We start from the raw sequence: 57,671 nt of genomic DNA on the forward strand, positions 1-57,671 counted from the left end.
CTTGAACTGAGCCAGCCGGCACCGGCGCTGGCTAACTGCTGGTTCCTCGTTACCGGTTCCGGTAAGTTTTTTCGTAATGTGCAGCTTGATCCTGCCGACAGCCTGGTACTGTTGCAGGTCAGCGAGGATGGATTATCGTTCCGCATTCATTGGGGGCTGGTTAATGGCGGGGTGCCAACCTCAGAACTGGCTTCGCATTTTCAGTCTCATTCGGTGCGAAAACAGCTGACCAACGGTAGCGACCGGGTGATTATGCACTGTCACGCCACCAACTTTATCGCGTTGAGCTATGTGCTGGAACTGGATGCTGCCAGCTTTACCCGACAGTTATGGGAAGGCAGCACCGAGTGTCTGGTGGTGTTCCCTGATGGTGTTGGTATCGTGCCGTGGATGGTGCCGGGAACGGACGGAATTGGGGCAAAAACCGCTGAACAGATGAAATCACACAGCCTGGTATTATGGCCATTCCACGGTATCTTTGGTGCCGGGCCGACGCTGGATGAGACATTCGGCCTGATTGATACTGCTGAAAAATCCTCAGAAGTATTGGTAAAAGTCATCTCAATGGGCGGCATGAAACAGACCATCAGCACCGATGAACTGGTGGCGCTCGGTGAGCGTTTTGGCGTGCATCCGTGGGCGGCGGCACTGAATGTCGGTAAGCGCAATGTTGCGTAAAGCCTTTGTGATGCAGGTGTATCCGGATGCTCATGCAGCATACCAGCAGCGGCATACGCCGATTTGGCCTGAACTCGAACAGACGCTGAAGCAGCACGGTGCGCATAATTACAGCATTTTTCTCGATGCAGAGCGTAATCTGCTGTTTGCTTATGTCGAAATTGAGTCACAGGCACGTTGGGATGACGTGGCGCAAACTGAAGTTTGTCAGCGCTGGTGGCGATCGATGCGGGAGCTGATGCCATCAAATGCGGATAACAGCCCGGTGAGCGAAGCGTTAAGCGAAGTGTTTTATCTGGCGTAGTAAAGAGTGCCATGACGGGCAGTCTGCCAGCCGTCATGGCACTCAACACCGCCACTAATCAGGCTGGCAAAGCGGTGTGAAGTTGCTCTTAATCAGCGACGGCAACCGTTCTGCAATCTTATGCAGGCATTACCAGCGTTGGCCATAACCGCATCACGGTATCGATAATCCCTTCCAGTTCTTCACGCGAGGCGCCTTCGCGGGCGCGCACTGACATCCCTTGCAGCACGCAGGAGAGATATTTCGCCATCGCATCGGTATCGCAGGTGCGGGCTATTTCGCCTTGCTGCTGGCGCTGTTGCAGGAACTCAAATAGCGTCGCCTCTTGTGAGTTATGGCGCGTGCGCAGCATTTCTGCCACCTCAGAAGATGCCGCAGAGAGCGCGGTAGAAGTGCAGATAAAAAAGCAGCCGGCCGGCTTTTCCCGATCGGTGAAACAGGCGGCAGTCGAGCGGAAATAGTTTTCGATACCCTGAGCCACCGTGCGATCGGGGCAGGCGAGTGCCGCTTTACGCTGTTGGGCAAACTTCTCGATATAACGGTCCATTGCCGCACGAAACAATCCTTCTTTATTCTCAAATTCGGCATACAGCGTTGGCGCTTTGGCGCCGGTGGCGGCCACCAGATCGGACAGTGATGTGGCTTCATAACCGTGCGCCCAGAACAGCTCAAGCGCTTTGTCCAGCGCCGTTTCACGATCAAAAAGTTTCGGCCTGCCGCGACCTTTCTTCACACCGACGTCCTGATGAACTGGCATATGTCCTCACTTAACATTCGCTAACCCTGCAATTAAATTACCGATCATTAAATAATTATGCAAGTGCGGCGGAGTGTCATCGTGTCACCGCGGTCTACTGCACGCAATATGCCGCGACATTAAAAATTTAATGCCATGAATATCAATCATATGATTATTAAATTAACGATCATTATAAAATTAGTTTGACGACCGGCAGGGCAAAGGTTTAGCATTTAGTTATCGATCGTTAACTAAATAACGATAACCACACTACTTCACCAGATTGAGAGAGAAGATAATGAAAAACGTTAAAATTGCCCTGATTGCCGTCAGCTTGTCCACACTGTCATTTGCTGGTTTTGCAGCAGACCAGATTAATTTTACGCCGGTCGATCAACAGAAAATCGGGGTGGTTAGTGCGAGTGGCAGTTCGGATCTGAGCTCACTTGAGAGCCAGTTAGCAGAGAAAGCGGAAGCCGCAGGTGCAAAGTCGTTCCGCATCACTTCGACCTCTGGTCAGAACAAGTTGCATGGCACCGCGGTAATTTATAACTAATTGGTTATCGCGCAGCACGAGGGCTTCGCCAGTCAACAATGACTGACGAAGCCTTTTCTGCTTTAGCCGTTGCTGCGCAGCTGAGGATAACGGCGGAAGATAAACAGACACCAGAGCAGGGCAATAAGACCGAGTATTGCACCGGCGTTGCCGACATCGGCCATCTCCAGATGGGTACTGACCTGGTTACCCAACAGCGCGCCAGCGCCGATCCCGATATTATAAATCCCGGAAAACAGTGACATCGCCACATCGGTGGCATCCGGTGCCAGCGAAAGTACGCGTACCTGCATCGCCAGACCAATCATCATCATCGCCATTCCCCAGACAATGCACAGCACGGAAATTGCCTGCGGATGAATGGCAGCAAACAGCAGCAAGCCCATGCAAAGCGTGATCAGACTAATGGCGCTGATCAGCAAGCTTGAAGGGAATTTATTGCCAAATACGCTGAAAATAATGCTGCCTAAAATGCCTGCCGCACCAAAAATCAGCAGCAAGAAGGTGGTAAAGTTCTCACCCATCGATGCCACGCTCTGCATAAACGGCTCAATATAGCTGTAAGCGGTGTAGTGCGCAGTCACCACCAGCGTGGTCAGCAGATACAGGCCAACCAGTGCCGGGCGTTTAAACAGCACCGGTACACTGCTCAGCGAGCCGGTATGTTCGCTTGGCAGTTTAGGCAACAGTTTTGCCAGCATCAGCAGCAACACCAGCGCCGAAGCGGCAATCATGCCGAAGGTCATCCGCCAGCCGAGGTACTGACCAATAATGCGACCGATCGGCACCCCCAGTACCATTGCCAGCGCAGTGCCGGTAGCCAGCATGCTCAGCGCCTGGGTTTTTTTGCCGGCAGGCGCGACGCGGATCGCCAGCGATGCGGTAATTGACCAGAAAATGGCGTGTGACAGTGCGATGCCGATACGTGAAGCCACCAGCGACCAGAAATCCCATGCCAGTACTGACATCACATGACTGATAACAAACAGGGCAATAATCGACATCAGCAATAAGCGGCGTTCCACCTTGCGGGTTGCCAGCATCAGCGGCAGCGACATAAGCGCCACCACCCAGGCATAGATGGTCAACATAATGCCGACGTCAGGGGTTTTCATTGAGAAGCTGCTGGCGATATCGGACAGTAAACCTACCGGCACAAACTCGGTAGTATTGAAGATAAACGCCGCGACAGAGAGCAGAACGACGCGCAGCCAGGCGGTTTTACGTGAAACTGTGGTTGATTGCATGGAGTTAACAGAATAGTAAGGGAAAGATTATTTCGGCTCAGCGAAATCCACAGGGGCGAAAAAAGTGACACCCATCACATTTAGACCGGTATTGTGTTTTATTTATGCGATGAGATAAACCGAAATATCAACAAAACCGATATTTTTTTTATCCTCTTTAACAACTCGTCAACCGGGCCAGAACGTCGGTTTCTGGCGCGCTTTACGACCGCAGTATTTAAGATATCCGGCGCTGGAACGCTGGAAAAACCCTCCGCATGAGGTTTATTATCTGTGTTCCTTTCAGCTTAATCCCCTGACAAACTTGGATAAATGGAATGACCGCCTGTGAATAACAACCCCGAAAAGCTGAGCCCCATCAGCATTGTGCTGCTGGGGCTGGTGCAAATCCTGTCGTGGGGTGGCTCGTTTTATATTATGGCGGTGCTGGCTGCACCGGTCGTGCAAGAGACAGGCTGGTCGCAGCAGTGGGTATATGGCGCACTGTCGCTGGGTATTCTGGTGTCAGGATTGCTGGCGCCGCTCAGCGGCAGAATTATTTCGCGCTACGGCGGCCGCAGTATGCTGGCCAGCAGTGGGCTGGTGATGGCGGCCGGGCTGGTGATTATCGGGCTATCACATGCACTCTGGCTATTTTTACTGGCCTGGGTGCTGGTCGGTGTTGGCATGGCGATGGGATTATATGACGCGCTGTTTGCCACATTGGGTACGCTGTACGGCGGCTTTGCCCGCAGTGCGATTACCGGCATCACGTTAATCTCCGGATTTTGTACCACGCTGGTGTGGCCGGGCACCGCGCTGCTGATTGAGTGGCTCGGCTGGCGCGATGCCTGCCTGGCGTATGCTGCGATCCTGGCGCTGACGGTATGGCCAATGTACTACTGGTCACTGCCTGCCAGCGCATCACTACCCAAGCAAAACCGGACAAAAACCAGCGGGCAGAACGCGATTGAACCGTATCTGTTCTGGCTGCTTTGTGCCATTTTTACTCTTGCGTCGGTGATTATGACGGCAATTTCCGTGCAGTTGATTACGCTGCTACAGGCCAGCGGCTACTCGCTGGCCGCTGCGCTGGCGGTCAGTGCCATTCTAGGGCCTTGCCAGGTGGCCTCACGACTGGTTGATGTCGCTTTTAAGCGTGGTCATCCCATCTGGACCACCTTTTTCTCGACCGGATTAGTCGCACTGGGGCTACTGACGCTGGCGCTGTTTCCGCATTTTGCGCTGTTAAGTATGCTGCTTTACGGGGCGGGCAACGGGCTTCGCGCCATTGTGCGCGGGACTTTGCCATTGGCGATGGTCAAACCGGAAGAGTATGCGCGGGTGGTTGGCCGCATGGCGCGTCCGGCATTGATTGGTCAGGCGATGACGCCGCTGGTCTGTGGCTATGTTTATCAGGCGATGGGGGCGCAGGCGACTATCTGGTTATTATGCGCACTGGCGCTGATTAATCTGCTGCTGGTGTGTATGCTTAAACGCGCGTTGCCGATGCATCGCGCGCCCGTAACAGACAAACCGGCGGTGTGATTCGCGCGGTTGCCAGAGGGTGAGTTAAGACTTTAACTCACCATATTTATACGAAGCAGTGACGCCGCCATCAATCAAGATATCGCTTCCGCTGATATAAGTACCATTAGGTCCAAAAAGAAACTCAGCTAGCGCTGCGATTTCATCCGGCGTTCCGCCGCGGCCAGCGGGGGATTTAGCCAGCATATTGCGGTAAAAATCGCCACGTTCGGCACTGTTCAGTTCATCATAGGCCAGCGGAGTAAAAACAATACCGGCGCTGATACAGTTTATCCTGGCACCGCGTTTACCCCATTTTACCGCCTCTGACATCACGCGTAATGCATTACCACGTTTCGAAAGCTGGTAGGCATACAGGCTGTCATTAACCGCCTGAACCAGTGGCAGCTCAAGCATCTCTTCAGGTGACAGGGTTGCCAGCGCATCAGCTTGTTGCTGTGAAAAAGCATCGACATCCAGGCGATGGCTGGATTGCGAGCCGATAACAACCCCGGATCCGCCGTGGCCAATCACTTTACCAAACTCTTCAAATACGACCGCGGTACCGTATAAGTCGACGTTAATGATGTCCTGCGCTTTGGCCTGAGAAGGTGACAGCCCGGCGGTATGTATCACACCTTTTACTTCGCCGATACCACAGGCATTCTTTACCAAATTCTGCACAGACTCTCGCGAACTGACATCAACTACGGTGGTGCTCACCTCGAATCCCGCGCGTGATAAAGTATGTTTAACCGCTTCGGCATTTTCGGCTTTAATATCAGCTAATAATATATGCTTGCCAACACTCACGCGGCGGGCAATAGCCTGGGCAATTGAACCACTTCCGATAACGACAATAACTTCTCTCATAACTGTCTCCTGGGTGCTTGTCCAGCGGTTAATAAGAGCTTCAGAGCCTGCTGGCTGATAGCTGTTTAACTTCCTGCTGCGATAATTATCCCTCGGGGATAATGTTTAGTATATGAACTGTTTTTGCTTTCAGAATTCTTGTTTTATGTATAATGGATCACGTTTTGGATGCGCTCCGGGCAATCGCGATGTTGGATAAACTTGAAGCACTAAAAATTTTCTGTACTGCTGCTGAGACACTGAAATTCAGAGAAACCGCCACCCGGTTGGGCATCGCGCCACAGTTAGTCACGCGAGGCGTTGCGGAACTTGAAAAGCAGCTTGGCGAAATGCTATTCATCCGTAACACCCGACAAATGGCGCTGACGCCTTTCGGTCAGCGTTTCTGGCCAAAAGCGGAAGCGCTACTGGCGGACAGCGAGTCTCTTTTTGCCGAGGGCAAAAGCGATCATTCCCGCGATCTGTCGGGTAACGTACGCATTACTTTGCCGCCGCTGTTTGAAAACCAGGATATCCTGCGCCGCTTGCTGCGAAATCTGGAAGATTATCCTCAGCTCACGATTGAATGGCTGCCAACTGACGCTCACCTCAATATTATTGACGATCAGATTGATATCGGAATACGCATCGGTACCGTTCCGGATAACCGTTTCATTGTGAAAACCATACGCCCGGTTGGCGTAAATATCGTTGCTGCACCGGACCTGATTGTTCGTCATGGGTTACCTGTCACTCTGCAAGATTTGCGGCATAACTATCCGCTCAGCGCGCTGAAAAACAGTAACTCCGGACGGCTCTGGCCGTGGCAGTTTGCCGATGGCAGCAGTTTTTTTCCTGTTCAACCCTCATTTGTTGCCGCCGATATTGCCAGCGAACTGTCCGCCGCGCTGGCGGGCAGAACTTACAGCCAGCTGCCGGATATTAAGGTGCGCCCGTATGTACAGCGTGGTGAACTGGTCAATGTTTTGCCAGAATTTAACTTTCAACCCTGGCAGTTATATCTTTTCCGCCCGCACCAGCCGCTGATTCCTGCGCGAATCCGTTTGGTGTTCGATCTGCTGGCTCAGATCCTCAAGGATCTGTTTCCTCAGGAAAAAATACCCTGATGTTAATGCGCCAGGCGACGGAGTGATCCGCGGGGTAGCATACCGCCGCCGCATCAGTGCTTACTCAGACATTGACAGCAGGCCATCATCCAGGCGATTGCCCTGGATATGGATGCCGGCAAGCAGCACATCCATTTCAGCCAAATCGCGGCTGTTTAGATCTAAATCGATGGCTTTCAGGTTGTCATCAATGTAGGCCACCTTGTCCATGCCGGGGATGGGAACAATCCATGGCTTGCGGGCCAGCAGCCAGGCCAGCGCTATCTGAACCGGCGTTGCCTGTTTACTTGCCGCGACATCACGCAGCATCTCAATCAGAGGCATATTGGCTTTGATGGCTTCGGCAGTAAATCGCGGGAAACTCGCCCGCAGATCGGTGGCATTGTCGAATGTCGTACTGGAGTCAATGGTGCCGGTCAGAAATCCTGTACCCAACGGGCCCCACGGAACAAAACCAATTCCAAGCTCTTCACAAACCGGCAGCACTTCGGCCTCAGGTTCACGCGTCCAGAGTGAATACTGGTTCTGAACGGCAGTGACCGGGTGAATCGCGTGAGCACGACGAAGGGTTGCTGCCCCGGCTTCAGACAAACCATAGTGACGAATTTTGCCTTCCTGGATCAGATCTTTAAGCGTACCGGCTACATCTTCAATCGGTATATTCGGGTCTACACGATGCTGATAAAACAGATCGATATAGTCGGTTTTCAGGCGCTTGAGTGAGGCTTCCGCCACTGCGCGAATATTTTCAGGGCGGCTATCAACACCGGTGGTAACGCCATCTTCCAGTTTGAAACCAAACTTGGTCGCAATCACTACTTTATCGCGTGATGACTGAAACGCTTTTCCGACCAATTTTTCATTGGTATAAGGGCCGTAAGCCTCAGCGGTATCGAAGAAATTAATGCCGCGATCCCTCGCCGCATGCAGCACGTTTACACCTGTTGACTCATCCACTGCGTGGCCGGTGCCAAAACTTAAATTCATCGCGCCCATACCGAGGGCGGAAACGGTGAGTCCACTCCGGCCTAATTGACGATATTTCATATTTGGGTCCTCAACAGGGTTATCAGCGGCGGGCAATGCCCAGGCTTTCACGTAAATAGAGATCAGGGCTGGTGACCAGACGATTAATCAGGTCAGCAATGCTTAACCGGGATACGCTGCTGCCGCGAAAAACGTCGCCCTTATGGGATAGTGCATAATCCACTTCACTGCTGTTGGTAAACCAGGCCGGGCGAATCAAGGTGTAATCGAGGCCGGAATCTTCGATAACGGCGGCAGATTCGCGATAAGGTTTGAGAATATCGCCATGGCTTTTTCCCGGAACTTCGTCATAAATGCCCATCGAGCTGATAAAGATCAGCCGTTTGACGCCGGTTGCTTGCATTGCCTGCACCACACTGTGCGCCTGTTTCTTTAATTCGCCTGCCAGATTGGCATACACGATATCCTGACCGGCCATAGCGTCTTCCAGACTGCGGGTATCCAGCACATCACCTTCAATAATCCTGACGCGCGAAGAGTGCTGCGGAGTCAGACGGTTGGCCTGGCGTAAATAGAGCGTCAATCGGGCGTCGCTGTTATCTAATAAATAACGCGTTGCGACACGCGCAAGGGAACCCGCGGCACCCAGAATTAAGACTTTTGTCATCACTGTGACCTCATCAATCAACATGACGACAGTGTAGAAAAGCCTATTGTGTTTGTATGTGGATTTATTATGCTTTCACTATTCATTATTCAGGAATAATGGCAAAAATAGTCTGACAGGATGTTGGGACTGCGCTGGCCGAATTATTCAGCCAGCGTAACGTTTTAATCCCGATAACGTAATGCTTCGGTCAGCGCCCGGAAAGCGGGAGAGGAGTGATGCCGGTTCGGGTAATAAAGATAAAAACCGTCCCAGTAGGGCGACCATCTTTCCAGAACCCTGACCAGTTCCCCTTTTTCTAAGTAAGGCTGCGCGATTTCTTCCGGGACATAAGCCAGTCCGTGCCCGGCAAGCGCTGCATCCAGAACATAGAAAATATTGTTGAAGGTAAGCTGGCCATCAACGCGTATTTTTATCTCTCTGCCGGCTTCCTCAAATTCCCAGGTGTAAAGCCCGCCGGAAGTAGGGAAGCGGTAATTGATGCAGGTATGACTGATTAAGTCCTGGGGTTCCTGCGGTAGAGAATGCTTTTCAAAGTAGGAAACCGAGCCCACGACGGCAAAGCGAAAATCAGCACTGATGCGCGCGGAAATCATATCTTTGGCAAGCTGTTCTCCCATGCGCACACCGGCGTCATACCGCTCTGTAACAATATCGGAAAGTCCGTTATCCAGCATTACCTCCACCTTGATGTCAGGATAAGTGGAGATAAAATCCTGTAACTTTGGCCAGAGCACACAGCTGATGGCGTAATCCGGTGCATTAATCCGGATTGTTCCTGATGGTGTATCTTTCAGTTCATTAAGCGCATCAAGCTGGATCTCAATTTCATCAAAGTGGGGGCCAATACCCAACAGCAGTTTTTCGCCCGCCTCTGTCGGTGATACGGCACGAGTTGTACGTGTGAGCAGCCTTACGCCAAGCCTTTTTTCGAGATTACGAATGGTATGACTCAGGGCCGACTGAGAAATACCAATCTTAGACGCTGCCTTGGTAAAACTGCGTTCTCGGGCTACCGCCAGAAACGCCAGCAGGTCATTAATATTGTCACGAACCATGGATATTGCCCTCTGCACATACCATTACCGATTAAAAACGAAAGCAGAACCTTTAAGCAGTAAGGTCAATCTCCCATATATGAAAATTCTACATGATAGCATCCTTCATTCAGATACTAATTATATAAGAGTTTAAGCATTATTATTGTGCAGTGTGCGATTGGCATGTGAAAAGGATCAAAATGAGACGTAAATTAGCACGACGGAATATAGCCGCTGCGGCCGTTGCCTCTGCCTGCCTGTTGTTCTCGGGCGCAGGCATGGCAGAAGATTCACTCGCCATTGATACCTCATCTGGACCGGTTATCGGAGTGGTTAATCATGGCGTTGATTCATGGCTGGGCCTTCCTTATGCGGCGCCTCCCGTCGGCGAGCTTCGCTGGCAGCCTCCGCAACCGGTTAAACCTTCCGGCACTCCGGTTAAGGCTAATGTACTGGCCAGCAGCTGTGCGCAGAATGCTGACCTCGGCGATTTCGCACGTGCGGGAGGGAGTGAAGACTGCCTGTATCTGAATGTTTATCGGGCGGCAGAAGCCAGCGAGCGCGCGCAGAAATTGCCGGTATTCGTCTGGATTCATGGCGGAGCTTTACAGGTAGGTCAGGGCGGAGATTACGATCCTGCCAAACTCGCCCTTCAGGGCAAGGCTGTTGTGGTAACCCTGAATTATCGCCTGGGCTTGTTTGGCTTCCTGTCTCATCCTGCACTGGATGCCGAAGGACATGAGTTTGGCAATTACGGGCTGATGGATCAGCAGGCGGCGTTGCGCTGGGTTCAGAAAAATATTTCGGCGTTTGGCGGCGATCCGTCAAATGTCACCATTTCTGGTGAATCATCAGGCGGTAACAGCGTTATGGCGCATATTGCCGCTCCTGAATCGGCCGGATTATTCCAGCACGTTGTGGCAATGAGCGGCTCGGGCATTATGACCCGCCATCCGGCATTTGGTGCGCCACGCCCGCTGACCGTGGCAAGAGAGGCCGGTATCGCCTTTGCTAAAGCGGTTGGCTGTGAGGCGGGTGATGCCGCCTGCCTGCGCGCGCTTCCAGCTAAACGGATCCTTGACGTTCAGCCAGCCTATGCGCTCAACGAATTCATCATCGACGGAAAGGTATTACCTGTTCACCCGTCAGATGCTTTCCAGGCAGGCAAGATTAATCACGTAACGCTGGTAAGTGGCACCACCCGCGATGAGGGGCGTTTTTTTGTAGCGCTTCCGGAATTAGCGAGCGGCAAGTCGTTAAAGGAAAGTGATTATCCGGAGTGGATAAAACGCCAGTATGGTGAGGCGCTGACGCCGAAAGTGCTGGCTGAATACCCGCTTAAAAATTATGACAATCCGAGTGAGGCCTTTGCTGCTGCGGTAACAGACAGCATGTTCTCCTGTCCGGCGCGGGCAATGAACCGAACGCTGGCAGATAAAATACCGGTTTATGCTTATGAATTCAGCGATCGCACTGCGCCATCTTATGTCGGTCCGGTCTCTTTTCCACTGCTGGCGGCACATACCTATGAACTGGGTTACCTGTTCCCGGGATTCAGAGGCGGTAGCGACATTCAGGTCAAGCTGAACCCTTTGCAGGAGAAATTATCAGACGAAATGGTCAACTATTTCGCCGATATGGCAAACATCTCAGCCCGTCAACACCACTGGCCACGCTTCAATCCTCAGTCAGACAACTACATGACCTTTGCACTGCCAAAAGCCAGGATGATTTCGGGACGCTTCGCTGAAACCCACCATTGTTTATTCTGGGACCAGCAGGCCATTTATTAATTTTCAACAGTTCTCAATTCCCGCCGCAGACTTCAGGTTGCGGCTTTTTGCCGGCTCCGGGAACTGGCAGTGGTGCTTTTTTCAACAGAAAACAGGAGATTGATAATGACCCGCAAATTTGGTTTTACATCAACAACTGACCAAGTGCTTAGCGGTCACTCGCTCAAAGGTAAACGCGTACTCATCACCGGTGTTTCGGCTGGGCCTGGAATTGAAACCGCCAGGGCGCTGGTAGCCATCGGGGCGGAAGTTATCGGCACCGCACGTAATCTTGCCAAAGCAGAGTCGGCGACGTCGGTTGTTCGTGACGCCGCCCGGACCGCAGGTGGCAACTTTGACATGATCGCGCTGGATCTGGCTGATTTGAAGAATGTTGACCATTGCGCCGGCCTTCTGGTCAGCCAGGGTAAACCGTTCGACATTGTCATTGCCAATGCAGGCGTAATGGCAACGCCACAGGGATATACCGCTGACGGATTCGAGACGCAATTTGGAACCATCAGAACGGGCAAAGGCGCTGTGGCACAAAAGCGAACAGCTGCTGCGCGACTACATCTAACTGCGAAAAATATCACTCAGTGATTTTATTCCGGCTGGGAGGTACTAATAAATGAAAAATAGAATTCTTGGAACTCTAAGGCGATGTAATAAAGTTCTTGCCAGAGGCCCAGATTATCTTAAACAGCACGGATGCGGCCCTGACAGTCATACGTGAGGGTGGAGGGATCGGAATGTTGCCGACGTATTTATCGCACCCCTATGTTGTTAGCGGAGAGCTTGTTCCGATTCTTGATGGTGAGCAAACTGTCAGGCACAATATTTTGGCATTCTGGACTGAGAGTCGGCGAGGAAATCCTAATGTCAGGGCATTTCTTAATTTTTTAGATGATATTTTTCCAAATCCCACACCGTGGAATACTTTCTATGGTGATGAAAAATAAGGGTAATTGCTGCGAAAACACTCTGGTTCTGCAAGCACTTTATAATTAAACCGGCCGGTACTGCGCCCAATAATTACCAGGACGCAATATCCGGCCGACTCATTAGCGAACAGCGCACAGTTCATTCCAGTAACTAAAGCGGATACGGTGCCGCAGTTGATTATTATTCATCGTTTCACCATTTCACTACGCCGCGCTGCCAGGTCAGCAGTCGATCGCGCAAAGCAAACAGCAGGGTGATTAGCGATGAAAACAGTAGCGCCATCACAATCAGAGCGGCATACATATTGGCATACGCCGCCCAACCCTGCGCCCATTGTAAATACCAGCCCAGCCCCGATTTTACCCCCATCATTTCGGCGGCCACCAATACCGAGAAGGATGCACCCAGCCCCATAAACAGCCCAACAAATACGTGGGGTAATGACGCCGGAATCGCCACGCGCACAATTAAAAACAGCGTGCTGGCACCCAGCGTTCGCGCCACATCGTAATAACGCTGATCGACACTGGCGACGCCTGACCAGGTCAGCACGGTCACCGGAAACCAGGTTGCCAGACCAATCAGGAAGATCGCTGCTGAAAAGCTTGACGGAAAAAAGTACAGCGACAGCGGTAACAGTGCGGTTGACGGTACCGGACCGAGAAAGCGCAGCACCGGATGCACCCAGTAACCCAGTCCGCTCGACCAGCCAATTGCCACACCGGTGAGAAAACCGCTGATGCTGCCGAGTAAAAAGCCCAGCGCCAGCAGCCGCAGCGAGTGCAGTACGCTGTCGCCCAGCCTTGGCCAGTCGGTGGCCCAGGCCTCAATCAGCGCACGCGGCGGTGCAAAGAATGGCGCAGGCAGCAGTGCAAGTTTTGCGGTGACGATTTCCCAGACCGCCAGTAACAGTGCGAGCGCAATTAGCCAGCGCGCCGCCCGACGCAGCGGTTGCAGCAGCGAGGAGAGGGCGAAAAAACGTCCGGCGAGCACCGTCAGCGTCAGCACTGCCGCCAGCAGCACAAACAGCTGATGGGTTTCACTGACAAAGCGCGGCGCGGCAAATCCCACCGGCTTATCCGGCCAGTAGATCATCAGCGCCGCCAGCGCCCACCAACCGACAATTGCCAACTGAAGCGCCAGCGTAATGCGTTGTGGCTCAGCGCGCTGTCTGGCTAAAGAGACGGTTTCACTGGACATCATCCCTCCTGATCGTTACGCAGCATGATGCTGATGCTCACCCGCAGGCAGCAACTCAGGCACATAGTGGTCGGCAAAGCGTTGTGCATCGGTCTCCGGGCGAATCACATTAATGGTTTTCAGCTCATTAACGTAAATTGCCACTTCTTTACGCAGCTGCGCGCCGGTAGAGTGATGACCATGAGTATGTTCGCTCAGCATTGCGGTGATATCCTCGACCGGCACTGAACCCGGCACAAACGGCGCAAAAATTTTCGCCGTTTCCGCCGGGTGTTGTGCCGTCCACTGCTGGGCATCGACAATCGCCTGAGTAATGGCTTGCGCAACTGCTGGATTATCGCGCACCAGCGAACCGCGCAGTCCGAGTACGCAGCAGGTGAGGTTGGCGTATTCACCGTTAAGATTATTATCGATCTCCACCAGTTGATGCTGCTGCTTCAACAGCCAGCCCTGTGGGTCGTCAGTTGCCAGCGCCTGGACTTCACCTTTGCGCAGCGCCTCGCCGAACAGATCGGCAGGATATTGCAGCCAGTTCACCTGCTTATCCGGGTCAATACCCAGTTTCGCCAACTGAATGGCAAAGAAATTGCGAATCGGGCTGGCCTGATCGGTCACCGCCACTGATTTGCCCACCAAATCTTTTACGCTATTGATGCCGGAATTTTCCGGTGTCAACAGCCGCATGCAGCCACCGTGGGTGCCGACAGTCAGGTCGACATCAAATCCTTGTTCCAGCGGTTTCAGCCAACGTAACGCCATACCAATACCGCCGTCGGCCTGCCCGGTGGCAATCGCCTGTAATAATGCATCGGTAGGGCCGCTAAAATTAACCGGCTCGACATTCAGACCATATTTCTTAAAGAAGCCCTGCTTGAGCGCCACAGAAATTGGCGACTGACAGACTGCAGTTTGTCCCCATGCCAGCTTCACCGTAGTCAGTGAGTTATCTTGCGCCAGCACCGTGGAAGGTAACAGTGAACTGGTACTGAGACCTGCGCCTAATAATCCCAGGTTACGCATAAAATGGCGTCTTGAAAGTGAATAGTGATTGCCTTGCATGAATTTCCTCGCATAAACATCCCGTTTAATTGAAAAGCATCATGCAAATAAAAATGCTGTGGGAGAAATAACAATGCTGCATGTGGTTATGCGGGAAATCATATATAGCAGACCGGAAATATTTGCGGCGGATGAAGGGATAGCTTTGCCAGAATTGTTATTTTGAATTACCCGCAGTGGTGATAAACCTGTCAAAAAACCACAGGAGAACACCATGGCGTTTGCAGCCGCGACAGAGCAGGGGAATGGACTGGCATTAAATATTCATCAAATCAGCCATCAGTTTTGGTTGGAAAATGAGAGTCTGCCGGTGTTACAGCAGGTCTCTCTGGAGATAAAACCCGGCGAGTTTGTGGCGTTGCTGGGGCCTTCTGGCTGCGGTAAGTCTACACTGCTGCGGCTGGTTGCCGGGCTGGACTTACCAACTGAAGGTGAGATCTTTGAAGATGATACTCCACTTACCGGTCCGCATCCCTCACGGGTGGTGGTATTTCAGGATCCAACGCTCTATCCGTGGCGTACGGTGCGCGATAACGTGGCGTTGGGATTACAGGCGCAGGGAAAGCGCGATGCCAGCGTCCGCCAGCGTATAGACAGCGTGCTGGAGCGAGTCGGATTGACGCAATTTGCCAATGCCTGGCCGCGACAGCTTTCCGGTGGCATGGCGCAGCGCGCCGCACTGGCACGGGCGTTGGTCAATAAGCCACGACTGTTAATTCTTGACGAACCGCTGGGTAAGCTCGATTCATTAACCCGCATTCGCATGCAGCGTGAACTGGTCAGCCTGTGGCAGGAGCAGCGTTTCACTACGCTGATGGTGACTCATGATGTCGAAGAAGCACTGTTAATGGCCAACCGGGTGGTGATATTCAGTGCGCGCCCGGCGAAAATTCTGGAAGTGATCCACGTCGACGTGCCTTTTCCGCGGCGGCGTAACGATCCACAACTGATTGCCTTGCGAACCCGTGCGCTGGCACAACTGGGCGCGGAACTGAATGAGGAACAGAATTAATGAGCAGTGAAATTCATCATTCGATAGTCGACCTGGTCGGCAGAACGCCATTATTAACGCTGCATGGATTGATCAATCATCATCAGCTGGCAGCGGAGGTGATTGCCAAGCTGGAATATTTTAATCCCAATCACAGTATTAAAGATCGCACTGCGCTGGCAATGGTGGAACAGGCCGAGCGGAGCGGAAAATTAAAACCCGGCGATACGCTGGTCGAAACCACCAGCGGTAATACCGGTATTGGTCTGGCGGCTATCGCTGCGGCAAAAGGCTACAAATTCCGCGTCTATATTAATGACTATGTCAGTCTGGAAAGAACAAAGCTGGTCAGGGCTTTTGGCGGCGAAGTAATTAAGTTTAGTGAGGTAGAACACTTTAGCGAGATACTGGAAGCCAGCGACGGCGACTTTGTTGCGGCCACAAAATGGCTGGAAAATAATGTTATCGCCAAATTACCCGATCATTATTTCACCGCTCAGTTGGAAAATCCCGCCAATCCTGATATTCACCGTACTACCACCGGGCCGGAAATCTGGCAGCAGACTGCTGGTCAGCTGGATATTGTCATCGTTGCCGTGGGAACTGGGGGCACGGTATCGGGTGTAGGCCAGTTTTTCAGGCAGCAAAATCCGGCGGTGCAGATTATTGCCGTTGAGCCGGGGATTAATTCGCGCCCGAGCGCAGAAAATCCCGATCCGCTGGAAATCACTGGTGTACATCAGTTTACCGATATCGCCCCCGAGCGTATTCCGCCAACCATGAATAGCGATATTTACCATGAGGCGCTGGCGGTCGAAACCTGGCAGGCGTATCAGGCTGCACGCGAAGTGGCGCAGACCGACGGTATTCTGATTGGAGAATCGTCGGGAGCGGTCCTGCATGCGGCAAAAATCGTTGCCAGCCGTCCGGAAAACGAAGGCAAGAAGATCGTGGTGATCCTTGCCGACAGCGGATTGACCTATTTATCCACCGACTTGTTTAATACCGATGTCAGCATTGAGCAGTTAAAAACCGCCAGGGCACAACTGGCCGATGGCTAAACTCATTGGGGAGTTCCCGGGCGCAGCACATAGGTAATATGTGCCTTGCGCGCCGGGGCTTGCTTCTAAAAACTCGCGGTATTTGATATATTATTGTGCATTGCTTATTCACAGCCACGGCGCCAATAACAACAAGATTCGCCGTAACCAGGATGACACAATGTTAGATTATCGCTTCCCGACAGCGCTGCAGATGGTTCTCAGCGTAGCGATGGCGGAGCAACTGGGTAAACGCTCGACCAGCGCCGTTCTGGCTTATGGCCTTGAGGCTAACCCTAGCTTTATCCGTAAGCTGATGGTTCCGTTAACCCGTGACGGCATCATCGTCTCAACGCTTGGCCGCACCGGCTCGATTCATCTTGGCCGTCCGGCAGAGCAGATCACGCTGCGCGATATTTACCTCTCAGTTATTGAAGATAAGCGCATCTGGGCATCGCGCCCGGACGTGCCGGCTCGCTGTGTCGTCAGTGCCAATGCTTGCTGGTATTTTAAGGCGATTGCTGACGAAGCCGAGCAGGCTTCGCTTGAGGTGCTGGCGCGTCGTACCGTAGCCGATGCCTTAGCTGAACTGAAAAAAGCCGATACCAGCGGCTGTATGGACTGCCCCGAGCCAGAACTCATCACTGATGGCAAGAAAACGGGCCGTTAGCCGGGCGGCCCATCAATTTATCTGGCTGTTTAAAACCACTTCATCCGCGCGCATTCCGTTAAACCCGTGCTTTATGCTGGCCAGGTAGAGTGCAAAATAGTCTTTTACCATCGTCATAAATTCCGGCGTCAGCGACACGATGTGTTTGTTATCGACAATGCTCAACAACTGATTTTGCTCTGCTGCCTGCAGGCAACGCTTGATATGAGAGCGGGAGACGCCACAGGAAAAAGAGGCTTTAAGCAGATTGTAATGTACATCCAGCGTATTCTGCTTAATGCTCTCCAGAAAGAGGTTAAACATTATCATATGCCCGCCATCGCGGCTGAGAAAGTCAGCGCTGCCCGGCACCATATAGTGAATAAAGATCCGATTTAAAGTGATCTCTGAGTAATGCTTAAAAAAAGCTGGCACGAAGTTCTGATGGTTCTGATAGAACGCCAGATCAAAATCGGTAGAAAGCATGGCACAAGGAAGTAACATTGTGTTAATCATTTTTTTCGTTTCTACTAACGTTTTAGCTGTAGGTTTATAATTAAACTTACGTTTGTCGGATGCATCCTTATAAACCTCAATCCTGCCGCCAACTCTTAAATACAACAGAAAAGAGTCCAGAGAATTACTGCTTAGCAGGTCATTCGCGATGCAGAACTTCTTGATATCTTTGAAGGTACTTTCTTTACGGGTGTAATAAAGACCCAAAATGGCTGAGCCGATGAGAAAACGGTTTGCCTTGAAAATGGTCTTAAAATACAGGGGGTTAGTCAAAAAAAGTTTTTGAAGAACGTCATGATGGCATTGTATCGCCTCATCAAAAATCCTTTTCTTTTTAAACGCGGCCGCCATTGTTCTGATGCTGGATTCCAGTTCCAGCCTTTTTTTGCTAATAAAGGGCATGTTAAATGATTTTTATTGTTAGAAATTTAATTGGTCGAGAATTATCTTATTGTTGTTTTTAAATTCTGTCAACAAAATGGAATGTTTTTACATAATTCTACAATACATTATCACTTGGCATTTAATAACACCTTTGTTTACTTTTTATTGAATTTAAAATCAAATTTAAGATGGAAAATTTACTAAAGTTGTGTATTTGAAAAAATTACACCAAGCGGTCAATCTTACGCTAAAGAGGGCCTTTGATCGCAAGATATCTATGAAATTATTATTAATTCTCAATGGGTTGTACAGTTTTTTTTCTGTGTTAAATTAGGCACAATAATGGACAGTGACTTATTTATCATGATGAATAGAATTTAAACAGCTACTTGTCTGAAAACTTTTAAGACATTTCACTAAGATAATTCACATATCGACACATATGTTCAGATATTTAATTATGATTTATAGTGACGGTTCTAAACTTTCAGAATAATGGGTAGTTGTGATGAGAATGTTAATTCTCGCGTTAGCACTACCTGCCGGGCTTCAGGTGCCGGTATGACGCGGCAGGTAAGGAAGGCGTGTTTGGAACTGGCAGGGTGCTGTTAATCGATCAATGTTGATGATGTTTGGTAACAGCGGCAATATCATTTCCACCGGCACGCTGAGCAACGCTAAAAATAATAATCAGTCAATCATGGATGTTAGTAGGCTGGCGGATGATGCATAGATCACCCTTTGAGTATTGCAGGCCATCCTGATGGGCGACGAAATTGAACAGGTGTGAGAAATGAATAATCGTTCTTTATTATCACTGTTAATGGTGATCACTTTTTTTGTGATATTCTCACCGGGAAAAACATTGGCTTTCAAGTCTGGTGATATAAGACATAGTCAGCCATTTGTTTCATATCACACCGCAGTAACCCGTGATGATATTAATTATCTGGATATCAATGTTGATTTTGGCATCGTTTAGAGATTAGCTGACATAATTTGCCAGTAGTAGCCCGTTTCGGCAGGAATTCCACGCAGATATCTATACAAGGATATCTTCGATGTTGAATAATCTCGACGTTAGTGGCAATGACTTTTTTAATTAAATTCCTATAAATAAATGTTGCAACCGGTTTTTTTAAGAGAACGGTGTTACAGGTTATGAGTCAATAATAAATTTATTTGAAAGTTTCGGGGGTAAGATATGAATCACACTAATCGATTAACCATGATGATAATAGACAACAATCGATTTTTCCTGGACGGGGTGCTGACATTTATTGAGAGTCAATATCCCGATGTTATCATCAAGTTGTCCGGAAGAAAGATAAAGCAGCTTGATGTTCTGATGGTCGGACTGGATCGTGTCTCGCTCAGTACCGCCAGATGTTATAGTCATCGATTGGCAGCGCGCAGCAGGGTACTGATGGTTCATGATGGTTGTAATGCCAGACAGAGTAGTATTCCGTTTTCTTTGAGAAAACATAATTTAATTCATATGCACCGAAAGCAAACGTTAAGTGAGTTTTCCGCCATTATCAGTAAAATTTTAGGATCGGTCACCGGTAACGGCAGCAGGACAATACTGACTATTATTGATAAAAAATCTGCCAATATCAGTATACTGACGCCACAAGAAAAGGTATTAGTCGATCATATGCGGGTGAATACGCAGCTGAAAGAAATCGCCTGCCAGATGGCATTAAATCCTAAAACAATTAGCACTTACAAGCGCTCAATTATGCAAAAGCTGGATATGCAGAAAAATCTGGAGTTTTACCATTGGCTACTTTATTCAAATAACTAAACGGAATGATAATTGAAATTACCTGACCTTAGCTACCGCGCTGGAAGGTGATAAATAACGTAATTAAGGTGACGCTTTAGAGCGTCAGCCGCTGCTTTCAACTGAAGAAGTCAAAATATTCTGGCAGAGATAAGCCGAAATTGTTGTGGCATACATTAAATCATCCTGTTGAGCGCTGGTGAAGCACCGAATGTCTGAATTGACCTCCTGATAGCCACGGTCTGGCGCACCGTAAAGAGATCAGTGAACTGAGTAATGAATCAAAACCCGCCGCGGCGAGGCGTTCTGAGAACCTGTAGATGGGTGAGAAAGTCCTTATTGGCAGCAGGGATTTAAATGTAATAATAAAACTTGCATTTAAACGCAGGATCACTCAGCATTAAGTGTAACTGATATTATTACTATTCGTCATCGCGACGGGAGAGAGGCAAGATGAGAAGTGAGGCATTCATCCACGATCTGCTTAACTGGATCGATAATCATATTGAAGGGCGACTGGATCTTGACACCGTTTCTGAGCGCGCGGGCTATTCTAAATGGCACTTGCAGCGCATGTTCAAGGAGCATACCGGCTTACCGCTGGGCGAGTATATCCGCGCCGAGAAACTGAAAAAGTCTGCCGACCGTTTGACTAACAGCAACGAGCCAATCCTCAACGTCGCCATTTCACTCGGTTTTGACTCTCAGCAGTCGTTTAACCGTAGCTTTAAACGCCAGTTTGGTCAGGCACCGGGGGCGTGGCGCAGAACCTCCAGCCATGCACAACAAGCCGAGTGCATGCATCGTTAAGCCAACGCCAGGGCCGGCTCATCCGGCCCGCGATAGGGTTTTAAACTCAATCTTCGATAGATTCTTGCGGGCTATTTTTGCCCAAACCGGTTAACCCTCCGTCTTCTGGTTTTCGCTTATCATCCTGCTGCTAACTGCAAATTCATGCTACCGACTGCTTTTATCAGCCGGTCATTCCGCGTGGCGGTCTCCCGCAAAGCATTATGATTGTCAGAGCCTTAACGGTTATAATCCACCGTAATCACATCTTTCAGGATCTGGCATGAGTAAAAAATTGTGGATCGCGTTAGTGGTGGCGATGGTTGCTGCCGTGGCGGGATTACAGCCCGGCAAGCAGCAGACCTCGGTAACGCACTCGTCATCCGTGCAGCACAATGGCGTGGCGCACGATAATATTAGTGAATTAACGGCCGAGCGCCGGGTCGTGGGATATCTGCAACAGCATCAGCGTCTGCCGGACTACTACATCACTAAAAGTCAGGCGCGCCGTCAGGGCTGGGATGCGCGTGAAGGCAACCTGTGCAATACGCTGCCGGGCAGAGCGATTGGCGGCGATCGTTTCGCCAACCGTGAAGGGCGTTTACCGCAGCAGCAGGGAAGAAAATGGTTTGAAGCGGATGTCAATTATCGCTGCGGGCACCGTAATGCCGATCGCCTGCTGTATTCCAGCGATGGGCTGATTTTTTTGACCAAAGATCACTATCGCAGCTTTAATAAGGTCAATTAACCATGCCGACAATCAGCTTTGATTTTCGTTATATCGCCGATCGTAATGAGTTCTATCGCCAGTTTGCAGCGAAGTGCCAACTGGGCGAGGAGTTTGGTGCCAATCTTGATGCGCTGTGGGATGTACTGACCGGCGAGTTGGCCTTGCCGCTGGAGATTCGGCTTCTGCATCTGCATCAACATACTCACAGCGCACAATTCGCAGCGATTATTGCCACGCTGGAAGAGGCCGTGGAAGAGCTTGACGGATCACTGCAGTTGACGCTGAATTAATTTCCCACAAGTCGACGCCCTTTATATCCCTGTTATCATTAGGTGTAATAGGTTTATGCCTTTTACATTTTGTTATTAATCTATTTAATTTCCGCTCTCTACTATCTGAATGGTGATGGCGGTTTATAAATCGCACCTTAACATTTCACTGCTTATTATTTTAGTGATAATTAAAAGTGGCTGATATTTTAACTAATGGATTAATGATAAAGGCAATAAGGATATAATAATGACAGTAAAGGGCATAGCAGTATCAGGGTTACTGCTGGCAGGAAATGCCTGCGCCGAAGATAATAACTGGAAGATAAATACGCGTGCTGACTCGGTATCCGTGGCAAGCTCGCTGGGATGGCTGGGTGGTCGTGCGCAAGAGTCAGTCTATGCCAGCAGCGGAGGTGACAAAGTCAGCCAGCTGGACTGGAAAATTCACAATGCCGCCATCATCAAAGCGGATATCAGCTGGGATGCTTTGCCGTGGCTGACCGCAAACGCAGGCGGCTGGACGACGCTGACCTCCGGCAAAGGACATATGGTGGATCGCGACTGGATGGACAGCCGGCAGTCTGATCCCACGCACTACTCATGGCACCCCAATACCTCACTGAATTATGCCAATGAGTTTGATTTGAATTTGAAAAGCTGGCTGTTAAAAGGCGAAAGTTATCGTCTTGGGCCGATTATCGGTTATCAGCAATCCCGCTTCAGCTGGACTTCGTCAGGGGGTAAATATCGTTACTACAATGGTCTGGTTAGCGGCAGCTTTCCACAGAACCGGCCTGTAATCGGTTATCAGCAGAAATTTACCACGCCCTATATTGGTCTGGCCGGACAATACCGCGCCAGTAATGTCGAGCTTACTACGCTGTTGAAATACAGCAATTGGGTGAAATCCAGTGATAATGACGAACACTATTTACGCAAGCTAACCTTTCGCGATAGCAGTAAGCGATCGGGTTATTATTCACTGCTGGTCGATGCCGGATATTATCTCCTGCCGAATATTAAACTCTATACTGAGCTGAGTTATAATCGTTATCAAGAGGGAAAAGGCGGCACCGAGATTATTGATCGTAGCACTGGGCAAACTCATCAGATGAAAGGTGATGTTGCCGGGCTTGCTAATACCTATTACACCGCGCTGGTTGGCGTAAAATATACCTTCTGATAACAGGCCGGGGCGATTTTTCGCCCCGGCTGCAACTCAGCCGTTAATTAACTGCACAATTTCCAGCAATTGCTGCCGCTGTGCCGGTTTTAATTTACTCGCCGCGCAGTCATCGCTGTTTTGCACAATCAGGGCACTCAGCCCGACCAGCCAGTCATAAATATAAACCGCTGTGCTATTGGCAGGGGCTGCCGAAAGGCGTGTCAGGCGCAACGTCTCACCAAAGCTCACCGCTGGCATCGTCGGCTGAGCAAAGATCTTCTCACCGCGATTAATCCGGCTCTGTGGGCGCTGCGCTTCACTCTGTTGCAGGAAGCCGAGCCAGGCGACAAAATCACCTAATATCGTCATCGCCCGTAACACCTGGCGATCGGCTTTCGCGTTATGCTCGCCAGCTATCGTTTCGCTCTCAGTTAAAGCCTGGCGTAATAATTCGCCAACCCGCAGGCGAAAGCTGGCAATAATCAGCTCTTCAACCAGCAGTTGTAGGGTGGCTTTATCCATATTCAGCAGCGCCAGCAGCGACGCGTTTTCTGGCAGATTACGCAGATGATTAACCCAATAGCGCAGCACGTTTTGCGCAAATTGGTCATCCCGATCCGCTTCAGTAAACGACAGCTGTGGTGCCGCATCCGACTGTTCACTGAACAGATCAAAGGTAATACCAATGCTAAAGTGGCTCAAGGTACTGGCGGCGTGCGCGTCAGCCTGCGCCTGTGGCAGGCGCAGCCACAGGCGACGCAGCTCATCGCGGCAGGGTTGCAGTCGTTCAAGCAGTTCACCGTGCAGACCGGTTCGGCTTTGCAGCACTTTTAACAGCGTTTCCGCGATGTGCTGTTTTTTCTCTGGCTGCTGATTCTCGTTGTCGCGGTATTGCCAGCTTGCCAACAGATTATCCGCCACTTCATGTTGGAGTTCTGCCAGCTGTTGGCTGAGCCGCGAGGTCTTCACCTCAGAATGAAGGGCCGTTTCCAGCCAGCTTGCCATGCGCTGCATGCCGGCGTCATCAGGCACCAGCATCGAACCCCACATATCACCTGCATGGCCGATGCGTCTTTGCACTGCTTCATCATGATTGTGCTGAAAATGACGACGATCCCAGCGGGTGATCGCCCAGATCAGCCCTGGTCGGTGCGGGCTACGCTGTTGAGTATTTTCACCCTGTGTAGTTCGAACCCAGTGTTCCAGCGCTTTGCTGACGGTTTTAACCTGATTACGGCTGCTGGCGGCACCGCAGACTACCAGCAGATTAACCGCCTGACGATCGCTGTAATATTCCAACAGGTAACCGCGTTTCGCCTGTATCAGATCGGCCAGCCGTGCATTTTTCTGTCGCGCATCCTGATGGATTGCTCCATCCTGCGGCTCATATTCCGCTGGAATATCCAGCACATCAACCGCTGCCGACAGCGCTGCACGCGGCGATAATCTCAGCGGTATATGTAGCTCTGCGGTGAGCAGCACCAGCTCCGCCAGCGAGATATTCTGCGCGGTTGCTGCGCGACCATGCGGGCAGGGCACGATCTGCACATTGCTGTCATCGGCCATATTTAACGCGGCGGCGCTGGCCGGATTGAGTAACGCCTCTGTCGGTAACTGCATTTCGTCGGTAAGCAGGCTGAGCGGTGCCAGTACGTTACGGCAGCCGCCCAGGCTTTGCAGACGGTGGGCCAGCTGTCGCCACAGGTCGGTAAGAACACGATCTCCGTTCCACAGCAGCGCAAAAAGTTGGGCACGATCGTCGACGGTCAGCCAGGGCGCTAACTCAATGGCGGCTGGCCAGAAATCGTTGCTCAATGGCTTCTGGCGTAAAGCATCATGACGCAGCATAAAATCGTAAATCGATACCATTTGATCGCTGGTGATGCCCGCACTCGCTTGCGGCTGACGGTGGCGTTGCAAATTGCTCAACTGCATCATCATCTGTGCTTCATCAGGCGGGGTATCAGGCTGCGCTAATCCGCAGCGCAGCACCATGCAGGTGATATCGGCTTCACTGAACAGCGTCAGTTCACAGGGCCACTGCGAATTTTCGCTTCTGGTCTGAGGTTTGAAGCGGATCACAATCCCGCAATCCTGATTGCCAGGATTAATATGGCTGAAATAGTCGAGCGTTTTGCCCGCCATCCCGCTGACCAGCCGCTGTTGCGAATCACCGACCAGTGATGAAATAAGCCAGGCTTTCCCTGCCTGTGACTGACCGTAAAAAGCAAGGGTAGTACGCTCAGCGACCGTGGCGTGCAGCCGATCGGCCTGCCGACGGCAGCGGCGTAATTTTGTTTTCAGATTTGTCGCTTCGATATCCAGGCGCATTGCGCTGCTGCGGCTGTTATCCAGCCACGTCAGCGCGTTGCTGAGGCCTTCGCTGACGGCCATCAGCCGATCTGACTGCTGTTCTGGCGTGATAAGTTTCATTTTTTAAACACGCTCCCACTGTCGATCCAGTATTGTGCCGCGCTGTTGCCGCTGGCTGATAAGGTATTCAGACTGAGGCGTAAATGCTCCAGCGGTATCCGGCTGCCGTCAGCCAGGCGGGCGTCAGCAATCTCAAAACGCTCCGGGCTATGGGGATCTTCACCGGTAACGACCCGCAGTCTGATACGCAACTCGCTGTCACCGGCTACTTTACGTGCCAGAGTGGGATCGGTAATCGACAGGCTGTAGAGTGGCGCGGCAGGCCAGCGAGGGCTATCCAGCTGGCGGAAGCCCAGGCATAAGCCGCCGCGGATACGGAAGCTGGTGAGGTTGTCGAGGCTAAAGCCTGGCCGGTCAAGATCGATATCGCTGTAATAAATATTGCGGTTACTCAGCATGTTATCGGCGTCCAGCATACCCAGATAGCGAATGGTGGAGTAGGGCTGAAAATCTCCAGCGCGGAACCAGAAGCTGGACAGCCTGAGATCCAGAGCCAGCAGGCACAGCATCGCGCCGACCGCGGCAGTTGATTTCGGATTATCAATACGACCGAGCTTGTTAAACGGATACCAGTCGCTGGTGTGATAACCTTCCAGCGATAAAATCCGGCTGCCGGGTAACGGTTGCAGATGGCGAAACAGCGCCTGTATTCCTGGGAAGCGCGACGGGCGGCCAGTCAGCAGCAGTACGTCGCAACTGTAGAGTGATACCACTTCAGCCATTGAACGCAGCGTCTGCACTATCGACAAACGATGGGATAAGAATTCACCGTGCAGTTTATTCAGCTGAACGATCAGCGGAACCTGCAAGATATCGAACAGTGGCTCGCCGCCCAACGCGCGTTGCAGTTCGCCATTGATATACTCCAGTACCCTGCTGGTCGGCGGCTGATCCAGCATTTCAGCAAAGGTGGCATCGATTTCTGCGCTACTGTCGAGCGGGTCAAAATGCTCGTAATTTTCCAGAATGGTGCGGGCTAACGGCATAAAAATCTGCAAGGTCAGCTGCTGACGCAGCGTGGAATGTGCATCGGTGCGGCCATCATGAGCGAACAGTCTGGCCATCAGCACTTCAGTATTAAGCAGACCGGCGCTTTTCAGCGCCTGCTGCAGCGCCGGCAGCACATACAGCTGAATGACATCCAGCAGAATATCATCACCCGCCACTTTGAAACCTTCGCGGAACAGCAGGCGTGGATTAATTTTCACATTGTTGCCGCTACCGTCATCCAGCGCGTAATGTGTAATCGCCAAATCTGTGGTGCCGCCGCCAATATCGATAGAGGCAATACGCAGGGTTTTACCCGGCTGCTCGTCAGCCGCCAGCGGGCGGTCGGGCCGCGCCATACTGGCAAAGAAATCTTCAGCGCGTCCGGCAAAATTAACCTGGGTTTCATTGAACAGATAAACCATCTGACCGCAGGTCGCCTCATCCCACTCCATCTGTACTTCCGGCACCGGCTTCAGACTGCTGGCTTTATCGTGCTGAGTGGAGAAGGGTTCATCGGCCGGATGCCAGGCCATCGCTTTCCACACCAGTGCAATTGCTTCAACCATGCGGCGGCGAAATATCTCCCGCTCCGGTTTTGGCATTGCGGAAGGGAGCGTCAGGATAATATTACGCAGCTGACGCGGGGCGGTGCTGTGCGGCATTTTCATGCGCTGTGCGGCGCTGTTAATCTGCATCAGCGCCTGTGCCAGCAGTTCGCTCAGCATAAATGTCATCAGCGAGCTGCGGCTGTAGTGCGCTGAAAATACCGGCAGGCGCTCATCGGCTGGCAGGGTATACAGCGGTTGGCCGTTATCATTGAGCAGAGTCATGAGTGGATTGGCTATAGCCGGCGCTTCGCTAGCGGGTTGGTTAAAACGCCAGCCCGGCAACCAGCTCTCTTCATCCCACAAGTAGCGGCGTGGGCTGGAGATGCCGCTGGTGCCCTCGGTGCCGAGGCGCTGCAACGCCAGTCGATCGGCTTCGCGGCCAACGCGCGTCAGAGAAGGCCAGACAAAGGCATTTTCACGCCCGCTTTCCAGCGAGAAATTGGCTTTACCGAAGTTGGCCTGAGCAAATTCAATCCGACTGACAAACATCTCGTTATAGACTTGCTGTGGCCTGGCCAGATCGCGCAGCTGCAACTCATAGGTTTGTTTCAGACCGTTGCTCTCATCAGCATGATCCTCGACCAAAATGCCGCAGGTGTGAGAATTACCGACATCAAGGATCAAATCCACGTTAACCACCGGCTGCTGTAACGTGGCGGTGTGAATTTTAATCTCGTTCAGTTGCAGCTGGCTACCGAGCAGATTCAGCAGGTTAAGGTAGTGCGCCTGATACTCAAACTCCTTCAGGCCGATTTTTACATTAACCGCATGACGATGTTCACGCTGCGCGGCTTGTTGAGTAAACACTTCGCGTAACCAGCCGTCGATCCAGGTAAGATCAAGGAACTCACCCAGCTCATCATTGTGCCAGGCAAGAGCGAAGCTGACGCCGTTCTGAGCATCGCTTTTACACAGCGCCAGCGCGCCGTCGTCTGCCGCCGTGGTGCCGGTGTCAAACGCCAGAGAGGCGCGATGGGTATGGCCTTGCTGGTCTGGCGAGTCCAGTTTACTGATCCGCACTCGCGCCCAGTTTTCCGGGCCGCCGAGAAAATTGCGCGGCGGCGTATAGCGCAGCACCGGCAGCGGTAGCCAGATATCTTCCAGCAGCATCAGTGACTGGTCCAGCGTAAAGCTGAACTCCGGTTTCACCACTTCCGGCGCAGCACCTGCCGCCATACGCAGCTGATATTTTCCGTTATTGCTGTCATGATCCAGCCACATCAGTGGACCGTTAGCAGTCTTGCGGACAAATTTTCCTGCCTTTACCGCATCCGGCTGTGCCCTGATGGCGAAATCGAGAAACTGGATACCACTATCCTGAATCAGCGTCACTTTTTGCTTAAAATCGATAAGGGTTGCCAGCATGGTCACTTCGTCTCGCGTTTCATCGTCATCGGGAACACCGTTTCGGTGCCATAGCGTGCTTCGCAGCTAGCGGCACCGCTGGCCGCTTTACAGACAATTTCCGGCATTTTATAGCGGCTACCATCGCTGCAACGGGCGGTATAGCGGCTGTTAATCACCAGATTGCCCGAGCTCATTAAGCCAGCTGAGATATCGGCTTTGCAGCGGATGCCGTCTCCCTGAATAAGGCGAGCGCTGCCAATACCCTTTCTAAGCTGATACTTCAAACTCGGTGGCTTACCGGTTGGTAAATTGTTCGCTTCCAGCGTCACGCGCCAGCTGCCGTTCAAAAAGTCAGTGGAGCCAAGTTTTACCGCATCGGCAGGCATCACCAGATCGTCAGCCGTCGCCAGTCGTGCAGGCGTTTCAGCCACGGCATCACGTGGCTTCTCACTCTGCGGCTGCGCGGGTTTCGTTATTTTCGGCGCTTCAGGCAGCCTGGCCGGCTCTGCTGACGCAGCGGTCACCGCTACTGGTGCAGTTACCGGTGTGACTGGCGGCTCAGCAGCGGGTTTAGCCGTTTTGATTACCGGCTCTTGAACGATCTGAAAGGCGCTAAAATATAAGCCGACCAGCGCAGCCGCAATGATCAGCGGCAGCAATAACCAGCCAGCAAGCCGCCACAGCCGACGCGGCTTAAGCGGCGGTGTAACAATCAGCGGTTCAGGTTCTGCTGCGGGCAGCGAAACAGCGGATAGTGGGGGAGCATTAACCGGCAGTCGTGGAGGTGGAGTGAGTTGTAGCGTGGCACGCAGGCAATCAAGCGCATCGGCACGCGGCTTTTTATCGACATCGACAAAGCCCCAGAAGGTGATCACCGGCTTACCATCCACCAGATAGATGGTGTTCTGGTCGGGAAACTGAAAAGCTTTGCTCAACAGAATACCAAACAGCCGCATCGCCGGATTCTGCGAACGTTGCGCTTGTTGACCGATCTCATCAACGGCTGTCTGATAGCTGTCCAGTAGCTGAATGGCGGCCGCTCGCTCGCTGTCGCTGGCGGCAACCCACGACTTTACTTTGCCACAGAATGGCGCGTACCAGTCAATGCGCTCGCCCCGTTCATCAGGCTGCGGAATTGCCAGGCAACTGGCGATATCTGACTGTTTTTTCAGACGTAATGTTTCGCGCAGCTGAAGTGCAGAAGCGTAAACCGGCTGGCCATTTTCCCCAAGCGCAAGTAACGCATCCAGATTTCCGCTGCGTAAAAATGATTTTGCCACGTACCACGGCCCTTTTGTGACGCTGCCTGAGGCAGAAAATAAAGTGTTATCCGGAATGTGATTACTTTAATTCTGTCAGTGCCCGATCAAACGCCGGAATAAGCACTAAAAGTGGCAACTGTCTGCGGCATCGGGCGATTTACTCCACCATGGGCCAGCACGGCTGCGGGGCAGCCGCGCCAGGTTTTTGAAGTGAATTTTTGAGTTTTATGTTGACTGACTAAGTGGGTATTTTTCCATCATTAACTCAGCCGATTGAGTCGGACGATAAAATCGACGGAATCATCATCCTCGGCTCTTACACGGCGTTCAACTGCGTAAGCGGTTAAGCCGAAATCATCCATAATACGCCGTGTTGATTTACCATTTGGTGTTCTGAAAAAAGCGTCAAACAATTCCTGGCCTGATTTGCCCTCGGTCATTTGTAATGTGGTCTCATTAGTCATGGTATTTCTTTCAATCACTTCCGGTAGCTCACCGAAAAAGTTATTTTTTCTGGATATGGTTTCATACTGATATCGAGTGACATCGCTGGCATAATAGGGCACGTCTCTTATTTCTCTGTAGTTATGATGAAACGTCCATTTAGTTCTTTCAAAGGTATTACTGAACGTATTACCTCTGTTAAGTAGGTCTCGCGATCCCATCGAGTAATTCTGTTCGAAATGCAAAAAGTTATTTTTATCATCAATCCAGGCACGCGCCTGTTCCCAGGATTGTCGTTTGCTGCTGCCTGCATTATCAGCGCCCAGTAGCCTCTCGGCTGATTCTGAATAGGTAAACTCGAAATGGCGCGTTTCAGAAACCATCGCGCTGTCAGCGGCACCGCTGGATAACAGGCGGGGCCCGCCCGCCAGCAAGCCTGCGCCAAGAGTTAACAATCCGCTGGCAAAGGAGAGCCACCCCAGCGCCGCAGCAGCGCGCGGATTGGTGCCTGCGCTGGTGATACTGACGATACCGCTGACATCTGCCACCAGATTCGCGGTGCCAGTCAGCAGAGTCGTGGCGGAAGTGCTGACCAGGGCAGCCTCTAAACTCCCGGCGGCTATTAATGAGCCTCCGCCGGTAAACAGTGCTCCGACAATGCCCAAAATGCCCATCCCAATGCCCAATGCTGCCTGCCAGCTAAAATGACCGGATGGATCGCTGCGGTTGACAGGATCTCCCGCGCAATAGCCGTAAGGATTAACGCCGCCCATGCCGAATGGGCTCCAGCTGTCGGGTGCAGTAAAGCGCATCAGCAGCGGACTATAACTACGATAACCATTGCCCAACAGAGAGTTTCCGCTGACGGGATCCTGACGCTGCCCGTTAAAGCCTGCAATATTCCTGTTCATAAATACCCCCTTGTTAATCAGAGTATTTATTAATAGCGGATAGGGATCGGGATAAAAACAGAAAAAAAACCAATTAAATCATATTAATAAAGGCATCACAAAATGATAAGTCACTACTAAATCGAACGCCCGAGAGTGATGGGCTAACAAATCTCTTGCATCAAAACCGGTACGCCAGGCCAGCGCTGATCGAGTAGTTTTTATTGGCTATTCCTGCGGCATCGCCGCCTTGTTCATCGTAACTATTATCACTGTGGTCGATCATTTGGGAACCGCCTTTACCTTCGGAATAATGGTTATAACTCACCTCTGTAAACACTTTGGCATTAGGCGTTACGTAATATCCGACGTCCATTGAAGCACCGTAAAAAGTAGAGTTATTCGATTTTTCACGAAATGTCAGGTCACGCGCATAGTGCTCATCATTATCGTTAGCCTGCACCCACGGACTGTATTTCAGCAGCCCATTAACTTCCAAATTATTCACGCGATATTGTCCAGCCAGACCGATATAGGGCATTGAGAAGCGCTGTTGATAGCCAATAACCCGCTCACCACGCGGCAATTCACCGACATCGTTACCGTTATCATAGCGGTATGAGCCGCCGAAGGCGGTCCAGCTAAAACGCGTTTGTTGATAACCGACGACTGCACCCAGCCGGTAATCGTCGTCCTGCAACAGCCAGCCCTTCAGGTTAACATCGAACTCATTGGCGTAGTTAAGCCGGGTATTGGAATGATGCGAATGTTCACTGGGATCGGACTGGCCTTCTTTCAGCCAGTCCCAGTCATCCAGCGTGCTGCTACCTGATGCCAGCGAAGTCCAGCCGCGGGCATTCAGCGTCAGCCACGAAAAAGCATCCCATGAAATATCGCCTTTCAGGATGGCGACATTATTGATTTTCCAGTCCAGCTGGCTGAGTTTTTTGCCGCTGGCTGGATCATAAACTCGTTCCTCTGATTTACCGCCCAGCCATCCGAGCGAGGTTGAGAGCGAAATATTATCCGCTTGGGTATTGAGTTGAAACGGCGATGATGTGACAGCATAAACATTGCCGGTTATCAGCAACGTGGCTGCGGCAATAAGCTTTTTCTTCATGGTTGTTTCCAACATTTATTAATCAGCGATATCAGATTGCATTAACGCTTATTTTTATAAAGTGATGGAAATCTTATTCTGGTTACCTGACGACCTGAACTATCGTCTTGCCACCTGGATTCTGCGGGCGCGTTTTGGCCGCGATAAAACAATATGGGCCAGCACGCCACCGATCAACCCCCAGAATGCCGCGCCGACGCCGAGCAGCGTTACGCCAGAAGCGGTAATCAAGAAGGTGATAAGCGCCGCGTCGCGCTGTTGACTGTCGCTTAATGCCTGTTGCAAGCTGCCGGAAAGCGTGCCGAGCAGCGCCAGTCCGGCGATGGTATGAATTAATGCCTCCGGCAGGGCGCTGAACAGCATACCGATGGCCGCGCCGAAGATCCCGGCTAACAGATAGAAACCACCGGCGGCGGCCGAGGCAAGATAGCGGCGTTTCGGATCGGGATGCACATCGTCACCCATGCAAATCGCGGCGGTAATTGCGGCAATACACACCGAAAAGCCGCCAAAAGGTGCCAGTAACAGCGAGGTTAACGAGGTCCAGCTTATCAGCGGTGAAACCGGGGCTGCATAGCCTGCGGCTTTCATCGTCGCGATACCTGGTGCATTTTGTGAAGCCATCGTCACCATAAAATAGGGCACGCCGATTCCCAGTAATGTCGATAAAGTAAACTGTGGAGCAGTAAATTCCGGCCAGGCAAAGTGCAGCGACTGCTGCGGGAAATTGATATTGCCCTGCATCAGTGCCACTGCCAGGCCCGCCAGTAGCGTCAGCATAATCGCGTAGCGTGGCATAAAGCGGCGTCCCAGCAGCCAGATCAGGCACATACTGCCGCTAAGAACGAAATTGACCTGTAGCGAGGAGAAAGCATCAAGGCCGAAACGCAGTAAAATGCCTGCCAGCATGGCGGAAGAAATTGCCAGTGGAATGGTGTTCATCAGCCGGGCGAACAGGCCGGTGACGCCGCAGAGTAGCATCAGCCCGGAAGCAAAGATAAAGATGCCTGTCGCTTCATTTAGCGTCACGCCGGGCAGGCTGGTGATCAGTAGCGCGGCGCCGGGCGTCGACCAGGCCGTCAGTACCGGCATGCGATAGTAAAGTGACAGGCCAAGTGAAGTGATGCCCATCGCCAGACCCAGCGTAGTCAGCCAGCCGCCAATTTGCAGTACTGAAGCGCCTGCGGCTTCTGCCGCCTGAAAAATGATGGCGGCAGAGCTGGTATAGCCCACCAGTACCGCGACAAAACCGGCAATAATCGCGGGGATAAAGAGTGATTTCGACGGTGTGGCGGGCATAGTCAATTCCTGCTTGTGCGTTATAGCGCACAACAATAGCATCGTGCGTTATAACGTACAAGCGGCTATAATCAGGGCCGATTTTCGGAGGGAACGCGATGCAGCAACTTAATCAGCACCTGGCAGACACGCTCAAACAGCTGCGGCATTTGCGCCAGTGGAGTCTGACTCAGGCGGCAGAACAGACCGGTGTCAGTAAGGCGATGCTGGGGCAAATTGAACGAGGTGAATCCAGCCCAACGGTGGCGACATTGTGGAAAATTGCCACCGGATTTAACGTCGCATTTTCGGCATTTATCGGCAACGCAGCCGGGCAACTGCCGCCAGTGGTGCAGCGCTACGCCGATTTGCCGGTGTTCAGCCAGGACAATGCTGATATGCGCGTGGTGCCACTTTTTCCATTTGATAAGCAGCTCGGTTTCGATATGTTTGTTATCGACATGGCGCCGGGCGCGCTCAGTGAATCTTCAGCTCATGAGCAGGGAGTAATCGAGCATGTGATTGTCACAGAAGGGCAACTTGAGCTAATGGTTGACGGAGTATGGCATCAGCTAGCGGCTGGCGAAGCGCTGCGTTTTCAGGCCGATCGCCCGCACAGCTATCGCAACGCCAGCCAACACAATGTGCGGCTGCACGATCTAATCCATTACCCCTGCGTCGGACGTTAATGCTGCTGTGGATTATCACTCAGCAGAATCGCCAGTTTTTTACCGTCGTCGAGCTGCTCAAGCAGCAGTTTAACCACCACCGTTAGCGGTACCGACAGGATCATCCCGACGGGCCCGAGTAGCCATCCCCAGAACAACAACGAAATAAACACCACCAGCGTCGATAAATTTAAACTTCTGCCCATCAGACGCGGCTCGAGGATATTACCGAACAGCAGGTTGATCGCCAGATAGAAAGCGATAACTCCCAGCCCCGGATAGAGGCCATTAAACAGCAACGCCTGAATAATCGGCGGAATAGCCGCAATAATTGAGCCGATATTGGGAATATAATTTAGCGCAAACGCCAGCGTGCCCCAGAGAAAAGCAAATTTAATATCCATCGCCCACAGCATCAGCCAGACCGTCAGGCCGGTAATCAGGCTGATCACGGTTTTTAAGACCAGATAGTGGGTGACGCTTCTTAAGCCATGACGAATGGCCGCCATGGCGCGGGACGGCACCGGAAACAGCAGGGGACCTTTCTGCTTCAGGCTCGGCACCTCCAGCAGCATAAACGCCACCGTCATAATCAGCAGGAACATTGCGGTCATGGCGTTAGAAAAATACCCCACGGCACCGGACACCAGCCGCACGGCGATTGACGGATCGATATAGTGCATCATCTCATCAAGCGAGATGTTAATGCCCATAGTTAACAGCAGGGCGCGGGTATCCAGCAGCGGCTGGGTTAACATGCTGCGATACTGCGGCAGGGTGCGGGCAAATTCATTGAGTGTGCTGCTGAGTGCTGCTACCAGTAGCAGCATAATCACCACAAAACAGCTCATCAGCAGCAGAATCGCCAGCACGCGCGGCACGCGGATCCTCTCTGCCAGCCGGATCAACGGATTAAGCACAATGGCAAAAAACAGCGATAATATCAGCGGCACCACCAGCGCCGACGCGGCCTTCAGGCTGGCAAAAATCACCAGCAGCATGGTGATAATCGCCAAAACCCTGACCAGTTTATCCGTCGATGAATTTAACACGCCGCTACTCTCCTTTAGTTTTGCTCCATTCACGCAGGCGCTGTATATGCAGATACAACGACGGGACAAAGAACAGCCCAATTGCCGTGGCGGCCAGCATTCCGCTAAACAGCGTGATACCGATGATTTGCCGACTTTCTGCGCCTGCACCGCTGGCCAGCACCAGCGGTAACACGCCGAAAATAAACGAAATCGCTGTCATGATAACCGCCCGGAAACGCTGTTGCGCCCCTTGTTGCGCAGCCTGCTGAATCGACAATCCTTTTTCCCGCAAATCACGGGAAAATTCAACAATCAGAATAGCATTTTTCGCCGCGAGGCCAATCAATAACACCAGGCCAATTTGCGCATAAATATCGTTGGCTAAACCTGCCAGCTTTAATCCCATTACCGCACCCATCAGGGCAAACAGCACCGACAGTAACACCGCCGCCGGTATCGTCCAGCTCTCATACTGGGCGACCAGGAACAGATAAGCGAAGACCAGTGCCGCCAGATAAATCATTATCGCTTTGCCACTGTTTTGCAGCTCCTGTAAGGACATGCCGGTCCAGCTGTAGCCGTATCCCTCGGGTAGTTCGCTGTCCAGCAGCTGCTCCATAACGCCCATCGCCTGACCTGAACTGACGCCTTCCACTGCCGAACCGCTCACCGCCACCGACGGGAACTGGTTATATTGCGCGATAAACGGTGAACCAACTGAGGGGGTTAACGTAACCAGTTGGCTCAGGCTGACCAGCGCGCCGCTGTCGCTGCGCACCGATAACTGATTAATTTGCTCGCTGCGCTGACGCCAGGTCATCTCATTTTGTACTTGCACCTTAAACAGCCGATTGCTGCGGGTAAAATCGCCAACGTTAATACCGCCCAGCGCGGTTTGCAGGGTGGTAAAAATACGATCTACCGGCACATTAAGTAACGCTGCGCGTTCACGATCGACGGTTAAACTCATTTCCGGCACGCTGGCGCTGAACGTTGTGAATACTCTGCTGAGTTCCGGCTGCTGATTGGCCGCCATAATCAGCGCATGGCTGGTGCGCGCCAGCTCCTGCTGTGATTGTCCGTCAAGTGCCTGAATGCGTAGATCAAAGCCCGAAGCATTACCCAGCCCGTTAATAGCCGGAGGAACAAAAGCCATCATCATCGCCGAAGGGTTGGCGGCAAGCTGTTGCTGAATGCGCGGCAGAACCTGATCGATCGGTTCGCGCTCATTCCACGGTTTTAACTGCACGATGCCAAAACCGCCGTTCGCTGCGTTGCCACCGCCGAGCAGACTGAAGCCGGTAATCTTAATCACATCGTCTACCGCCGGATCGGCAGCGACGGCTTGGTACATTTGCTCCATTACCGTTTGCGTCCGAGCCAGTGAGGCACCATCCGGCAGCTGCACATTTATAAACATATAGCCCTGATCTTCTTCTGGTAAAAACCCGACCGGCAACAGGCTGTAACAAAGCCAGGTCGCGCCCGCGGCCAGTATCAGAGCGGAGATGGTTGTGACACTGTAACGATTTATGCGCGTCACGGCACGTAAATAACCGTCACGAGTGGTTTGCAACAGGCGATTAAAGGCACCAAAGGGACCGCTGGTTGGCGGTTGACGATACTTGAGCAGCGTGGCGGTAAGCGCTGGCGTCAGCGTCAGGGCATTCACGCTGGACAGCACCATGGCGGTAGCCAGCGTGACGGCAAACTGACGATACAGTTCGCCGGTAATCCCCGGCAGCATCGCCACCGGCACAAATACCGCCAGTAATACCATGGTCGTAGCGATTACCGGCCCGGCGATTTGCGTGATTGCCTCGCAGGTGGCTTTAAACGGCCCAAGCTGCGGGTTTTCCACCATAATGCGCTCAACATTTTCTACCACCACAATCGCGTCATCGACCACGATATTCAGCGCCAGAATCATGGCAAATAAACTGAGCATATTAATCGAGTAGCCAAACAGCAGCAGTACCGCCACGGTACCGAGCAGCGATACCGGAATGGTCAACGCCACGATAAAGGTCGCGCGCAGGCTCTGCATAAACAGATACACCACCGCCAGTACCACCAGTAAGGTCAGAACCAGCGAATGCATAATCTCGCGCAGGGTTTCCCTGATCGAATCGGTTGAATCGAAATTGATATCAAAGGTCATATCATCCGGAAATGCCCGTGCCTGCTGCGCCATTTCTGCTTTTACTGCGCTGGCAACGCTTAGCGCGTTAGCACCCGGCGTTGGATAGATCATCAAAAATGCGCCGGGCGTATTATTCATCGCGGCATTAACCTGATAGCTTTCTGCTCCCAGTTCAGTGCTGGCGACGTCGCCCAGCCGTACCATGCCACCGTGTTGATTACTGCGAATCACAATGCGGGCAAACTCTTCCGGCGTAGAAAGACGCCCACTGCCGCTGATGGTCAGGGTTTTTTGCTGATCGGCAGGCGTGGGAGCAGCACCGATTTGACCGGCGGCAGCCTGTACATTTTGCTGACGCAGTGCCGCAATAATCTCATCGGTGGTGACATTAAGCGCTTCCATCCGTAACGGATTCAGCCAGATGCGCATACTGTAGTCGCGGGAACCAAAAATCTGCACATCACCGACGCCGTCGATTCTTGCCAGCGCATCCTTCAGACGAATGCTGCTGTAATTACTCAAAAACATCGCGTTGTGAGTGCCGCCAGGTGACTGAACGCTGAGCCCCAGCAGAATATTGGTGGCTCTTTTGCGCACCGAGATGCCATTGTTAATGACTTCGGCGGGTAACTGGGCGCTGACCTGCGACAGGCGATTTTGTACCTCGACCGCCGCCATATCCGGATCAGTTCCACTGGCGAAGGTGATGGTCAATGAGTAGCTGCCGTTATTACTGCTGCTGGACTCCATATACAGCATATTGCTGACGCCATTGATCTGGCTTTCAATTGGTGAACCGACTGCTTCGGCGACATCGCGGGCGCTGGCACCTGGATAGACCGCACTGACGCTGACCACCGGTGGGGTGATCTCAGGGAACTTTTCTACCGGAATAATCGTCAGCGCCAGTAAACCAACAAGGCTGATAATCAGTGCGATAACCATCGCAAACTTGGGACGTCTGACAAAAAAATGTAGCATCGCGATCGCCTTATTCGCTGGCGGCAGTGGCGTTCACCACCATACCGGGCCTGACTTGCTGAATACCGGAAACAATCACTCGCTCGCCCGGCTCAAGACCCGCAGTCACCTGATAGTGCTGTTCAACCTGGCGGCCAGGCGTGACGCGTCGCAGCGCCACATGGTTATCCTCATCAACCAACAAAACGAAATAACCCTCTTTGTCCTGCGAAAGGGCCGCAACCGGGATGGTTATGGCGTTTTGTGGCTGGCCGGCTTCCAGCGCGACATTGACCACGCCACCGGGTAACAGCAGATGCTGTGGATTGGCAAAGTTCAGCCTGACCGCCACGCTGCCGGTCTGTGGATCGATATGATTATCTACGGACTCAAATTTGCCGGGTTGTGGATAAGGATGGCCGTTGGCCAGCGTCAGCTGCGAACGAAAACTTTTCGCCGTCTCTGGCTGCTGCATCGCGGTTATATAGTCGTGCTCGTTGACTGAAATCCTGACGCGGATTGGATCCAGCTGCGTCACTGTCACCAGCGAACCACTGGCGGGATTGATCAGGCTGCCTGTATTGAAGCGTGTATGGCCGATGCGTCCGGAAATCGGCGCGGTGATGCGGGTATAACTGAGGTTCAGTTGCTGCGTTTTCAGTTCAGCCTGCATCTGAGCAAGATTAGCGCGGGCGATATCGCGCTCGGCCTCTGCGGCGTCGACGTCGGATTTACTGATGGCTTTACTGGCGGTTAAACGCTGTAACCGGCCGAGATGCAATTGTGTATTACGTAACACCGCCTCGGCGCTTTGCACCCGGGCTTTCGCCTGCTCGACCGCCGCATGGTGTTGTGCCGGTTCAATTTCAAATAATAACTGCCCGGCTTCGACCATCTGGCCTTCGGTGAAGTGGCGGCTGGCAATAAACCCTTCAACGCGGGTTAACACCTCAACCGTCTGAATGGCTTCAACACGCCCCATATACAGCAGCGCTTTGGCGGAATGCTTTATCTCGGTGGTGATAACTTTCACTGCGGGCAGAGGCGAGGACTGGGCAGTGCTTACCAGAAACACGCAACTCAGACACAGCGCAGCAGTTCGTATGAAGATATGCATAGTGATTCACCTGACAAGGTTGATATTACTAAATATTGTATTTTTCTTAGAAAACACCATATTAATCTTGATCAAGCCAGCAGGAAATTTGTGAGAATTATCTCATTTCAGGTGGCTGCGATGGAGCATCACGCAGTACCATGATGTTGCCTGCGTTGTAACACATTCACCGTCGGGCCTGCCCCCGTAGTAAGGGGTGACTTTTTAGCCAAACTCGATCAAGCGTCCTTGCCTTGCAAAAGGGCGCTGTTGAAAAAATCCGTACAATGCAGCACAGACAGATTCGCTAATTGCGCTGTCGAGCGAGATTAACTGATGGTCAGCGTCTTTAGAGCCTGCAGTAACGCATCGACTTTTGGCGTTAGCTGTTTTTTTTGCGGCCACAGAATCGTCAGTGGCAAACCCTCAACTGACAACGTTTCCAGCAGCGGCACCAGTTCACCACTGTCCAGTTGCTTGCGCACCAGCCAGGTCGCTATTTGCGTCACGCCCAGCCCGGCGACCACCGCCGATAACAGCGCCTCTCCATCGCCCAGCGCCATCGCGTGAGCAATTTCGCGCGTCAGCGTGCGGCCGTCTGCAGCAGGAAAGGTCCATGGCGTGGTGCTGCCGTCGTGTCGGGCGTAAGCAATGCAGCGATGATCAGTTAACGCTTGCGCAGATAACGGTGTGCCATGCTGTTGCAGATAATTCGGTGCGGCACAAAAAATCAGTCGTTCACTGCCAAGATAGTGATAGCCGAGTGATGCGGGATAATCCCCCGGGCCACCTATACGAACTGCAATATCAATGCCTTCTTCAATAAGATCAACAAAGCGGTCGGTAAAGGTGATGTTCAGCTGTAAATCCGGGTAGTGGTGGCAAAAGCGGTTCAGCAGCGGCACCACCTGTAAACGGCCAAAGGAGTGCGGCAGGGCAAGGCGTAAGCGGCCCGCCGGACGGTTGCGCTGAGCGACCAGCACCGATTCGGCCTCCGCCAGTTCATCCAGCACCCGGCTACAGGTTTGATAGAACGCCTGACCGGCATCAGTCAGTGACAGGCTGCGGGTGGTACGGTCAAACAGCCGTGAACCTAAGCGCTCCTCCAGCCGGGCGATACTTTTACTGACGGCGGAGTTGCTCAGGTGCAACTTTTCGGCAGCAGCGGTAAAGCTGCCGGTTTCTACGCTGACCACAAACGGCGTTATACCTTTAAGACGATCGCTGGAAATCATGATTAGTGAATTTTTGTCGTTAAATTGATGAATATATACCTTAGATGAGAATTAAATTCCATATTAAGCTTTAGGTCTTAATCTGATGGAGAGAACAAATGAAATCACGTGCATTGATTGTCGGCGTCAGCGGTGTTGTGGGTAGCGCGCTGGCGACCAGGCTACTGGCTGATGGCTGGCAGGTCTATGGTTTGTCACGCGGTAACAGCGCAGTTCCGGCTGGCTGCATCGCACTGACCGCCGATTTAACCTCAGAACAGGCGGTACAGCAGGCGTTACAAGGTATCGAGGTTGATAAGGTGTTCTTCAGCGTCTGGGCGCGTCAGGAAAATGAGCAACAGAATATCCGCGTCAATGGCGCGATGGTGCGTCACGTGCTGGATGTGCTGGGCAGCCGGTTGCAGGGCGGTCATGTGGCGCTGGTCACGGGCCTGAAGCACTATCTTGGGCCGTTTGACGCCTACGGCAAAGGCGAAGTACCGATGACGCCGTTCCGTGAAGAGCAGGGGCGTCAGCCGGTAGAAAATTTCTATTATGCGCAGGAAGACGAAGTTTTTGCTGCGGCCAAAAAGTACCAGTTCAGCTGGAGCGTACATCGCCCGCATACCATCATTGGTTACGCGGTCGGCAATGCGATGAACATGGGACAAACGCTGGCAGTGTATGCCACGCTGTGTAAACACACCGGGCAGCCATTTATTTTCCCGGGTTCGGCAGTGCAGTGGAGCGGCGTGACGGATATGACCGACGCGCGTTTGCTGGCCGATCAGCTTCAGTGGGCAGCCACCAGTGAGCAGGCTAACAATGAAGATTTCAACGTAGTGAACGGTGACGTGTTCCGCTGGCAGTGGATGTGGACGCAAATCGCCGATTACTTTGGCATTGAAGCGGTGCCTTTCAGTGGCGAAATGCAACCGCTGGAAGGGCGCATGAATGATGCCGCTGCCCAGTGGCAGGAGATTGCCAGCCAGTATTCACTGAAGCAGAGCGATGTGAATAAGCTGGCCTCCTGGTGGCATACCGATGCCGATCTCGGTCGCCCGATGGAGGTGATTACCGATATCAGTAAAAGCCGTAAAGCCGGTTTTAACGGTTATCAGTGTACCCGCGATGCCTTTATTGAACTGTTTGATAAGCTCCGGGCGGAAAAACTGATTCCATAACTCTTCGCCGGGTTATTGTCAGGAGAAATGCAAGGGAGCCGATTTTGGCTCCCTTCTCAATAGAATGCTGCCCCAAATGGCGATAATGATTATTTATCCTGTGACCACCTGGCGCTGCTGACGTCCACTTTCACTGGCAGCAGGCCAGTCGCTGTAAATTTATCGGCCAGCGCCTGTTGCTGCTTAAACACTTCCGGCGTCATGCGCTCGGCACCATAAGGCATACGTGCCAGCGCCTTATTCCAGATAGCCGGGTCCAGACCGGTTGATTTAGCGAGGATCTGCGCTGCATCAGCCTGATGCTGGTTTGCCCATTCGCTAAGCGTCGCCAGCTCACTCAGTACTTTCTGCGCGGTTTCAGGATGGCCCTCAGCAAACTTGCGGCTGGCGAGATAAAAGGTGTAATGCGGGACCAGGCCTTCAGCATTTTTTATCTGGCGGGCGTTAGCATGGGTTTCGACTTCTGCCAGATACGGATCCCAGATAACCCAGGCATCAATCGCGCCGCGCTGAAACGCGGCGCGGGCGTCGGCCGGCGGCAAATACACCGGAGTGATATCTTTGTAGCTCAGGCCAGCCTTCTCCAGTGCTGCAATCAGCAAATAGTTAACATCCGAACCTTTATTCAGTGCGACTTTTTTGCCTTTCAGATCGGCAACACTGTTGATCGGCGAATCGGCCGCGACCACAATCGCTTCGGTTTTAGGATTGGCCGGAGAGTGGCCAAGATAGACTAAATCAGCCTGCGCTGCCTGAGCAAAAGTAGGGGGCGCATCGCCAGTGGCGGCCAAATCAATACTTCCAACGTTAAGACCTTCCAGCATTTGTGGCCCCGCCGGGAACTCGACCCAGCGCACGTTGATTCCCTGCTGCTTAAAACTGTCATCAAGAGTGCCGCGATACTTTAATAAGGCGAAGATATTCGCTTTCTGATAGCCAATATTAACCGTCTCAGGCTTTGTCCCGGCAAATGCAGCGTAACTGGTGGTAGAAAGGGCCAGCAGAATTGCGGCGGCCGGCAAAGCTTTAGTGAACCATTTTTTATGCATTATCTGATCTCTGACTGAAAAAGGATGACTTCCGCACCAGATTGAAACGGCGGAATCCCATTATCCTGGCGACAGAGTGAGGAAATGAAAACGGCTTTTCTGGAATAATATAGTGCCAATTGATAAATGCTTTTTTAGCATTTGCTCAGTCAGTTTTCTGCAGTTGTCAGAGCATAAAAAAAGCCCCGACAGGTCGGGGCTTTGGTCAGTAATGCAGAGAGATTATTTCTGCTCTGGCAGTGCGTAGGCAATCACGTAGTCACCGCGATCTGGCGACTGACGCGCGCCACCGGCGCTGATAATGATGTACTGTTTACCGGTTTTCGGTGAAACATAGGTCATTGGGCCAGACTGGCTGCCAACCGGCAGACGTGCTTTCCAGATCTCTTTACCGTTTGCAGTATCGAAAGCACGCAGGTAGTAGTCCTGAGTACCGGCGAAGAACAGCAGACCGGATTGGGTAGACAGGCTCGCACCAAGAGTTGGCATACCGATTTCCATTGGCATATGCATTTTGATACCCATTGGACCGGTATCCTGCACAGTACCAACCGGAACCTGCCAGGCTATTTTGCCGGTTTTCAGGTCAACCGCTGACATGGTGCCAAATGGTGGTTTCTGGCAAGGAATGCCCAGTGGAGACAGGAAGCGCTCGCGCACTGCACCATAAGGTGTGCCATCCATTGGAACCATACCCATTTCGATACCGCTGGCACCACTTGGAACCTGGCTGCGTGGCACCAGGTAGTTAGCCAGGCCCAGACGCATGTCGTTAACAAACATAATGGCATTGTTCGGATCAACCGACACGCTGCCCCAGTTCATGCCGCCCAGTGAACCTGGGAACTGCAGGGAACGATCTAAACCTGGTGGGGTAAAGACGCCCTCATGACGCATACCTTTAAACTCGATACGGCACAGCAGCTGATCCAGCGGAGTCGCGCCCCACATATCTGACTCTTTCAGCGTCTGGTTACCAATGTTCGGCATGCCAACGGAGAAAGGCTGAGTTTTTGAGTAGCGCTCACCAGGGGTGTTGCCCTGTGGAACTTCACGATTTTCAACTTTTGCTACAGGCTCACCGGTTTCGCGGTTGAGCATAAAGATCATGCCTTGCTTGCTGGTCTGAACCAGCACCGGAGTGGTACCACCTTTACCGTCTGGCAGGTCGTACAGCAGCGGCTGTGAAGGCAGGTCAAAGTCCCACAAGTCATGATGGGTAGTCTGGAAATGCCAGCGGACTTTACCGGTTGCAGCATCAACCGCGACAATAGATGAACTGTACTTGTCATCTTCTGCAGTACGCTCACCACCAAAGAAGTCTGGGGTGGCGTTGCCGGTTGGCAGATATACCAGGTTCAGCTTGGCGTCATAGGCCATCGCAGACCAGACGTTAGGCGTACCACGGGTATAAGTCATCCCTTCTGGCGGCAGACGGGTGACAGCCGGGTTGCCCGGATCCCATGCCCATACCAGCTCACCGCTGTGAACATCGTAGGCACGAACCACACCCGGAGGCTCGCCAGTAGAGAAGTTATCCGCGACGCGACCACCGACAATGACCAGATTTCCGGCAACCAGCGGGGTAGAGGTCTGCTGATAGTAGCCATCTTTAACTTCACCCATACCAACTTTCAGATCAACCACGCCGTTATCACCGAAATCAGCACAGGCTTCACCGGTGTCAGCATTAATGGCGATCAGACGTGCATCGATAGTTGGCAGGAACAGACGACGTTCACAGACAGCAGGCGCAGCAGCGTTGATATTGCTGGCAGGAGCCTGTGGCTGTGATGCACCAGTATCCGACGTTGTGGCTTCAGCCGCAGTCGCGGGATGCTGGTCAGGTGTTTCACCGCTGGCGGCAGCCGGCTGTGATGCAGCCTGAGCGGCAGCAGCAGATGGCTGTACGTCAGCCTGCGCAGCGGCGGTAGTGGCTGGCTGGGCTTCGCTGTTAGCGAAGTAGCCAAGACCACGGCAGCGCTGCCAGTTTGGCGCTTTCGCTTTCGGGTCAAATGCCCACAGCTGTTTACCGTCATCAGCATTCAGTGCCAGCACTTTGCCATAAGCGGTACAAACAAACAGTTTATCGCCAATCTGCAGCGGAGTGTTCTGGTCTTCGGCACCGGAACCGTTGCTCAGTGGGATATCACCGGTATGGGCAATCCACGCGACTTCCAGCTGATTAACGTTGGATTTGTTAATCTGATCCAGTGCGGCAAAACGGTCACCGTGGGTGGTGTTACCCCAATGCTCCCAGTTTTTCTGCTCGGTACCCGGCGCAACAGGCTTAACCGGAATATCTTCGCTGGCGCTGATAATCGGCGCAGGCACAAAGGTATAACCGAAACCGGCAACCAGCGCGACGGCCATCAGGCCAGCCAGGCTGTAGCTTGCGGTTTTCGTACCTTCACGTCCGGCACGCTTTTTCAGGAACGGATAGGCCAGCGCCACCAGGAAAGCCAGCACGCCGAACATAAACAGACGGGAAAACAGTGGCCAGAAGTTCAGGCCCGCGTCCCATATTGCCCAGATGACAGATAACACAAATGCCAGCGCGTACAGCCATGCACCGGCAGGTTTGAGTTTAATGATCAGCACGGCAGAAATGATCATTGCCAGGCCCATCAGCAGGAAGTAAAGACTTCCGCCTAATGAAACCAGCCAGCCGCCACCAATACCAATGGCAAGACCAATGATCCCCATGAGAGCGCCAAGCGCCCACATCAGATAGACCCCGGTACTACGTTTACTGCTTTGATTTAACATGATTTATCTCACCATGAAGCTGCGACAGATCCGCAGCATGAGTGCCTTAACAGTTTGGGAAAATTATCGCCACCTGGTACCACCAGTACTTGAATTAACGTCCATTTATAGAAAATTTGCTAACGACAATCGGATATTTTTTGCACAGGCAACCAAAAACTGCGACAGCACGGCGCGGTTAACTATAATGGGGCAAATGAACCATTTGGAACGATAATGGTGCGTATAGTAAACCTTATTGGCGTAGATTGAAAAGTCTTACCACGCGTGATTATTCACTAAATGCCATACAGATATTAATAATGCATTAACATAACTACATCATTTTTTACTCGTCATAAGCTGCAATGAGGTTGAGTGCGCGCGCTTTATGCGCTCCGGCGCGCAAAAGAGCGGCAGCGGTGGCGATATCGATGAATATTCAGCCGGTAAACTATTAAGCAGTTATTACCTGGCGACGGGTGTGAAAAGATTAAAATAAATTGCTGGTGAGTGTTATAACAGTCACATTTGCTGATTATCTGACCGCGGGCGGAACTATCACATACTGCGCTGTCAGATTAACGGCTGAACAGTCATATTGCTCGCTGGCACAATTCGCCAGGTGCACAGCAAAATATTTTTTTCTAATATAAGTATTTCATATAGATATCAAAGTAGTTAATGAGCGCTTTATATAAGTGTGAATCAATTGCTCCTCTATGCTTAAAAATCATTAATTCAGCTGGAATTTTCCGTTTCAATTTATTGAGAGGGAGGAGGGCATGTTATGCAAGCAGATAAAACAGACGGTTATTATCTGGATTACTCAGTTAATCATGCAATGTTAAATTCTGAGGATCATGAGGTGGATTCTTTTATCCAAAACTTACGCCGCGTCGCGTCACTTCCTGAAAACTTACCGCCGTTATCGCAAGCTTCTCCCACTATCAGGCCGCGCTGTTACTCGTTCCAGGGGACGTTAATTGCCACCCGCAATCAACGGGGCGATCTTATGATTAAAGACATTAATATCAGTCATTTATCACTACTGGGTGAGGTTCATTCGTCTATTGAGAGGATAAAAACTTCCGACTATACCAGCTCAAAAAGTGTTATTATTGATATGCCAGATGAGGACAGTAAAAGTTATAGCAATAAAAGTGACAATAGTCAGGTAACGCAAGTTTTTCTGCTGGATACCACCGCTGCATTTAATTCCACATTGCCGCAGGAGAGGCCGCGGAGTATAAATAATGATGTTACTATTACTCTCCCGCAATCACAGCACCAATCGCTTCAATGCGGTGAAGGTTATGGGTGCGTAATCAATTCAAAACAAAATCTCGATGCACTACAGCTGCATGCTAAAAATATGGGTAAAGCGCTGAGTCGCAATATGTTATCCGTCGGCATACCTACCGCAATGCGAGAATATATGGCTAAAAACGTCCTGCCATTTTTATTGCGCAATGCGCCCGCAGGGGCAAATATTGCGCTGGCAGGTATCGCTATTGCCACGCCAATTGCTCTTCAGCTAATGGGGATAGCCAGAGACCTGCATGCGGGCACACAGACCCGGGCAAGCCTGGCTGCCCGGCTGGCAAATATTGCGCTGATAACCGGAGCCGGCTCGGCTTTAGTGGCCAGCGGTGGCGCGGTGGCTGCTGCTAATGCGTTAGTGGCCGCGGTGTTTGTCTATGTGCCGCTAAGAGACGCTATTCAGTATTTCGTCAGGCTGGGCGATAATAACAAACCTTCGATATGCCTGAACGTTTGCAGCAAATCAGCTGCAGCGTATGCCGTTAATCAGGTGCTGGTGTCTGAAGGAATGGAATTGTTAGCCCGCGCGCTGGAACCTTTACTTGGCCATACAGCCGCAAATATGGTGGGGAAAGCTATTGTTAATACCACCGGGGAGGCAGTTGATGAAATGACCTATCGCTGCATAAATTCGCGGCAACAGCAAAATCCCTCCCTGCAGTTAAACGTGAGCTCTCGTAAGGCTGAAGAGCTGAATTTGAAGACCGCCACTGACCAGCTGCTCAATACCATCGCTTCACGATCTGCGCTGTTTGCCACGACATTTTCTGCCGCTAACGCCGTGCCGTTTTCAGGCGTGCTGAACAGCATGGTGATCGGTGCGTCACTGGGGGCCGGATATCTGCCATTTTTTTATTCTCATGCGCAGTCAGCGCCAGATGCTGTCGACCAGATGGAAGCCGGGCGCTTATAGCATGGTCAATCAAGCTGCTGCGCCAGTCGGATTAAGCAATCATGACCCTGCTGTTGCAGCAGATTTTGCAGGGGAACAAAGAGCGGCGAGGGTAAGGCATGAACAGCAAACCACTGCCAGCCGCGACATTTTTCCGGCTCACGCAACCTCGGCTCTCCCACTGGCTGATGCGCAATCGCAAACAGCGTAACGTAATGTTTCTTGTCTTCGACAAATATATCGTTGGTATAGGGGCCAATGCTGATACTATCCAGCTTCAGACCTGTCTCTTCCTGTACTTCGCGCTGGGCGCACTGCTCGATGGATTCACCAAACTCAAGGTGACCACCAGGTGCAGACCAGCTGTCGGCGCCGTGGCTGCCTTTTCTGCGACCTAACAATAGCTTACCGTCGCGAAAAATCAGCACGCCGACACCAATTCGCGGAGTTAACATTCACTGCTCCTGTTGATTAATTTCCCGCCTCAGCCTGCATTATCCGGGGCTGATAATCAAATCCATCTACCGCTTTCAACCACTTATTGTCATATCTTTCTGTCTAAATTGATTACATTTACTAATATTTTAGAGTTCCGGGATACGGCCGCGTGTTGGCCGTTAACACTGATGGTAGCTAAGGAGTCTGTAAATGAAGTCCAACGGCGTTCCTCCCCGCTCTACCTTTGCGGTAGTGCTGTACGAATGGCTTAACCCAATTCCGCTCGGCTTTTTTGTGGCGGCCTGGCTATTCGATATCATTTATCTGTACAGCTATGAAATCTTCTGGACGCAGGCAGCCAGCTGGCTGATTGCTTTTGGTCTGGTGATAGCCATTGTTCCGCGCTTGATCAGCCTGACTCATGTCTGGCCACGGTCATCAATGCCACAGCCCGCTGCGCTTAAACTGCATTTCTGGTTCTGGGCGCTGGCGGTCGTGGTGTCAATCATCAATGCCTTTGTTCATAGTCGCGATGCCTGGGCGGTGGTGCCTGCGGGCGTTATCCTGTCGACGATAGTGGTACTGCTGCTGTTTATCGCTAATTTGCAACTTGCTCTGCGCCAGCGCACAGCTTAAGGAGGAGTTTTAATGAGAACTTCACGTTTTCTTTCGCTGATGGCGCTATCGGTGCCGTTAATGCTGGTAGGTTGTGATGACGGCGCAAAAATAGATCCGCAACAACAGACTGGCCCCGATCCTACGCTGCCGGAAGCAAAAAATTTCCTGCTGCCGCCGATGCAGGTGCCTGACAAAATTGACTGGAAACAGGGTGAAACGCCAAAAGTAGCCCAGGGGCTAAAAATCGAGAAAATTGCTGAAGATTTACTCTATCCGCGCCAGGTCTATGTTTTGCCAAATAACGATATCCTGGTCGTTGAAGCCAATGGCCCGTCAAAACCTACCACCAAACCTAAAGAATTGATTACCGGCATTATTAAGAAGTCTTCTGGTAAAGGGGCGACGGGTGGCAACCGCATTACCTTATTGCGTAACACCGGTGGTGAGGGTAAAGGCTGGGAAAAACATGTCCTGCTGAAAAATCTGCACTCGCCTTTTGGCGTGCAACTGGTCGGTAATACGCTGTATGTGGCCAATGCAGACGCGATTATGAAATATCCTTATCAAAGCGGCCAGACTGAAATTACCGACCCGGGTGTGGAACTGACCGAATTGCCAGGCGGCCCGATAAACCATCACTGGACAAAAGCGCTGCTCGCCAGCCCCGACGGCAGCAAGCTGTATGTCGGTGTCGGCTCCAACAGTAACGTGGCGGAGAACGGGATCGGTGCAGAATATCGCCGTGCCGCAGTGCTGGAGGTCGATACGGCCAGCGGGGCCAGCCGGATTTACGCCAGCGGTATCCGTAATCCTACCGGTTTGCAGTGGGAGCCTGAGACCGGCAAATTATGGGCGGTCGTCAATGAGCGAGATGAAATTGGTGCCGATCTGGTACCGGACTACCTGACTTCGGTACAGGAGGGCGGCTTCTATGGCTGGCCGTACAGCTATTTTGGTCAGCATGTTGATCAACGCGCGCAGCCACCACGCCCGGATCTGGTGGAAAAAGCCATCAAGCCGGATTACGCGCTAAGCTCCCATGTCGCTCCGCTTGGTCTGTTATTCTACACTGGCAATAATCTGCCTGCTGAATATCGCGGCGGAGCATTTATCAGCGAACATGGCAGCTGGAACCGGAAACCGCTGAATGGATATCGGGTTGACTGGGTGGAATTTAAAGACGGTATGCCTGTCGGCCAGCCCAAACCGGTAGTGACCGGTTTTCTTACCGATGATGAAAAGCAAGTCAGAGGGTTGCCGGTTGGACTGGCACAGGATCAGCAGGGTGGTTTAATTATTGCTGATGACGCCGGCAATAGCGTCTGGCGCGTAACCGCGTCTAATAGTCAACAGTAACAAAAACGGTGCCAGTCTCGGTCAGACTGGCACCTTTGCCAGAATATATAGATAACTAACGAATTATTATCATGTGTAGCAATTTACCCTCAATCACTTTCCCTTTCCCATATTAATCAGCTTATTTATTACCGCGAAAGCTTAAAAGCAGTTAAATAAATTGGTTTATTTTGCGCGCTCAGGCTTTACATTTACTTTTGCCTGTTCAGTGACAAATGGCGCTAATTCACACTACGGTTATGCAGACTTAGTAAATAGAATGTTAACCTGGTTAGGATAAAGATGGATTTAAATCATGAACAGCGCAATATGGCGGTTCAATAGCGGATAATTAGTTAGCATGATATCCGTTACGAATTGACTCTCTTGATTATCAGCAAGGAGATTGATCATGCGACGACGTGCAGCGACAGGTAAATTAGTTTTATCGGTAACAGGGTTGTCATTATACAGCTTAAGGTCGCTAAAACCGCGACGTGAGGGAAGGGTATGTTACCGTCTTGATGAACTGAAAAAGCAATTTCAGCAGACGCTTGAATCGCTACAGGTCTGTATCAACCGCAGTAACGAACTAAGCCTGCTGCTACAAAAAATGTTGAGCTGGTCGGGTAGCTTAACCCACCGGGAATTAGACAGGCAGAAGCAAAAAATTTCCGGTATACACGCTAAGCAACAGCATCTTACCTTACAGCAGCAGTCTCTGTTGCGGCAGTTACGACAAATGCAAAACCGGCAGGAACAGCTGATAACAGAGTGGCAAAGCTTGTTGTTGAAACGTGGCAGAGATGACACGGTGGGAGACAACGAAAATTTCACTGCATAAAAGTATCGCATTCGATAAATGGTGAAAAAACCATAAACTCGGCTCGCAATGAAGTTTTAGTTGATACCAGAGTATCAACAGGCGCCTGACTGCGCTACCGGGAAGCCGAACGAGATGCCAAATAATAATTTCATCTCCTTTTGATGCCAGGAAACACGTCATGACAAGCAAGTCCCGGGAATGGAAAGATACCGGGTAATGACTAAATTATACCTATGACTAAATCCCAATATGGTCACGCGTTGTTAATTAAAGTCCGTTACGTTAAGCTGAAGAAATGACAAAGCACACACAATTACATCCCCAGCGCGGGCCATCGGACCACAGTGTCCGGGATCAGGTCGTTGAAGCCGCCACAGAGCACTTCAGTCATTTTGGCTATGAGAAAACCACGGTCTCCGATCTTGCTAAGGCGATCGGCTTTTCAAAGGCTTATATCTATAAGTTTTTCGATTCCAAACAGGCAATCGGTGAGGTGATCTGCAGCAACCGGCTTGCAATGATTATGGATATTGTCAACTCTGCAATGGTTGACGCCCCTTCAGCCTCAGTAAAATTGAGGCGCTTATTCAGAGCGCTGACTGAAGCCGGCAGCGATTTGTTCTTTCACGATCGCAAGCTTTATGACATCGCAGCAGTCGCTGCGCGAGACAATTGGCCCTCAGCAGAGGCCCATGTTGAACGAGTGCGCTTGCTCATTCAGCAGATCCTTCAGGAAGGGCGAGAGTCGGGGGAGTTTGAGCGTAAGACGCCAATGGATGAAGCTGTAGATGCGATCTATCTGGTGATGCGACCTTATATCAGTCCTGTTCAGCTGCAATATAATCTTGAGACTGCAACTTCTGCATCTGTGCTGCTTTCATCATTAATACTGAGAAGCCTCTCACCCTGAGTTGTGACTATTGACATTATTGGTCACTAGTATATAACTGCGATTACTCTCCTGTTAATCGTTAGGTAATCCATGCTCAGGCCCCAAGCAGTGATATTCGCCGTTTGCCTGTCGTCTCTGGCCCTTGTGGCGTGTGACGACTCTTCTGGCGTCGACGATCCGCGTAGTCAGCCTCCTTTGGTCAGGGTTGTAACCGTGATGAACGCCATCGACTCATCGCGCGCATTTAGCGGTGTGGTCGTCGCGCGTGTTCAGAGCGATCTGGGTTTCCGGGTGCAAGGCAAAATACTTGAACGTCTGGTGAACGCGGGCCAGAGCGTCAAAAGCGGTCAACCTTTGATGCGTCTTGATCCGGTTGACCTTGGCTTGCAGGCTCAAGCCCAGCAGCAGGTGGTCACTGCCGCCCGCGCCCGCGCCAGTCAGGCAATCGCTGACGAAGCTCGTTATCGCGGATTGGTCGCTACAGGGGTTATATCGGCTTCTTACTGGGATCAGATCAAGGCCGTTGCCGCTACCGCCAAAGCGGATCTTAGTGCAGCACAGGCTCAGGCCGATCTAGCACGTAATGCGACCGGCTATGCCGTGCTTTTGGCTGATGCCGATGGCGTGGTGATGGACACGCTCGCCGAGCCTGGGCAGGTGGTTAGCGCCGGTCAGCCGGTTATCAGGCTGGCGCGGGCGGGGCAGCGTGAAGCGATCGTACATTTGCCTGAGACGCTGCGCCCGGCTGTCGACAGTGAGGCCCAGGCCACTTTATATGGCCTCGAAAAACAGTCCGTTCCCGCCAGACTCAGATTGCTTTCCGATTCGGCCGATCCTATGACGCGTACCTTCGAGGCACGATACGTGCTTGCGGGTGCACTTGCCAGCGCACCGCTTGGTTCAACCGTTACGCTCCATATCCCGCAGGAAAAAATCTCCCATCAGATGTTGCGGATCCCTTTAGCCGCCATACATGATCCGGGTAAAGGGCCGGGTGTCTGGAGCATTTCAGGAAAACCTGAAAAAGTGTCGTGGCGGCCTGTACAGGTGCTTGGTCTCACCGACGATTCGGCAACGGTGACCGGTCGCCTAAAAGCCGGTGAGCAGATCGTCGCTTTAGGCGCGCATTTACTGCATGACGGTGAGCAGGTCCGATTAAGTGAGCCGGGCGATATCCCTGTCGTCGGGAGCCAGCCATGAGCGGCGGGCGGTTTAATCTTTCAGCGTTTGCCGTCCGCGAGCGCTCAATCACCTTATTCCTTATTATCCTGATTACCGTGGCCGGTATTCTGTCGTTCTTCGAGCTAGGGCGAGCAGAAGATCCGCCCTTTACCGTTAAGCAGATGACGATTATCACAGCCTGGCCGGGCGCGACTGCACAGGAAATGCAGGATCAGGTGGCCGAGCCGCTGGAAAAGCGGATGCAGGAGCTCAAGTGGTACGATCGCACCGAGACCTTCACGCGCCCCGGACTGGCCTTTACCATGCTGTCATTGCAGGACAGCACGCCGCCTTCACAGATGCAGGAGGAGTTTTACCAGGCGCGCAAGAAGCTTGGCGATGAGGCAAAAAGCCTGCCGGCAGGCGTAATCGGGCCAATGATCAATGACGAATTCTCCGATGTTACTTTCGCGCTATTTGCTCTGAAGGCAAAGGGCGAGCCACAACGCTTGTTGGTACGTGATGCCGAATCACTGCGCCAGCGCATGCTGCACGTGCCGGGCGTCAAGAAGGTCAATATTATCGGAGAGCGGGCTGAGAGAATCTTTGTCTCATTCTCACATGACCGGCTGGCGACGTCAGGAATCTCTCCTCAGGATATTTTCTCCGCACTAAACAGTCAGAATGTACTTACGCCTGCAGGTTCCATTGATACGCGCGGCCCGCAGCTCTTTATCCGTCTGGATGGCGCATTCGATAAGCTGGAAAAGATCCGCGAAACGCCAATTGTAGCCCAGGGAAGGACGGTGAAATTGTCAGATGTGGCGACGGTTGAACGCGGCTACGAAGATCCTGCGACCTTTCTGGTTCGCAACCAGGGGGAGCCTGCATTATTAATGGGTATCGTGATGCGTGAGGGCTGGAACGGTCTTGATTTGGGGAGAGCGCTGGATGCAGAGACGATAAAAATTAACGAGGCTATGCCTCTAGGGATGACATTAACCAAGATCACCGATCAATCAGTCAATATCAGCTCAGCCGTTAACGAGTTTATGATTAAATTTATTGTCGCATTGCTTGTGGTGATGGTGGTCTGTTTTATCAGCATGGGCTGGCGGGTGGGCGTGGTAGTTGCTGCTGCCGTGCCGTTGACACTGGCTGTGGTGTTTGTGGTTATGGAGGCTTCCGGTAAGAACTTTGACCGCATTACTCTGGGCTCGCTGATCCTGGCGCTCGGCTTGTTGGTGGATGATGCGATCATTGCCATTGAAATGATGGTGGTGAAGATGGAAGAGGGCTACGACCGTATCAAAGCCTCTGCCTATGCCTGGAGTCATACCGCCGCCCCGATGTTGGCCGGTACTCTGGTGACAGCCGTTGGCTTTATGCCTAACGGCTTTGCACAGTCCACTGCCGGTGAGTACACCAGTAACATGTTTTGGATAGTGGGTATTGCTTTGATTGCCTCATGGGTGGTGGCGGTGATCTTTACACCTTATCTCGGCGTGAAAATGTTGCCAGACATAAAGCCGGTTGAAGGTGGGCATGCAGCCATCTATAACACACGAAATTATAATCGTTTTCGTCAGTTACTGACCCGTGTTATTGCGCACAAATGGATAGTGGCCGGTAGCGTTTTGGCCGTGTTTACCGTCGCCATTATTGGCATGGGGTTGGTCAAAAAACAATTTTTCCCCACCTCCGACCGGCCGGAAGTGTTGGTTGAAGTTCAGATGCCATATGGCAGCTCTATTGAGCAGACCAGCGCTGCCACGGCGAAAATCGAAAACTGGCTGAAAAAACAGAAAGAGGCAAAAATCGTCACGTCCTATATTGGGCAGGGGTCGCCACGTTTTTATCTGGCTATGGCGCCAGAGCTACCCGATCCGTCGTTTGCCAAAGTTGTCGTGCTTACAGCCAGCCAGCAGGAACGTGAAGCTCTCAAGCTGCGGCTTCGTGAAGCCGCAGCCGACGGCCTGGCGCCCGAAGCACGTGTCCGTGTGACTCAGCTGGTATTTGGTCCTTATTCACCCTATCCGGTAGCTTATCGTATTAACGGGCCAGATCCAGTCAAACTGCGCGAGATTGCAGGCGAAGTTGAGGCAGTTATGCAGCTGAATCCGATGATGAGGAGTGTGAATTCAGACTGGGGCTCCCGAGTGCCGACGCTGCATTTCACGCTGGATCAGAACCGGTTGCAGGCGGTGGGACTGACGTCAAATGCAGTCGCACAGCAGTTGCAGTTTTTGCTTTCGGGAACGCCGATTACCTCTGTACGTGAAAACATCCGTTCGGTGCAGGTTGTGGGGCGCTCAGCCGGGGATATCCGGCTGGATCCTGCAAAAATAGCCGGCTTTACGTTAGTGGGCTCTGCCGGCCAGCGTATTCCATTATCGCAGGTTGGGGATGTCGAGGTGCGAATGGAAGATCCGGTTCTGCGTCGTCGCGATCGCACCCCGACCATTACCGTGCGGGGAGATATTGCCGAAAATTTGCAACCGCCAGATGTTTCCACAGCAGTGATGAAAGAATTGCAGCCGATCATCGATACGCTTCCGGCTGAATACCGCATTGAGCAGGCTGGCCCAATTGAAGAGTCCGCAAAAGCGACCAGGGCGATGGCTCCGTTGTTTCCCATCATGATTGCCATTACGTTATTGATCATTATCCTGCAGGTCCGTTCAATGTCGGCGATGGTGATGGTGTTCCTGACCGCGCCATTGGGGCTGATAGGCGTGGTGCCGACGCTACTGCTCTTCAGTCAGCCGTTTGGCATTAATGCGCTGGTGGGCCTGATTGCGCTATCGGGTATTCTGATGCGAAACACGCTGATTCTGATAGGGCAGATCCACCATAACCAACATCAAGGACTTTCGCCATTCGATGCAGTGGTGGAGGCGACGGTCCAGCGGGCGAGACCGGTGTTACTCACGGCGCTGGCCGCTATACTGGCCTTTATCCCACTTACGCACTCCGTTTTTTGGGGAACGCTGGCTTATACCCTGATCGGCGGAACGTTTGGCGGCACGATTATCACGCTGGTATTTCTGCCTGCAATGTATGCCATCTGGTTTAAAATACGTCCCGATAATCCGCAGCAAGCGGTAGAACGCATCTCGTCGTCATAAACGGATGGGCCAGGTCCGGATTGTTATCGTTTGGCCGTTTACAGACGAAGGCCTAATGGCCTTCGTCTGCCACTGTCATGCAAAGTCTATTTTTAGTATCAGGGCTTTACGCTAAAAATTAGCGCCAGATTAAAGCCATCTTCAGCACTCACCCGAAGGGTGTTTTCCCGCTCACTAAAACGGATATCACCAGCCAACAGGCTCTGCCGGACCTGATCCAGCGAAGTGGTGGTAAATTCCAGCGCCGCCATACGTGGCGTACCATTGTAGTCATCTGGTAACGGCCCCAACGTCGCGCGCGCCTGAGCGCTGCCAGTGAAGCGCACGCGGGTTACACCGGCCTGAAACTCAATGCTGTCGTCCTGGGTGCTGATAAATTGGGTAGTATCAAATAACTGGCTATACACCCTGGCGGCAACGGCCGGTTTATCCGCCGCAATAATAAAGCCACTGATAGTCGTTACCGCATTGCGATGCTGTTGCCAGGCGGGCTGCCATACCGCTTCTGGCGTCAGGTGTTGGCAAAAAAAACTGCGGCCATTTGCGACCGTATCGTGACGTAACCGGGTAGTGCGAAACCGCGCTTGATGTTCACTGCCGTCCGGCAGGGTGACCGGCCGGAAAAATGCCGCAGGCGGATCGCCCGCCAGTTGCTGCTGTTGCAGATGTTGATATACCGCATCGGCATCATCGGTTTTCCATACCAGGCCGCTGAGGCCACGCGGCGACTGCCATAAATCTTCGCGCAGATTACCGCGCTCCGGCTGATAACCCAGTAGTTCAAGGTAGTTTTCGCCAAAAATGGCTAAATGATTACTGGAGCCAAGCGAGTGATGACCGCGCTCACTAAGCTGGAAGCCAAGACGGCGAAACAGTGCGCTGGCCTCGTCAAGCTGGTCACCGACAGTAATCACCACGTGATCGACAACCGGAGTTAATGAGGTCATTGGTTGTGCTCCGCTGGAATAAACGGTTCACCTAACGTCAGCATCAGACGATTGGCCCAGGCAAAGAACGCGGCAGACTGCAACAAATCGAGCAATTCCAGTTCATTCAATCCTTCTGCACGCAGCTGCTGAATCTGTTGCGCGCTGGCACTGGCAGGCGTCGCGGAGATGGCGGCGGCAAAATCGATTTCTGCCTGCCAGCGTGACGACTGCTGCGCACTGAGCTGCCCGCCCGGTGGCGTATCCAGCAGACGCTGAACCGCTTCCGGCTGCTTAGATAACTGGGCGGCTTTACGTGCATGTACCGAGGCACAAAATATGCAACCGTTGACTTTGCTGGCGACGGCGGCTGCCAGTTCGCGTTCGGCACGCGGCAAGCCGGCAGAGGTATAAAAGATGCCTTTATCGGTCAGGGTACGCTGTTCCAGCACCGGCAGATTGCGCCCGAGCAGGCGGAAATAGTCAGAATCGGTATGACCAAAGCGTGCCAGCGTTTGTTGCTGTTCGGCATCATATTCTGCCAGCGGTTTAGCGGCAATCCATGGCTCCCAGCCGAGCTCTGCGGTGGTAAACCGCACTGGGGCAGCTTTACCGGTTTGCGTCTGCGGCTGGTGGTGCCACTCTCCGGCGCTGAACGCGGTA

At 52.1% G+C, this 57,671-nt stretch carries 50 protein-coding genes (2 of these 50 running past the window's edge); 26 read left to right on the forward strand and 24 right to left on the reverse strand.

Going from position 1 to position 57,671, the window contains the following annotated elements; all coding sequences use genetic code 11:
- Window positions 1–678, forward strand: the 3' portion of a protein-coding gene (rhaD, locus tag ACP3TC_RS10205; protein ID WP_313852023.1) for a rhamnulose-1-phosphate aldolase. The gene continues 165 nt to the left of window position 1, outside the view; the window shows 678 of its 843 coding nt (coding positions 166–843); the start codon falls outside the window, past its left edge; its stop codon occupies window positions 676–678.
- Window positions 668–982 carry an L-rhamnose mutarotase gene (rhaM, locus tag ACP3TC_RS10210; protein WP_313857720.1) on the forward strand — a complete coding sequence of 105 codons (315 nt, stop codon included), beginning with the start codon at window positions 668–670 and terminating at the stop codon, window positions 980–982. The genes rhaD and rhaM overlap by 11 nt, the downstream gene beginning before the upstream one ends.
- A 118-nt stretch (window positions 983–1,100) precedes the next feature.
- Here the strand turns inward: rhaM and ACP3TC_RS10215 are convergent, their stop codons facing one another.
- Complete coding sequence (locus ACP3TC_RS10215; protein WP_426818136.1) at window positions 1,101–1,739, reverse strand: TetR/AcrR family transcriptional regulator; 639 nt, start codon at window positions 1,737–1,739, stop codon at window positions 1,101–1,103.
- 280 nt (window positions 1,740–2,019) lie between these two features.
- Between ACP3TC_RS10215 and bhsA the strand changes: the two genes are divergently transcribed.
- Window positions 2,020–2,277: a multiple stress resistance protein BhsA gene (gene bhsA, locus ACP3TC_RS10220; RefSeq protein ID WP_313852021.1), complete on the forward strand. Its 258-nt coding sequence runs from the start codon at window positions 2,020–2,022 to the stop codon at window positions 2,275–2,277.
- A 62-nt stretch (window positions 2,278–2,339) separates the two neighbouring features.
- Here bhsA and ACP3TC_RS10225 read toward each other — a convergent pair whose 3' ends face one another.
- On the reverse strand, window positions 2,340–3,524 hold the full coding sequence (locus ACP3TC_RS10225) for a sugar transporter (protein ID WP_313852020.1): 1,185 nt from the start codon (window positions 3,522–3,524) through the stop codon (window positions 2,340–2,342).
- Between the two features lie 327 nt (window positions 3,525–3,851).
- Here ACP3TC_RS10225 and ACP3TC_RS10230 point away from each other — a divergent pair, with 327 nt between their 5' ends.
- Window positions 3,852–5,051, forward strand: a complete 1,200-nt coding sequence (locus tag ACP3TC_RS10230) for an MFS transporter (RefSeq protein WP_313852019.1) — start codon at window positions 3,852–3,854, stop codon at window positions 5,049–5,051.
- 24 nt (window positions 5,052–5,075) lie between these two features.
- Here ACP3TC_RS10230 and ACP3TC_RS10235 read toward each other — a convergent pair whose 3' ends face one another.
- Window positions 5,076–5,903: an SDR family oxidoreductase gene (locus ACP3TC_RS10235; protein WP_426818137.1), complete on the reverse strand. Its 828-nt coding sequence runs from the start codon at window positions 5,901–5,903 to the stop codon at window positions 5,076–5,078.
- A gap of 188 nt (window positions 5,904–6,091) precedes the next feature.
- Here ACP3TC_RS10235 and ACP3TC_RS10240 point away from each other — a divergent pair, with 188 nt between their 5' ends.
- Complete coding sequence (locus ACP3TC_RS10240) at window positions 6,092–7,009, forward strand: LysR family transcriptional regulator (RefSeq protein WP_426818138.1); 918 nt, start codon at window positions 6,092–6,094, stop codon at window positions 7,007–7,009.
- 60 nt (window positions 7,010–7,069) lie between these two features.
- On the opposite strand, the gene ACP3TC_RS10245 is transcribed toward ACP3TC_RS10240, so the two are convergent.
- The 3 genes from ACP3TC_RS10245 to ACP3TC_RS10255 all read right to left on the reverse strand — a co-directional run bounded on the left by ACP3TC_RS10245 (window position 7,070) and on the right by ACP3TC_RS10255 (window position 9,721).
- Complete coding sequence (locus ACP3TC_RS10245; protein WP_426818139.1) at window positions 7,070–8,056, reverse strand: aldo/keto reductase; 987 nt, start codon at window positions 8,054–8,056, stop codon at window positions 7,070–7,072.
- 22 nt (window positions 8,057–8,078) lie between these two features.
- Entirely contained in the window at window positions 8,079–8,663 is a 585-nt protein-coding gene (locus tag ACP3TC_RS10250) for an NAD(P)H-binding protein (RefSeq protein WP_426818140.1), read from the reverse strand.
- Between the two features lie 164 nt (window positions 8,664–8,827).
- Window positions 8,828–9,721 carry a LysR family transcriptional regulator gene (locus tag ACP3TC_RS10255; protein WP_426818141.1) on the reverse strand — a complete coding sequence of 298 codons (894 nt, stop codon included), beginning with the start codon at window positions 9,719–9,721 and terminating at the stop codon, window positions 8,828–8,830.
- A gap of 182 nt (window positions 9,722–9,903) precedes the next feature.
- Between ACP3TC_RS10255 and ACP3TC_RS10260 the strand changes: the two genes are divergently transcribed.
- The 3 genes from ACP3TC_RS10260 to ACP3TC_RS10270 all read left to right on the forward strand — a co-directional run bounded on the left by ACP3TC_RS10260 (window position 9,904) and on the right by ACP3TC_RS10270 (window position 12,437).
- Window positions 9,904–11,496, forward strand: coding sequence for a carboxylesterase/lipase family protein (locus tag ACP3TC_RS10260; protein WP_426818142.1), 1,593 nt, complete (start codon window positions 9,904–9,906; stop codon window positions 11,494–11,496).
- A gap of 105 nt (window positions 11,497–11,601) precedes the next feature.
- A complete protein-coding gene (locus ACP3TC_RS10265) occupies window positions 11,602–12,078 on the forward strand; it encodes an SDR family NAD(P)-dependent oxidoreductase (protein WP_426818143.1) in 477 nt (158 codons plus the stop codon).
- Between the two features lie 74 nt (window positions 12,079–12,152).
- Complete coding sequence (locus ACP3TC_RS10270; protein WP_426818144.1) at window positions 12,153–12,437, forward strand: LysR substrate-binding domain-containing protein; 285 nt, start codon at window positions 12,153–12,155, stop codon at window positions 12,435–12,437.
- 175 nt (window positions 12,438–12,612) lie between these two features.
- Here the strand turns inward: ACP3TC_RS10270 and ACP3TC_RS10275 are convergent, their stop codons facing one another.
- Window positions 12,613–13,620, reverse strand: a complete 1,008-nt coding sequence (locus tag ACP3TC_RS10275) for an ABC transporter permease (RefSeq protein ID WP_313857719.1) — start codon at window positions 13,618–13,620, stop codon at window positions 12,613–12,615.
- Window positions 13,621–13,635: 15 nt separating this feature from the next.
- The gene (locus ACP3TC_RS10280; protein WP_426818145.1) at window positions 13,636–14,679 is read right to left on the reverse strand and encodes an ABC transporter substrate-binding protein; all 1,044 of its coding nucleotides are present in this window, start codon (window positions 14,677–14,679) and stop codon (window positions 13,636–13,638) included.
- Between the two features lie 214 nt (window positions 14,680–14,893).
- On the opposite strand from ACP3TC_RS10280, the gene ACP3TC_RS10285 reads away from it, so the two are divergent.
- The 3 genes from ACP3TC_RS10285 to ACP3TC_RS10295 all read left to right on the forward strand — a co-directional run bounded on the left by ACP3TC_RS10285 (window position 14,894) and on the right by ACP3TC_RS10295 (window position 17,380).
- Window positions 14,894–15,691, forward strand: a complete 798-nt coding sequence (locus ACP3TC_RS10285; protein ID WP_313852010.1) for an ABC transporter ATP-binding protein — start codon at window positions 14,894–14,896, stop codon at window positions 15,689–15,691.
- The gene (locus ACP3TC_RS10290; RefSeq protein ID WP_426818146.1) at window positions 15,691–16,731 is read left to right on the forward strand and encodes a PLP-dependent cysteine synthase family protein; all 1,041 of its coding nucleotides are present in this window, start codon (window positions 15,691–15,693) and stop codon (window positions 16,729–16,731) included. The genes ACP3TC_RS10285 and ACP3TC_RS10290 overlap by 1 nt, the downstream gene beginning before the upstream one ends.
- Before the next feature lie 160 nt (window positions 16,732–16,891).
- Window positions 16,892–17,380 (forward strand): RrF2 family transcriptional regulator, encoded by a 489-nt coding sequence (locus tag ACP3TC_RS10295; RefSeq protein ID WP_313852008.1) that lies wholly within the window; start codon window positions 16,892–16,894, stop codon window positions 17,378–17,380.
- Window positions 17,381–17,392: 12 nt separating this feature from the next.
- On the opposite strand, the gene ACP3TC_RS10300 is transcribed toward ACP3TC_RS10295, so the two are convergent.
- Window positions 17,393–18,226: a hypothetical protein gene (locus ACP3TC_RS10300; RefSeq protein WP_426818147.1), complete on the reverse strand. Its 834-nt coding sequence runs from the start codon at window positions 18,224–18,226 to the stop codon at window positions 17,393–17,395.
- A gap of 826 nt (window positions 18,227–19,052) precedes the next feature.
- Here ACP3TC_RS10300 and ACP3TC_RS10305 point away from each other — a divergent pair.
- From ACP3TC_RS10305 to ACP3TC_RS10330, 6 genes are all read left to right on the forward strand, one after another.
- Complete coding sequence (locus ACP3TC_RS10305; RefSeq protein WP_426818148.1) at window positions 19,053–19,241, forward strand: hypothetical protein; 189 nt, start codon at window positions 19,053–19,055, stop codon at window positions 19,239–19,241.
- A gap of 222 nt (window positions 19,242–19,463) precedes the next feature.
- Window positions 19,464–20,066 (forward strand): helix-turn-helix transcriptional regulator, encoded by a 603-nt coding sequence (locus ACP3TC_RS10310; protein ID WP_426818149.1) that lies wholly within the window; start codon window positions 19,464–19,466, stop codon window positions 20,064–20,066.
- A 432-nt stretch (window positions 20,067–20,498) separates the two neighbouring features.
- Window positions 20,499–20,855 (forward strand): helix-turn-helix domain-containing protein, encoded by a 357-nt coding sequence (locus ACP3TC_RS10315; RefSeq protein ID WP_313852005.1) that lies wholly within the window; start codon window positions 20,499–20,501, stop codon window positions 20,853–20,855.
- Between the two features lie 262 nt (window positions 20,856–21,117).
- On the forward strand, window positions 21,118–21,582 hold the full coding sequence (locus ACP3TC_RS10320; RefSeq protein ID WP_426818150.1) for a ribonuclease domain-containing protein: 465 nt from the start codon (window positions 21,118–21,120) through the stop codon (window positions 21,580–21,582).
- 2 nt (window positions 21,583–21,584) lie between these two features.
- Window positions 21,585–21,854: a barstar family protein gene (locus ACP3TC_RS10325; RefSeq protein WP_313852003.1), complete on the forward strand. Its 270-nt coding sequence runs from the start codon at window positions 21,585–21,587 to the stop codon at window positions 21,852–21,854.
- Between the two features lie 229 nt (window positions 21,855–22,083).
- Window positions 22,084–23,019 (forward strand): omptin family outer membrane protease, encoded by a 936-nt coding sequence (locus ACP3TC_RS10330; RefSeq protein ID WP_426818151.1) that lies wholly within the window; start codon window positions 22,084–22,086, stop codon window positions 23,017–23,019.
- Window positions 23,020–23,055: 36 nt separating this feature from the next.
- Here ACP3TC_RS10330 and ACP3TC_RS10335 read toward each other — a convergent pair whose 3' ends face one another.
- From ACP3TC_RS10335 to ACP3TC_RS10360, 6 genes are all read right to left on the reverse strand, one after another.
- Window positions 23,056–25,434, reverse strand: coding sequence for a virulence factor SrfC family protein (locus ACP3TC_RS10335; RefSeq protein ID WP_426818152.1), 2,379 nt, complete (start codon window positions 25,432–25,434; stop codon window positions 23,056–23,058).
- Complete coding sequence (locus ACP3TC_RS10340) at window positions 25,431–28,397, reverse strand: virulence factor SrfB (protein WP_426818153.1); 2,967 nt, start codon at window positions 28,395–28,397, stop codon at window positions 25,431–25,433. The genes ACP3TC_RS10335 and ACP3TC_RS10340 overlap by 4 nt, the downstream gene beginning before the upstream one ends.
- Window positions 28,398–28,399: 2 nt before the next feature.
- Window positions 28,400–29,659 carry an SrfA family protein gene (locus tag ACP3TC_RS10345; protein ID WP_426818154.1) on the reverse strand — a complete coding sequence of 420 codons (1,260 nt, stop codon included), beginning with the start codon at window positions 29,657–29,659 and terminating at the stop codon, window positions 28,400–28,402.
- 242 nt (window positions 29,660–29,901) lie between these two features.
- Window positions 29,902–30,996 (reverse strand): RHS repeat-associated core domain-containing protein, encoded by a 1,095-nt coding sequence (locus tag ACP3TC_RS10350; RefSeq protein WP_313851998.1) that lies wholly within the window; start codon window positions 30,994–30,996, stop codon window positions 29,902–29,904.
- A 160-nt stretch (window positions 30,997–31,156) separates the two neighbouring features.
- The gene (locus tag ACP3TC_RS10355) at window positions 31,157–32,095 is read right to left on the reverse strand and encodes an omptin family outer membrane protease (protein WP_313851997.1); all 939 of its coding nucleotides are present in this window, start codon (window positions 32,093–32,095) and stop codon (window positions 31,157–31,159) included.
- A gap of 99 nt (window positions 32,096–32,194) precedes the next feature.
- Window positions 32,195–33,394, reverse strand: coding sequence for a benzoate/H(+) symporter BenE family transporter (locus ACP3TC_RS10360; RefSeq protein WP_313851996.1), 1,200 nt, complete (start codon window positions 33,392–33,394; stop codon window positions 32,195–32,197).
- 98 nt (window positions 33,395–33,492) lie between these two features.
- On the opposite strand from ACP3TC_RS10360, the gene ACP3TC_RS10365 reads away from it, so the two are divergent.
- Entirely contained in the window at window positions 33,493–34,062 is a 570-nt protein-coding gene (locus ACP3TC_RS10365; RefSeq protein WP_426818155.1) for a helix-turn-helix domain-containing protein, read from the forward strand.
- Here ACP3TC_RS10365 and ACP3TC_RS10370 read toward each other — a convergent pair.
- The 4 genes from ACP3TC_RS10370 to ACP3TC_RS10385 form a co-directional block, all read right to left on the reverse strand.
- On the reverse strand, window positions 34,059–35,093 hold the full coding sequence (locus ACP3TC_RS10370; protein WP_313851994.1) for an AI-2E family transporter: 1,035 nt from the start codon (window positions 35,091–35,093) through the stop codon (window positions 34,059–34,061). The two genes, ACP3TC_RS10365 and ACP3TC_RS10370, sit on opposite strands and share 4 nt — an antisense overlap.
- 4 nt (window positions 35,094–35,097) lie before the next feature.
- Window positions 35,098–38,199 (reverse strand): efflux RND transporter permease subunit, encoded by a 3,102-nt coding sequence (locus ACP3TC_RS10375; protein ID WP_426818156.1) that lies wholly within the window; start codon window positions 38,197–38,199, stop codon window positions 35,098–35,100.
- 10 nt (window positions 38,200–38,209) lie between these two features.
- Window positions 38,210–39,295, reverse strand: a complete 1,086-nt coding sequence (locus ACP3TC_RS10380) for an efflux RND transporter periplasmic adaptor subunit (RefSeq protein ID WP_313851992.1) — start codon at window positions 39,293–39,295, stop codon at window positions 38,210–38,212.
- A 308-nt stretch (window positions 39,296–39,603) separates the two neighbouring features.
- Window positions 39,604–40,512, reverse strand: coding sequence for a LysR family transcriptional regulator (locus ACP3TC_RS10385; protein WP_313857718.1), 909 nt, complete (start codon window positions 40,510–40,512; stop codon window positions 39,604–39,606).
- A gap of 95 nt (window positions 40,513–40,607) precedes the next feature.
- Between ACP3TC_RS10385 and ACP3TC_RS10390 the strand changes: the two genes are divergently transcribed.
- A complete protein-coding gene (locus ACP3TC_RS10390; protein WP_426818157.1) occupies window positions 40,608–41,672 on the forward strand; it encodes an SDR family oxidoreductase in 1,065 nt (354 codons plus the stop codon).
- An 89-nt stretch (window positions 41,673–41,761) separates the two neighbouring features.
- Here the strand turns inward: ACP3TC_RS10390 and ACP3TC_RS10395 are convergent, their stop codons facing one another.
- Together ACP3TC_RS10395 and ACP3TC_RS10400 are read right to left on the reverse strand one after the other, a co-directional pair.
- Window positions 41,762–42,721 carry a sulfonate ABC transporter substrate-binding protein gene (locus tag ACP3TC_RS10395; RefSeq protein ID WP_426818158.1) on the reverse strand — a complete coding sequence of 320 codons (960 nt, stop codon included), beginning with the start codon at window positions 42,719–42,721 and terminating at the stop codon, window positions 41,762–41,764.
- Between the two features lie 222 nt (window positions 42,722–42,943).
- Complete coding sequence (locus ACP3TC_RS10400) at window positions 42,944–45,490, reverse strand: glucose/quinate/shikimate family membrane-bound PQQ-dependent dehydrogenase (protein WP_313851989.1); 2,547 nt, start codon at window positions 45,488–45,490, stop codon at window positions 42,944–42,946.
- A gap of 769 nt (window positions 45,491–46,259) precedes the next feature.
- Between ACP3TC_RS10400 and ACP3TC_RS10405 the strand changes: the two genes are divergently transcribed.
- Complete coding sequence (locus tag ACP3TC_RS10405; RefSeq protein ID WP_426818159.1) at window positions 46,260–47,705, forward strand: hypothetical protein; 1,446 nt, start codon at window positions 46,260–46,262, stop codon at window positions 47,703–47,705.
- A gap of 5 nt (window positions 47,706–47,710) precedes the next feature.
- Here the strand turns inward: ACP3TC_RS10405 and ACP3TC_RS10410 are convergent, their stop codons facing one another.
- Window positions 47,711–48,139 carry a nucleotide triphosphate diphosphatase NUDT15 gene (locus ACP3TC_RS10410; protein WP_313851987.1) on the reverse strand — a complete coding sequence of 143 codons (429 nt, stop codon included), beginning with the start codon at window positions 48,137–48,139 and terminating at the stop codon, window positions 47,711–47,713.
- 193 nt (window positions 48,140–48,332) lie between these two features.
- On the opposite strand from ACP3TC_RS10410, the gene ACP3TC_RS10415 reads away from it, so the two are divergent.
- The 6 genes from ACP3TC_RS10415 (at window position 48,333) to ACP3TC_RS10440 (ending at window position 56,082) form a co-directional block, all read left to right on the forward strand.
- Window positions 48,333–48,758, forward strand: a complete 426-nt coding sequence (locus tag ACP3TC_RS10415; RefSeq protein WP_313851986.1) for a DUF2231 domain-containing protein — start codon at window positions 48,333–48,335, stop codon at window positions 48,756–48,758.
- Between the two features lie 12 nt (window positions 48,759–48,770).
- A complete protein-coding gene (locus tag ACP3TC_RS10420; RefSeq protein WP_426818160.1) occupies window positions 48,771–50,096 on the forward strand; it encodes a PQQ-dependent sugar dehydrogenase in 1,326 nt (441 codons plus the stop codon).
- A 391-nt stretch (window positions 50,097–50,487) separates the two neighbouring features.
- A complete protein-coding gene (locus ACP3TC_RS10425; RefSeq protein WP_426818161.1) occupies window positions 50,488–50,919 on the forward strand; it encodes a hypothetical protein in 432 nt (143 codons plus the stop codon).
- 277 nt (window positions 50,920–51,196) lie between these two features.
- A complete protein-coding gene (locus tag ACP3TC_RS10430) occupies window positions 51,197–51,811 on the forward strand; it encodes a TetR/AcrR family transcriptional regulator (protein WP_313857557.1) in 615 nt (204 codons plus the stop codon).
- Between the two features lie 72 nt (window positions 51,812–51,883).
- Window positions 51,884–52,993: an efflux RND transporter periplasmic adaptor subunit gene (locus tag ACP3TC_RS10435; RefSeq protein WP_426818162.1), complete on the forward strand. Its 1,110-nt coding sequence runs from the start codon at window positions 51,884–51,886 to the stop codon at window positions 52,991–52,993.
- Window positions 52,990–56,082: an efflux RND transporter permease subunit gene (locus ACP3TC_RS10440; protein ID WP_426818163.1), complete on the forward strand. Its 3,093-nt coding sequence runs from the start codon at window positions 52,990–52,992 to the stop codon at window positions 56,080–56,082. Before ACP3TC_RS10435 ends, ACP3TC_RS10440 begins: the two co-directional genes overlap by 4 nt.
- Before the next feature lie 98 nt (window positions 56,083–56,180).
- Here ACP3TC_RS10440 and ACP3TC_RS10445 read toward each other — a convergent pair whose 3' ends face one another.
- Both ACP3TC_RS10445 and ACP3TC_RS10450 read right to left on the reverse strand, forming a co-directional pair.
- On the reverse strand, window positions 56,181–57,029 hold the full coding sequence (locus ACP3TC_RS10445) for a VOC family protein (protein ID WP_426818164.1): 849 nt from the start codon (window positions 57,027–57,029) through the stop codon (window positions 56,181–56,183).
- Window positions 57,026–57,671: the 3' portion of an alkylhydroperoxidase domain protein gene (locus tag ACP3TC_RS10450; protein ID WP_426818165.1), read on the reverse strand. 461 nt of this gene lie beyond the right edge of the window; the window shows 646 of its 1,107 coding nt (coding positions 462–1,107); its start codon lies off the right edge, out of view; it ends in the stop codon at window positions 57,026–57,028. Before ACP3TC_RS10450 ends, ACP3TC_RS10445 begins: the two co-directional genes overlap by 4 nt.

This window comes from Winslowiella sp. 2C04 (assembly GCF_050037805.1).
In the GTDB taxonomy this organism is placed as follows: Bacteria; Pseudomonadota; Gammaproteobacteria; order Enterobacterales; family Enterobacteriaceae; genus Erwinia; species Erwinia toletana_A.

Bases quoted from the DNA above. Each gene is read 5' to 3' on its own strand.
- rhaM (WP_313857720.1), top strand. From the start codon at position 668: ATGTTGCGTAAAGCCTTTGTGATGCAGGTGTATCCGGATGCTCATGCA.
- ACP3TC_RS10215 (WP_426818136.1), bottom strand. From the start codon at position 1,739: ATGCCAGTTCATCAGGACGTCGGTGTGAAGAAAGGTCGCGGCAGGCCG.
- bhsA (WP_313852021.1), top strand. From the start codon at position 2,020: ATGAAAAACGTTAAAATTGCCCTGATTGCCGTCAGCTTGTCCACACTG.
- ACP3TC_RS10225 (WP_313852020.1), bottom strand. From the start codon at position 3,524: ATGCAATCAACCACAGTTTCACGTAAAACCGCCTGGCTGCGCGTCGTT.
- ACP3TC_RS10235 (WP_426818137.1), bottom strand. From the start codon at position 5,903: ATGAGAGAAGTTATTGTCGTTATCGGAAGTGGTTCAATTGCCCAGGCT.
- ACP3TC_RS10240 (WP_426818138.1), top strand. From the start codon at position 6,092: ATGTTGGATAAACTTGAAGCACTAAAAATTTTCTGTACTGCTGCTGAG.
- ACP3TC_RS10245 (WP_426818139.1), bottom strand. From the start codon at position 8,056: ATGAAATATCGTCAATTAGGCCGGAGTGGACTCACCGTTTCCGCCCTC.
- ACP3TC_RS10250 (WP_426818140.1), bottom strand. From the start codon at position 8,663: ATGACAAAAGTCTTAATTCTGGGTGCCGCGGGTTCCCTTGCGCGTGTC.
- ACP3TC_RS10255 (WP_426818141.1), bottom strand. From the start codon at position 9,721: ATGGTTCGTGACAATATTAATGACCTGCTGGCGTTTCTGGCGGTAGCC.
- ACP3TC_RS10260 (WP_426818142.1), top strand. From the start codon at position 9,904: ATGAGACGTAAATTAGCACGACGGAATATAGCCGCTGCGGCCGTTGCC.
- ACP3TC_RS10265 (WP_426818143.1), top strand. From the start codon at position 11,602: ATGACCCGCAAATTTGGTTTTACATCAACAACTGACCAAGTGCTTAGC.
- ACP3TC_RS10275 (WP_313857719.1), bottom strand. From the start codon at position 13,620: ATGTCCAGTGAAACCGTCTCTTTAGCCAGACAGCGCGCTGAGCCACAA.
- ACP3TC_RS10280 (WP_426818145.1), bottom strand. From the start codon at position 14,679: ATGCAAGGCAATCACTATTCACTTTCAAGACGCCATTTTATGCGTAAC.
- ACP3TC_RS10285 (WP_313852010.1), top strand. From the start codon at position 14,894: ATGGCGTTTGCAGCCGCGACAGAGCAGGGGAATGGACTGGCATTAAAT.
- ACP3TC_RS10290 (WP_426818146.1), top strand. From the start codon at position 15,691: ATGAGCAGTGAAATTCATCATTCGATAGTCGACCTGGTCGGCAGAACG.
- ACP3TC_RS10295 (WP_313852008.1), top strand. From the start codon at position 16,892: ATGTTAGATTATCGCTTCCCGACAGCGCTGCAGATGGTTCTCAGCGTA.
- ACP3TC_RS10300 (WP_426818147.1), bottom strand. From the start codon at position 18,226: ATGGCGGCCGCGTTTAAAAAGAAAAGGATTTTTGATGAGGCGATACAA.
- ACP3TC_RS10305 (WP_426818148.1), top strand. From the start codon at position 19,053: ATGAATAATCGTTCTTTATTATCACTGTTAATGGTGATCACTTTTTTT.
- ACP3TC_RS10310 (WP_426818149.1), top strand. From the start codon at position 19,464: ATGAATCACACTAATCGATTAACCATGATGATAATAGACAACAATCGA.
- ACP3TC_RS10315 (WP_313852005.1), top strand. From the start codon at position 20,499: ATGAGAAGTGAGGCATTCATCCACGATCTGCTTAACTGGATCGATAAT.
- ACP3TC_RS10320 (WP_426818150.1), top strand. From the start codon at position 21,118: ATGAGTAAAAAATTGTGGATCGCGTTAGTGGTGGCGATGGTTGCTGCC.
- ACP3TC_RS10325 (WP_313852003.1), top strand. From the start codon at position 21,585: ATGCCGACAATCAGCTTTGATTTTCGTTATATCGCCGATCGTAATGAG.
- ACP3TC_RS10330 (WP_426818151.1), top strand. From the start codon at position 22,084: ATGACAGTAAAGGGCATAGCAGTATCAGGGTTACTGCTGGCAGGAAAT.
- ACP3TC_RS10335 (WP_426818152.1), bottom strand. From the start codon at position 25,434: ATGAAACTTATCACGCCAGAACAGCAGTCAGATCGGCTGATGGCCGTC.
- ACP3TC_RS10340 (WP_426818153.1), bottom strand. From the start codon at position 28,397: ATGCTGGCAACCCTTATCGATTTTAAGCAAAAAGTGACGCTGATTCAG.
- ACP3TC_RS10350 (WP_313851998.1), bottom strand. From the start codon at position 30,996: ATGAACAGGAATATTGCAGGCTTTAACGGGCAGCGTCAGGATCCCGTC.
- ACP3TC_RS10355 (WP_313851997.1), bottom strand. From the start codon at position 32,095: ATGAAGAAAAAGCTTATTGCCGCAGCCACGTTGCTGATAACCGGCAAT.
- ACP3TC_RS10360 (WP_313851996.1), bottom strand. From the start codon at position 33,394: ATGCCCGCCACACCGTCGAAATCACTCTTTATCCCCGCGATTATTGCC.
- ACP3TC_RS10365 (WP_426818155.1), top strand. From the start codon at position 33,493: ATGCAGCAACTTAATCAGCACCTGGCAGACACGCTCAAACAGCTGCGG.
- ACP3TC_RS10375 (WP_426818156.1), bottom strand. From the start codon at position 38,199: ATGCTACATTTTTTTGTCAGACGTCCCAAGTTTGCGATGGTTATCGCA.
- ACP3TC_RS10380 (WP_313851992.1), bottom strand. From the start codon at position 39,295: ATGCATATCTTCATACGAACTGCTGCGCTGTGTCTGAGTTGCGTGTTT.
- ACP3TC_RS10390 (WP_426818157.1), top strand. From the start codon at position 40,608: ATGAAATCACGTGCATTGATTGTCGGCGTCAGCGGTGTTGTGGGTAGC.
- ACP3TC_RS10395 (WP_426818158.1), bottom strand. From the start codon at position 42,721: ATGCATAAAAAATGGTTCACTAAAGCTTTGCCGGCCGCCGCAATTCTG.
- ACP3TC_RS10400 (WP_313851989.1), bottom strand. From the start codon at position 45,490: ATGTTAAATCAAAGCAGTAAACGTAGTACCGGGGTCTATCTGATGTGG.
- ACP3TC_RS10405 (WP_426818159.1), top strand. From the start codon at position 46,260: ATGCAAGCAGATAAAACAGACGGTTATTATCTGGATTACTCAGTTAAT.
- ACP3TC_RS10410 (WP_313851987.1), bottom strand. From the start codon at position 48,139: ATGTTAACTCCGCGAATTGGTGTCGGCGTGCTGATTTTTCGCGACGGT.
- ACP3TC_RS10415 (WP_313851986.1), top strand. From the start codon at position 48,333: ATGAAGTCCAACGGCGTTCCTCCCCGCTCTACCTTTGCGGTAGTGCTG.
- ACP3TC_RS10420 (WP_426818160.1), top strand. From the start codon at position 48,771: ATGAGAACTTCACGTTTTCTTTCGCTGATGGCGCTATCGGTGCCGTTA.
- ACP3TC_RS10425 (WP_426818161.1), top strand. From the start codon at position 50,488: ATGCGACGACGTGCAGCGACAGGTAAATTAGTTTTATCGGTAACAGGG.
- ACP3TC_RS10430 (WP_313857557.1), top strand. From the start codon at position 51,197: ATGACAAAGCACACACAATTACATCCCCAGCGCGGGCCATCGGACCAC.
- ACP3TC_RS10435 (WP_426818162.1), top strand. From the start codon at position 51,884: ATGCTCAGGCCCCAAGCAGTGATATTCGCCGTTTGCCTGTCGTCTCTG.
- ACP3TC_RS10440 (WP_426818163.1), top strand. From the start codon at position 52,990: ATGAGCGGCGGGCGGTTTAATCTTTCAGCGTTTGCCGTCCGCGAGCGC.
- ACP3TC_RS10445 (WP_426818164.1), bottom strand. From the start codon at position 57,029: ATGACCTCATTAACTCCGGTTGTCGATCACGTGGTGATTACTGTCGGT.